General features: G+C 62.3%; 54 protein-coding genes, 5 tRNA genes and 3 rRNA genes (2 of these 62 cut by a window edge). 43 read left to right on the forward strand and 19 right to left on the reverse strand.

The window, feature by feature from the left end; all coding sequences use genetic code 11:
- The 4 genes from LOY51_RS03925 to dksA form a co-directional block, all read right to left on the reverse strand.
- On the reverse strand, nt 1-689 hold the start of the coding sequence (locus LOY51_RS03925; RefSeq protein WP_189654515.1) for a sensor histidine kinase. It extends 2,287 nt beyond the left edge of the window; the window shows 689 of its 2,976 coding nt (coding positions 1-689); its start codon is at nt 687-689; the stop codon falls past the left edge of the window.
- The gene (locus tag LOY51_RS03930; RefSeq protein ID WP_003250005.1) at nt 673-849 is read right to left on the reverse strand and encodes a hypothetical protein; all 177 of its coding nucleotides are present in this window, start codon (nt 847-849) and stop codon (nt 673-675) included. Before LOY51_RS03930 ends, LOY51_RS03925 begins: the two co-directional genes overlap by 17 nt.
- Nucleotides 850-1,055: 206 nt before the next feature.
- Nucleotides 1,056-1,937, reverse strand: coding sequence for a tRNA glutamyl-Q(34) synthetase GluQRS (gene gluQRS / locus LOY51_RS03935; RefSeq protein ID WP_258644615.1), 882 nt, complete (start codon nt 1,935-1,937; stop codon nt 1,056-1,058).
- A gap of 100 nt (nt 1,938-2,037) precedes the next feature.
- Nucleotides 2,038-2,484 (reverse strand): RNA polymerase-binding protein DksA, encoded by a 447-nt coding sequence (dksA, locus tag LOY51_RS03940; RefSeq protein ID WP_125462558.1) that lies wholly within the window; start codon nt 2,482-2,484, stop codon nt 2,038-2,040.
- 212 nt (nt 2,485-2,696) lie between these two features.
- On the opposite strand from dksA, the gene LOY51_RS03945 reads away from it, so the two are divergent.
- Nucleotides 2,697-3,869: a pyridoxal phosphate-dependent aminotransferase gene (locus LOY51_RS03945; protein ID WP_125462559.1), complete on the forward strand. Its 1,173-nt coding sequence runs from the start codon at nt 2,697-2,699 to the stop codon at nt 3,867-3,869.
- Nucleotides 3,869-4,585 carry a DNA/RNA nuclease SfsA gene (gene sfsA / locus LOY51_RS03950; protein ID WP_125857418.1) on the forward strand — a complete coding sequence of 239 codons (717 nt, stop codon included), beginning with the start codon at nt 3,869-3,871 and terminating at the stop codon, nt 4,583-4,585. The genes LOY51_RS03945 and sfsA overlap by 1 nt, the downstream gene beginning before the upstream one ends.
- Here the strand turns inward: sfsA and LOY51_RS03955 are convergent.
- On the reverse strand, nt 4,575-4,892 hold the full coding sequence (locus LOY51_RS03955; protein ID WP_258644619.1) for a Rieske (2Fe-2S) protein: 318 nt from the start codon (nt 4,890-4,892) through the stop codon (nt 4,575-4,577). The two genes, sfsA and LOY51_RS03955, sit on opposite strands and share 11 nt — an antisense overlap.
- A gap of 162 nt (nt 4,893-5,054) precedes the next feature.
- On the opposite strand from LOY51_RS03955, the gene LOY51_RS03960 reads away from it, so the two are divergent.
- The 4 genes from LOY51_RS03960 to LOY51_RS03975 are packed head-to-tail and all read left to right on the forward strand — an operon-like array spanning nt 5,055 to nt 8,633.
- Nucleotides 5,055-5,939 (forward strand): heme/hemin ABC transporter substrate-binding protein, encoded by an 885-nt coding sequence (locus LOY51_RS03960; RefSeq protein WP_258644631.1) that lies wholly within the window; start codon nt 5,055-5,057, stop codon nt 5,937-5,939.
- Between the two features lie 50 nt (nt 5,940-5,989).
- Nucleotides 5,990-6,973, forward strand: coding sequence for a FecCD family ABC transporter permease (locus LOY51_RS03965; protein ID WP_190306074.1), 984 nt, complete (start codon nt 5,990-5,992; stop codon nt 6,971-6,973).
- Entirely contained in the window at nt 6,973-7,740 is a 768-nt protein-coding gene (locus LOY51_RS03970) for a heme ABC transporter ATP-binding protein (RefSeq protein ID WP_125857423.1), read from the forward strand. Before LOY51_RS03965 ends, LOY51_RS03970 begins: the two co-directional genes overlap by 1 nt.
- 11 nt (nt 7,741-7,751) lie before the next feature.
- A complete protein-coding gene (locus tag LOY51_RS03975; protein ID WP_258644636.1) occupies nt 7,752-8,633 on the forward strand; it encodes a ChaN family lipoprotein in 882 nt (293 codons plus the stop codon).
- A gap of 171 nt (nt 8,634-8,804) precedes the next feature.
- On the opposite strand, the gene LOY51_RS03980 is transcribed toward LOY51_RS03975, so the two are convergent.
- The 3 genes from LOY51_RS03980 to LOY51_RS03990 all read right to left on the reverse strand — a co-directional run bounded on the left by LOY51_RS03980 (nt 8,805) and on the right by LOY51_RS03990 (nt 11,244).
- Nucleotides 8,805-9,083: a TfoX/Sxy family protein gene (locus tag LOY51_RS03980; RefSeq protein WP_110995975.1), complete on the reverse strand. Its 279-nt coding sequence runs from the start codon at nt 9,081-9,083 to the stop codon at nt 8,805-8,807.
- Nucleotides 9,084-9,234: 151 nt separating this feature from the next.
- Nucleotides 9,235-9,582: a pentapeptide repeat-containing protein gene (locus LOY51_RS03985; RefSeq protein WP_110995974.1), complete on the reverse strand. Its 348-nt coding sequence runs from the start codon at nt 9,580-9,582 to the stop codon at nt 9,235-9,237.
- A 99-nt stretch (nt 9,583-9,681) separates the two neighbouring features.
- Entirely contained in the window at nt 9,682-11,244 is a 1,563-nt protein-coding gene (locus LOY51_RS03990) for a bifunctional aminoglycoside phosphotransferase/ATP-binding protein (protein ID WP_258644644.1), read from the reverse strand.
- Nucleotides 11,245-11,361: 117 nt separating this feature from the next.
- Here LOY51_RS03990 and mrcB point away from each other — a divergent pair, with 117 nt between their 5' ends.
- From mrcB to LOY51_RS04080, 18 genes are all read left to right on the forward strand, one after another.
- Nucleotides 11,362-13,683: a penicillin-binding protein 1B gene (gene mrcB / locus LOY51_RS03995; protein ID WP_125462567.1), complete on the forward strand. Its 2,322-nt coding sequence runs from the start codon at nt 11,362-11,364 to the stop codon at nt 13,681-13,683.
- Nucleotides 13,684-13,709: 26 nt separating this feature from the next.
- Nucleotides 13,710-14,477 (forward strand): tetratricopeptide repeat protein, encoded by a 768-nt coding sequence (locus LOY51_RS04000; protein WP_125462568.1) that lies wholly within the window; start codon nt 13,710-13,712, stop codon nt 14,475-14,477.
- Nucleotides 14,474-14,806, forward strand: coding sequence for a YqcC family protein (locus LOY51_RS04005; protein WP_125462569.1), 333 nt, complete (start codon nt 14,474-14,476; stop codon nt 14,804-14,806). The genes LOY51_RS04000 and LOY51_RS04005 overlap by 4 nt, the downstream gene beginning before the upstream one ends.
- Nucleotides 14,807-14,852: 46 nt before the next feature.
- Entirely contained in the window at nt 14,853-15,020 is a 168-nt protein-coding gene (locus tag LOY51_RS04010) for a hypothetical protein (RefSeq protein ID WP_189654516.1), read from the forward strand.
- Nucleotides 15,021-15,213: 193 nt separating this feature from the next.
- A complete protein-coding gene (locus tag LOY51_RS04015; RefSeq protein ID WP_125462570.1) occupies nt 15,214-16,938 on the forward strand; it encodes an acetolactate synthase 3 large subunit in 1,725 nt (574 codons plus the stop codon).
- A gap of 1 nt (nt 16,939) precedes the next feature.
- Nucleotides 16,940-17,431 carry an acetolactate synthase small subunit gene (gene ilvN / locus LOY51_RS04020; protein WP_003250040.1) on the forward strand — a complete coding sequence of 164 codons (492 nt, stop codon included), beginning with the start codon at nt 16,940-16,942 and terminating at the stop codon, nt 17,429-17,431.
- Nucleotides 17,432-17,485: 54 nt separating this feature from the next.
- Nucleotides 17,486-18,502, forward strand: coding sequence for a ketol-acid reductoisomerase (gene ilvC, locus LOY51_RS04025; RefSeq protein WP_125462571.1), 1,017 nt, complete (start codon nt 17,486-17,488; stop codon nt 18,500-18,502).
- Nucleotides 18,503-18,654: 152 nt separating this feature from the next.
- Entirely contained in the window at nt 18,655-19,506 is an 852-nt protein-coding gene (gene pssA, locus LOY51_RS04030; RefSeq protein WP_110995968.1) for a CDP-diacylglycerol--serine O-phosphatidyltransferase, read from the forward strand.
- Between the two features lie 74 nt (nt 19,507-19,580).
- Nucleotides 19,581-20,594: a protein-methionine-sulfoxide reductase catalytic subunit MsrP gene (msrP, locus tag LOY51_RS04035; RefSeq protein ID WP_125857428.1), complete on the forward strand. Its 1,014-nt coding sequence runs from the start codon at nt 19,581-19,583 to the stop codon at nt 20,592-20,594.
- Nucleotides 20,594-21,205, forward strand: a complete 612-nt coding sequence (gene msrQ / locus LOY51_RS04040) for a protein-methionine-sulfoxide reductase heme-binding subunit MsrQ (protein WP_258644669.1) — start codon at nt 20,594-20,596, stop codon at nt 21,203-21,205. Before msrP ends, msrQ begins: the two co-directional genes overlap by 1 nt.
- A 549-nt stretch (nt 21,206-21,754) precedes the next feature.
- A 16S ribosomal RNA gene (locus tag LOY51_RS04045) occupies nt 21,755-23,291 on the forward strand.
- Between the two features lie 86 nt (nt 23,292-23,377).
- Nucleotides 23,378-23,454, forward strand: a tRNA-Ile gene (locus LOY51_RS04050).
- A 24-nt stretch (nt 23,455-23,478) separates the two neighbouring features.
- Nucleotides 23,479-23,554 (forward strand) — tRNA-Ala (locus LOY51_RS04055).
- Between the two features lie 245 nt (nt 23,555-23,799).
- Nucleotides 23,800-26,693: ribosomal RNA gene (locus tag LOY51_RS04060) — 23S ribosomal RNA — on the forward strand.
- A 133-nt stretch (nt 26,694-26,826) separates the two neighbouring features.
- A 5S ribosomal RNA gene (gene rrf / locus LOY51_RS04065) occupies nt 26,827-26,942 on the forward strand.
- Together the 16S, 23S and 5S rRNA genes with 2 tRNA genes alongside form the textbook arrangement of a ribosomal RNA operon.
- A gap of 192 nt (nt 26,943-27,134) precedes the next feature.
- Nucleotides 27,135-27,794, forward strand: coding sequence for a paraquat-inducible protein A (locus LOY51_RS04070; RefSeq protein WP_125857431.1), 660 nt, complete (start codon nt 27,135-27,137; stop codon nt 27,792-27,794).
- Nucleotides 27,781-28,404: a paraquat-inducible protein A gene (locus tag LOY51_RS04075; RefSeq protein ID WP_125462576.1), complete on the forward strand. Its 624-nt coding sequence runs from the start codon at nt 27,781-27,783 to the stop codon at nt 28,402-28,404. The genes LOY51_RS04070 and LOY51_RS04075 overlap by 14 nt, the downstream gene beginning before the upstream one ends.
- On the forward strand, nt 28,397-30,697 hold the full coding sequence (locus LOY51_RS04080) for a PqiB family protein (RefSeq protein ID WP_125462577.1): 2,301 nt from the start codon (nt 28,397-28,399) through the stop codon (nt 30,695-30,697). The genes LOY51_RS04075 and LOY51_RS04080 overlap by 8 nt, the downstream gene beginning before the upstream one ends.
- A 159-nt stretch (nt 30,698-30,856) precedes the next feature.
- On the opposite strand, the gene rpsT is transcribed toward LOY51_RS04080, so the two are convergent.
- Nucleotides 30,857-31,135, reverse strand: a complete 279-nt coding sequence (gene rpsT / locus LOY51_RS04085) for a 30S ribosomal protein S20 (protein WP_003247625.1) — start codon at nt 31,133-31,135, stop codon at nt 30,857-30,859.
- Nucleotides 31,136-31,386: 251 nt separating this feature from the next.
- Here rpsT and murJ point away from each other — a divergent pair, with 251 nt between their 5' ends.
- The 6 genes from murJ to ispH all read left to right on the forward strand — a co-directional run bounded on the left by murJ (nt 31,387) and on the right by ispH (nt 38,718).
- Entirely contained in the window at nt 31,387-32,925 is a 1,539-nt protein-coding gene (gene murJ, locus LOY51_RS04090; RefSeq protein ID WP_125462578.1) for a murein biosynthesis integral membrane protein MurJ, read from the forward strand.
- A 117-nt stretch (nt 32,926-33,042) separates the two neighbouring features.
- On the forward strand, nt 33,043-33,993 hold the full coding sequence (gene ribF / locus LOY51_RS04095) for a bifunctional riboflavin kinase/FAD synthetase (protein WP_125857433.1): 951 nt from the start codon (nt 33,043-33,045) through the stop codon (nt 33,991-33,993).
- Entirely contained in the window at nt 33,990-36,821 is a 2,832-nt protein-coding gene (ileS, locus tag LOY51_RS04100; RefSeq protein ID WP_258644687.1) for an isoleucine--tRNA ligase, read from the forward strand. Before ribF ends, ileS begins: the two co-directional genes overlap by 4 nt.
- A complete protein-coding gene (gene lspA, locus LOY51_RS04105) occupies nt 36,814-37,326 on the forward strand; it encodes a signal peptidase II (protein WP_125462581.1) in 513 nt (170 codons plus the stop codon). The genes ileS and lspA overlap by 8 nt, the downstream gene beginning before the upstream one ends.
- Nucleotides 37,319-37,756, forward strand: a complete 438-nt coding sequence (locus LOY51_RS04110; RefSeq protein WP_110991776.1) for an FKBP-type peptidyl-prolyl cis-trans isomerase — start codon at nt 37,319-37,321, stop codon at nt 37,754-37,756. Before lspA ends, LOY51_RS04110 begins: the two co-directional genes overlap by 8 nt.
- A 14-nt stretch (nt 37,757-37,770) precedes the next feature.
- On the forward strand, nt 37,771-38,718 hold the full coding sequence (gene ispH / locus LOY51_RS04115) for a 4-hydroxy-3-methylbut-2-enyl diphosphate reductase (protein ID WP_125462582.1): 948 nt from the start codon (nt 37,771-37,773) through the stop codon (nt 38,716-38,718).
- Here the strand turns inward: ispH and LOY51_RS04120 are convergent, their stop codons facing one another.
- A complete protein-coding gene (locus LOY51_RS04120) occupies nt 38,719-39,198 on the reverse strand; it encodes a GspH/FimT family pseudopilin (protein WP_258644697.1) in 480 nt (159 codons plus the stop codon).
- A gap of 130 nt (nt 39,199-39,328) precedes the next feature.
- On the opposite strand from LOY51_RS04120, the gene LOY51_RS26950 reads away from it, so the two are divergent.
- Genes LOY51_RS26950 through thiO form a run of 5 tightly spaced genes read left to right on the forward strand, consistent with a single transcriptional unit; the run spans nt 39,329 to nt 42,326 of the window.
- Nucleotides 39,329-39,664: a hypothetical protein gene (locus LOY51_RS26950; RefSeq protein WP_309475588.1), complete on the forward strand. Its 336-nt coding sequence runs from the start codon at nt 39,329-39,331 to the stop codon at nt 39,662-39,664.
- Entirely contained in the window at nt 39,661-40,305 is a 645-nt protein-coding gene (locus LOY51_RS04130) for a PilW family protein (protein WP_258644699.1), read from the forward strand. The genes LOY51_RS26950 and LOY51_RS04130 overlap by 4 nt, the downstream gene beginning before the upstream one ends.
- Nucleotides 40,305-40,775 carry a hypothetical protein gene (locus tag LOY51_RS04135; protein ID WP_258644702.1) on the forward strand — a complete coding sequence of 157 codons (471 nt, stop codon included), beginning with the start codon at nt 40,305-40,307 and terminating at the stop codon, nt 40,773-40,775. The genes LOY51_RS04130 and LOY51_RS04135 overlap by 1 nt, the downstream gene beginning before the upstream one ends.
- Before the next feature lies 1 nt (nt 40,776).
- Nucleotides 40,777-41,175: a type IV pilin protein gene (locus tag LOY51_RS04140; RefSeq protein WP_258644705.1), complete on the forward strand. Its 399-nt coding sequence runs from the start codon at nt 40,777-40,779 to the stop codon at nt 41,173-41,175.
- A gap of 53 nt (nt 41,176-41,228) precedes the next feature.
- The gene (thiO, locus tag LOY51_RS04145; RefSeq protein ID WP_258644708.1) at nt 41,229-42,326 is read left to right on the forward strand and encodes a glycine oxidase ThiO; all 1,098 of its coding nucleotides are present in this window, start codon (nt 41,229-41,231) and stop codon (nt 42,324-42,326) included.
- A gap of 134 nt (nt 42,327-42,460) precedes the next feature.
- Here thiO and LOY51_RS04150 read toward each other — a convergent pair whose 3' ends face one another.
- A complete protein-coding gene (locus LOY51_RS04150; RefSeq protein WP_110991768.1) occupies nt 42,461-42,691 on the reverse strand; it encodes a PP0621 family protein in 231 nt (76 codons plus the stop codon).
- A 94-nt stretch (nt 42,692-42,785) separates the two neighbouring features.
- A complete protein-coding gene (locus tag LOY51_RS04155; RefSeq protein WP_110991767.1) occupies nt 42,786-43,805 on the reverse strand; it encodes an outer membrane protein assembly factor BamD in 1,020 nt (339 codons plus the stop codon).
- Between the two features lie 149 nt (nt 43,806-43,954).
- Here LOY51_RS04155 and rluD point away from each other — a divergent pair, with 149 nt between their 5' ends.
- The 7 genes from rluD to LOY51_RS04190 all read left to right on the forward strand — a co-directional run bounded on the left by rluD (nt 43,955) and on the right by LOY51_RS04190 (nt 49,816).
- Entirely contained in the window at nt 43,955-44,917 is a 963-nt protein-coding gene (rluD, locus tag LOY51_RS04160) for a 23S rRNA pseudouridine(1911/1915/1917) synthase RluD (protein WP_125462591.1), read from the forward strand.
- Nucleotides 44,914-45,654, forward strand: a complete 741-nt coding sequence (gene pgeF, locus LOY51_RS04165) for a peptidoglycan editing factor PgeF (protein ID WP_258644725.1) — start codon at nt 44,914-44,916, stop codon at nt 45,652-45,654. The genes rluD and pgeF overlap by 4 nt, the downstream gene beginning before the upstream one ends.
- A 265-nt stretch (nt 45,655-45,919) precedes the next feature.
- The gene (gene clpB, locus LOY51_RS04170) at nt 45,920-48,484 is read left to right on the forward strand and encodes an ATP-dependent chaperone ClpB (protein WP_125462593.1); all 2,565 of its coding nucleotides are present in this window, start codon (nt 45,920-45,922) and stop codon (nt 48,482-48,484) included.
- Nucleotides 48,485-48,938: 454 nt separating this feature from the next.
- Nucleotides 48,939-49,014: transfer RNA gene (locus LOY51_RS04175), tRNA-Asn, on the forward strand.
- A gap of 4 nt (nt 49,015-49,018) precedes the next feature.
- Nucleotides 49,019-49,095: transfer RNA gene (locus LOY51_RS04180), tRNA-Pro, on the forward strand.
- 6 nt (nt 49,096-49,101) lie between these two features.
- Nucleotides 49,102-49,177 (forward strand) — tRNA-Lys (locus LOY51_RS04185).
- Between the two features lie 102 nt (nt 49,178-49,279).
- Nucleotides 49,280-49,816, forward strand: a complete 537-nt coding sequence (locus LOY51_RS04190; protein ID WP_258644728.1) for a dihydrofolate reductase family protein — start codon at nt 49,280-49,282, stop codon at nt 49,814-49,816.
- Between the two features lie 183 nt (nt 49,817-49,999).
- On the opposite strand, the gene LOY51_RS04195 is transcribed toward LOY51_RS04190, so the two are convergent.
- The 4 genes from LOY51_RS04195 to LOY51_RS04210 form a co-directional block, all read right to left on the reverse strand.
- On the reverse strand, nt 50,000-51,295 hold the full coding sequence (locus LOY51_RS04195; RefSeq protein ID WP_110991748.1) for an NAD(P)/FAD-dependent oxidoreductase: 1,296 nt from the start codon (nt 51,293-51,295) through the stop codon (nt 50,000-50,002).
- Nucleotides 51,296-51,379: 84 nt separating this feature from the next.
- Nucleotides 51,380-51,553 (reverse strand): DUF3094 family protein, encoded by a 174-nt coding sequence (locus LOY51_RS04200; RefSeq protein WP_110991747.1) that lies wholly within the window; start codon nt 51,551-51,553, stop codon nt 51,380-51,382.
- 131 nt (nt 51,554-51,684) lie between these two features.
- Nucleotides 51,685-52,314 (reverse strand): DUF1780 domain-containing protein, encoded by a 630-nt coding sequence (locus LOY51_RS04205; RefSeq protein WP_125462595.1) that lies wholly within the window; start codon nt 52,312-52,314, stop codon nt 51,685-51,687.
- 55 nt (nt 52,315-52,369) lie between these two features.
- Complete coding sequence (locus LOY51_RS04210) at nt 52,370-52,801, reverse strand: hypothetical protein (protein WP_258644733.1); 432 nt, start codon at nt 52,799-52,801, stop codon at nt 52,370-52,372.
- 86 nt (nt 52,802-52,887) lie between these two features.
- Here LOY51_RS04210 and LOY51_RS04215 point away from each other — a divergent pair, with 86 nt between their 5' ends.
- Nucleotides 52,888-53,595, forward strand: a complete 708-nt coding sequence (locus LOY51_RS04215; RefSeq protein WP_258644735.1) for an energy-coupling factor ABC transporter permease — start codon at nt 52,888-52,890, stop codon at nt 53,593-53,595.
- Between the two features lie 213 nt (nt 53,596-53,808).
- On the opposite strand, the gene yacG is transcribed toward LOY51_RS04215, so the two are convergent.
- The 3 genes in view from yacG to LOY51_RS04230 are tightly spaced (each overlapping or abutting the next) and all read right to left on the reverse strand, a layout consistent with a single transcriptional unit that may run on beyond the window.
- Complete coding sequence (gene yacG, locus LOY51_RS04220) at nt 53,809-54,009, reverse strand: DNA gyrase inhibitor YacG (RefSeq protein ID WP_125462598.1); 201 nt, start codon at nt 54,007-54,009, stop codon at nt 53,809-53,811.
- On the reverse strand, nt 54,006-54,629 hold the full coding sequence (gene coaE / locus LOY51_RS04225) for a dephospho-CoA kinase (protein WP_258644747.1): 624 nt from the start codon (nt 54,627-54,629) through the stop codon (nt 54,006-54,008). The genes yacG and coaE overlap by 4 nt, the downstream gene beginning before the upstream one ends.
- A protein-coding gene (locus LOY51_RS04230; protein WP_258644754.1) for a prepilin peptidase crosses the window boundary here: on the reverse strand, nt 54,629-55,435 show its 3' portion. Its footprint extends 60 nt past the window's final position; the window shows 807 of its 867 coding nt (coding positions 61-867); its start codon lies off the right edge, out of view; it ends in the stop codon at nt 54,629-54,631. Before LOY51_RS04230 ends, coaE begins: the two co-directional genes overlap by 1 nt.

A 55,435-nucleotide genomic window follows, 5' to 3' on the forward strand; every position in this document is an offset into this window, starting at 1 on the left:
GCGAGGGCGGTCTGGTTCTGCAGCAGCCACACTTCCAGCCCGTGCGGGCCGCCGAACACGCCGTACAGCGCGTAAAGGCCGATGCCGCCCAGGGCCAGCAGTTTGATCACCGACTCGAAGGCGATGGCGAACACCAGGCCCTCGTGCTTCTCGCGGGTGGCGATATGGCGCGAGCCGAAGAAAATGGTGAAGAGGGTGATCAGCGCACAGAAGGCGAATGCCACCCGCGCCTTGACCGGCTCGCCAGTGAGGATGCTGATGGAGTCGGCCACCGCCTGGATCTGCAGGGCCAGCAATGGCAGCACGCCGATCAGCATGAAGATGGTGGTCAGCGCGCCGGCCCAGGTGCTGCGGAAACGGAACGCCAGCAGGTCGGCCAGCGATGAGAGCTGGTAGGTGCGGGTGATCTTGAGGATCGGGTAGAGCAGCACCGGTGCCAGCAGGAATGCGCCGGACACCCCCAGGTAACAGGCGAGGAACCCATAGCCATATTGGTAGGCCAGCCCCACCGAGCCATAGAAGGCCCAGGCGCTGGCATAGACGCCCAGCGACAGGGTGTAGGTCAGCGGGTGGCGGATGACCGAGCGCGGGATCAGCCCGCGTTCGCTGATCCAGGCCACGCCGAACAGCACCAGCAGGTAGGCGGCGCTGATCAGGATCATCTGGGTCAGGCTAAAGCTCATCGGCATCTCGTTGGCTCTGCAGGATGAAAGTGACGACGATGAGGATCAGCCAGAGCAGGTAGGGGCGGTACCAGGCTCCGGTCGGTTCGATCCACCAGTCCATGATGGCCGGGGAGAACAGGTAGATCCCCACGACCAGAAGCAGGACCAAACGATAGATGTACATGCTGGCCTCGAGGGTTGGGCGCTGCGGGTTTGGACTTATTATTGGTGAAAATGGCGCAGGCGATGCTAGCGGGTATCGGTAGGGTTAGCCAAGGGTTTGAATTTGTTGGGCTTTTGAACTTGGTTTCGCTTGTTCTGGCCTATCGCGGGGCAAGCCCGCTCCCACGCTAGTTATCTGCGTGGGAGCGGGCTTGCCCCGCGATGGCCTCACTGTATATCGGCTTCAGGCACCGTCATCTGCCGCGCAATTTGTTCCGGCCGCCACTGAGTTCGCGCCACCGCCAGCACCTCAGCCGGGCTGGCACCCAACAACGCCGGGTCGGTCTGCTGGCCCAGCGCGCGCAATGCTCGCAGCAGCAGCGGCGTGGCCTGGTCCGGCTCGAGCGGCGGCGAGCGGTACGACTTGCCCAGCTTGTGCCCGTCGGGTTGGACGATCAGTGGGATATGCAGGTAGCGCGGCTGCGAGAAGCCCAGCAGCTCCTGCAGGTAGAGCTGGCGCGGTGTGTTGTCCAGCAGGTCGGCGCCGCGCACGACATCGGTCACCCCCTGCCAGGCATCGTCCAGCACGACGGCCAGCTGGTAGGCGTAGAGCCCATCGCGGCGCTGGATGACGAAATCGCCCACTTCGCGCCCCAGGTGCTGCTCGAACAGGCCTTGCACCCGGTCATTGAAGCGGTAGATCAGCTCGGGCACCCGCAGGCGTATCGCCGCGCCTTCGCGGGCATGCCCGGCATTGCGGCAAAAGCCCGGGTAGATGCCGTGATGCCCCTCCAGTTGCTTGCGCGAGCAGGTGCAGGCATAGGCCAGGCCCATATTGAACAGCCGGTCGACGACTGCAGCATAGGCGTCGTGGCGCTGGCTCTGGCAAACCACCTCGCCATCCCACTCCAGCCCGTAACGTTCAAGGGTCTGCAGGATGGCATCACGGGCACCGGGCATCTCGCGTGGCGGGTCGGTATCTTCCATGCGCAGCAGCCAACGGCCGTTGACGGCGCGGGCGTCGAGCCAGGAGGCGAGGGCGGCGACCAGCGAGCCGAAGTGCAGGTAACCGCTGGGCGTGGGGGCGAAGCGTCCGATGTAGGGGGTCATGGGCTGTGCGAGCTATATAAATGAAAACGGGGCGTATCTGATGTGGGAAGGGGCAAGCCCGCTCCCACAACCAGTACGCCCCGTCTTTTCGGGATTCGGATCAGCCTTTGCCGACCGTCTTTTCCTTTTTCTCGGCGATTTCCTTGCAGTCGAAGCACAGGTCTGCAGTCGGACGGGCTTCCAGGCGACGCAGGCCGATTTCAATACCGCAGGATTCGCACCAGCCGTAGTCTTCGTCCTGGATCAGTTGCAAGGTCTTGTCGATTTTCTTGATCAGCTTGCGCTCGCGATCGCGGTTGCGCAGTTCCAGGGCGAATTCTTCTTCCTGGCTGGCGCGGTCGGCTGGATCGGGGAAGTTGGCTGCCTCGTCCTTCATGTGGTCCATGGTTTTGTCGACACTGGCCATGAGCTCTTGCTTCCAGCCGTTCAGAAGCTTGGTGAAGTGGGCCCGCATCGGGGCACCCATGTATTCTTCACCCTTGGTTTCCTTGTACGGCTCGACGCCATAGAGCGTTTGACTGGCTTTTTGCTTTTCTAGGGTGGACATGAATAGACCGCCTCTCACTCATCTGATCCAATGCGCAGGATACTTCCATCTCCGGCGACCGCCGGCCCTGCGACTGCGAGCCGCCGAACTTACCAGATAGATACGGGGTGCGCTACCCCGCCCTATGCCTGCTATTGACAGCGGCGCGGGCGGCACGTTCGCTGGTATGTACAGGTGGAATCACCAGTTTAGACCCAATTGAGAGAAGGCCCATGGCTCAGCCACACAGTGCGCGCAGTCGCGCCATCGAACCCTTCCACGTCATGGCCTTGCTAGCCCGTGCCAACGAACTGCAAGCCGCCGGCCACGACGTGATCCACCTGGAGATCGGCGAGCCGGACTTCACCACCGCCGCCCCCATCGTTGCCGCCGGCCAGGCGGCCCTGGCCGCGGGGCATACCCGCTACACTGCCGCCCGTGGCCTGCCGCAGTTGCGCGAGGCGATTGCCGGCTTCTATGGCCAGCGCTACGGCGTAGACCTCGATCCCGAGCGCGTGCTCATCACCCCGGGTGGCTCGGGCGCATTGCTGCTGGCCAGCAGCCTGTTGGTCGACCCTGGCAAGCACTGGCTGCTGGCCGACCCGGGCTACCCGTGCAACCGCCACTTCCTGCGCCTGGTCGAAGGCGGCGCGCAGTTGGTGCCGGTCGGGCCGGAGGTGAACTATCAGCTGACCGCCGACCTGGTCGAGCGCTACTGGGACAAGGACACCGTCGGCGCGCTGGTGGCTTCGCCAGCCAACCCGACCGGCACGGTGCTCGACCGTGACCAGTTGGCCAGCCTGTCCAGGGCGAGCCGCGAGCGCAATGGCCACCTGGTGGTGGACGAGATCTATCACGGCCTCACCTATGGCATGGATGCGCCGAGCGTGCTGGAAGTGGACGATGAGGCCTTCGTCCTGAATAGCTTTTCCAAATATTTCGGCATGACCGGCTGGCGCCTTGGCTGGCTGGTGGCTCCGCCGTCGGCGGTGGCTGACCTGGAAAAACTGGCACAGAACCTCTACATCAGTGCCCCGAGCATGGCCCAGCATGCGGCGTTGGCGTGCTTCGAGCCACAGACACTGGCGATTCTCGAAGAGCGCCGTGCCGAGTTCGCCCGTCGCCGTGACTACCTGTTGCCGGCCCTGCGTGAGCTGGGCTTCGGTATTGCCGTCGAGCCCCAGGGCGCCTTCTATCTGTATGCCGACATCAGTGCCTTCGGTGGCGATGCCTTCGCCTTCTGCCGGCACTTCCTCGAAACCGAACACCTGGCCTTCACGCCGGGCCTGGACTTTGGTCGCCACCAGGCCGGCCACCATGTGCGTTTCGCATACACCCAGAGCTTGCCGCGCCTGGAAGAGGCTGTGCAGCGCATCGCCCGGGGCCTGCGGAGCTGGCAAGGCTGATGGCGCATTTTCCCGAACTGGAAGAGGCGCGCCTGCTGCGCCGCTACAAGCGCTTCCTGGCCGACATCGAGCTGACCAGTGGCGAGCAGATGACCATCCACTGCCCCAACACCGGCTCGATGCTCAACTGCATGAGTGAAGGCGGGCGGGTCTGGTTCAGCCGCTCCAACGACCCGAAGCGCAAGCTGCCCGGCACCTGGGAAATCAGCGAAACGCCCCAGGGCCGGCTGGCTTGTGTCAACACCGGGCGGGCCAACGCACTGGTGGAAGAAGCGCTGCGTGCGGGCACCATCACCGAACTGGCCGGTTTCACCACGCTCAAGCGCGAGGTGGCCTACGGTGAGGAGCGCAGCCGCATCGACTTCTATCTGGAGTATGCCGATGGCAGCAAGGCTTACGTCGAGGTCAAGAGCGTGACCCTCGGTTACCCGGACACCCCGGTGGCGGCCTTCCCCGATGCGGTGACCCAGCGCGGTGCCAAGCACCTGCGCGAGCTGGCGGGGTTGGCGCGCCAGGGTGTTCGCGCGGTGCAGTTGTATTGTGTGAACCTCACCGGCATCGAGGCCGTGCGCCCGGCGGAAGAAATCGACGCCGGCTATGCCCAGGCCCTGCGCGCGGCGGTGGCGGATGGGGTAGAGGTGCTGGCCTACGGCACCCGGCTGGACGCACAGCAGATCGTGGTCGACCGGCCGCTGCCGGTGCTGCTCACTCGCTAAGCCAGATGCCCTGGCTGTCTTCCAGGCAGTCCAGGGCTTCCAGCCACTCGCCCGCGCACGGGCCGGCCACGCATTCGCCGCTCTCGATCAGGAACTGCGCGCCATGATGGGCGCACTGGATCAGGCTGGCGCTGTCGTCGAGGAAGCTGTCTGGCGCCCAGTTGAGGGTTATGCCGCGATGGGGGCAGCGGTTGCGGTAGATGAACACCTGGCCATGGCGACGTACGCCTAGCAGTGGCACGCCGGCTACGCTGAAGGCGCGGCTTTGGCCTTCGCTGAGGCAGGTGGAGGCGCAGAGAAAATGCATGATGGGGTGTGCTTTCAGTTAAGCCGTGTGGCAAGGGATGGCTTGACGCTTCAATGCGAATAATTATCAAATTGCCCGCATTCGCCGCGCCAGGCTGCCTATGGTGCGCAGTTCCACCGCCCGCCACAAGGCGCGCGGCCCGCCTTCAAGCAAAGGAATTCGATGATGCGCCGTCCCGCTGCCCTGATCGCCCTGTGTGCCGGTCTGCTTTTATCTACCCCGACGCTGGCCGGCGATCTGCCGCAGCGCTGGGTCAGTGCCGGTGGCGCGCTGAGCGAATGGATCAGCGCGCTGGGTGGGGAGCAGCGGCTGGTCGGCGTGGACACCACCAGCCAGCACCCCGAGTCGCTCAAGGCATTGCCCAGCATCGGCTACCAGCGCCAGCTTTCGGCCGAAGGCATCCTCAGCCTGCGCCCGGATGTGCTGGTGGGGACCGAGGAAATGGGCCCGCCACCGGTGCTGGCGCAGATCCGCAAGGCCGGCGTGCGGGTCGAGCTGTTCTCCAGCAAGGCCGAGCTGGCGGCGGTGGACGAGAACCTCAAGCACCTGGGGGCACTGCTGGGCAGCGAGCAGCAGGCGGCAACCCTGGCCAGTGACTACCACCGCCAGTTGCAAGGGCTGCAGGACAAGATCAAGCAGGCCCAGGCCAGCCAGAAAGCACCGGGCGTGCTGCTGCTGGTCGGGCACGCCGGGGCCAAGCCACTGATCGCCGGGCTTGGCACTTCCGGCGACTGGCTGCTGCGCCAGGCCGGGGCGCGCAACCTGGCCGACCATCAGGGCTACAAGAACTTCTCGGTGGAGGCCCTGGCCGCGCTGGACCCGGACGTGGTGGTGTTCTCCGATCGGGCTCTGGCAGGCGAGGCCGCCCTGCAGGCGCTGATCAAGGAAAACCCGGCCCTGGCCGGCTCGCGTGCGGTGCGCGACAAGCGCCTGCTGTCGCTTGACCCGACGCTGTTGGTCGGTGGCCTCGGCCCGCGCTTGCCCGCTACCTTGCATGAGCTGGCCGCCAGCTTCTACCCGGCCGCCAAGGCCAGCCTCACCCCATGAGGCAGCGGGTCCAGCCACGCACGCTGTTCACTGGCCTTGCGCTGTTGTGCCTGCTGGCGGTCTGGCTGTCGCTGGCGCTGGGGCCGGTCAGCCTGCCGCTGTTCGATACCCTGCGCGCAGGCTTGCGCCTGATCGGCGTGCCGATCAGCGGTGCGGGGCTCGAGCAAGCCGAAATGATCCTCGGCCAGATCCGCCTGCCGCGCACCTTGCTGGGGCTGGCGGTGGGCGGGGTGTTGGCGCTGTCGGGGGTGGCCATGCAGGGGCTGTTTCGCAACCCGCTGGCTGATCCTGGGTTGGTGGGGGTCGCCAGTGGTGCCGCCCTGGGGGCGGCGGTGGCGATCGTGGGGGGCAGTTGGCTGGGCGGCATAGCCGAGTGGTTCGCGCCCTACCTGCTGTCGTTGTGTGCCTTCATCGGCGGCCTGGGGGTGACGGCGATGGTCTATCGCCTTGGCCGGCGTGACGGCCAGACCAACGTGGCGACCATGCTGCTGGCCGGTATCGCCATGACCGCCTTGGGCGGCTCGGCGGTCGGGTTGTTCACCTATCTGGCAGATGACGCGACCTTGCGCACCCTGACGTTCTGGAACCTTGGCAGCCTCAACGGCGCCAGCTATGAACGCCTCTGGCCGCTGCTGCTGGTGGCGGTAGCCGTGGCGCTGTGGTTGCCGCGGCGGGCACAGGCGCTCAATGCCTTGCTGCTGGGCGAGTCAGAGGCCCGCCATCTCGGTGTTGAAGTGGAGGCGCTGAAACGTGAGCTGGTGTTCTGCACCGCGCTGGGTGTCGGCGCGGCGGTGGCGGCGGCAGGCCTGATCGGTTTCATCGGCCTGGTGGTGCCGCACCTGGTGCGCCTGCTGGCGGGGCCGGACCACCGTGTGTTGTTGCCGGCGTCGCTGCTGGCCGGTGGCACCCTGTTGCTGTTCGCCGACCTGATCGCGCGCCTGGCCCTGGCGCCGGCAGAGCTGCCGATCGGCATCGTCACGGCCTTCATCGGGGCACCGTTCTTCCTGTTCTTGCTGGTCAAGGGGCGCAACTGATGCTCGATGTCGAAGGCCTGTCGCTCAAGCGCGGCAGCAGCGAGGTGCTGCACGATATCCATCTGCAACTTCACCCAGGGCAGATCCTCGGCGTGCTGGGCCCCAACGGAGCCGGCAAGAGCAGCCTGCTTGGCGCCCTGTGCGGTGAGCTGGCGCCCAGTGCCGGGCGAGTGCGTCTGGACGGGCGGGTGCTGGAGGACTGGCCCGGGCAGGAGCGGGCACGGCGGCTGGCGGTGTTGCCGCAGGTGTCCAGCCTGGGCTTCGGCTTCAGTGTCGAAGAGGTGGTCGGCCTGGGCCGGCTGCCCCATGCCAGTGGCCGGCAGCGCGATCGGGAGATCGTCGACGCGGCATTGCAGGCGGCAGATGCCGGGCACCTGGGCGAGCGCAGCTATCTTGCGCTCTCCGGGGGGGAGCGCCAGCGAGTGCACCTGGCCCGGGTGCTGGCCCAGCTGTGGCCGGGTGAGGCCGGCACCACGCTGTTGCTCGACGAGCCGACATCCATGCTCGACCCGCTGCACCAGCACACCACGCTGCAGGCGGTACGCAGTTTTGCCGACCGTGGCGCAGCGGTGCTGGTGATCCTGCATGATCTGAACCTGGCGGCCCGCTACTGTGACCATATCCTGCTGCTGGAGCAGGGGCGCTGCCATGCTCTGGATACGCCGCAGGCGGTACTGACCCCAGTGGCTCTGAAGGCGGTGTTCGGCATCGATGTGCTGGTGCAGGCGCATCCGGAGAGGGGCCATCCGTTGATCATCACTCGATAGGAGCTTCAGCCATGCGTCACCTCTTGTCGGTCTGCCTGGTACTGGCATTGGCGGGGTGCCAGGCCAGCCTGCCGCCACTGCCGGCCTGGCAAAGCAGCGAGGGCCGTGACAGCGCGCAGTTGGGCCAGATCCGCGACCTGGCCAGCGGCCGGTTGATCAACCCGGAGCAACTGGTCGAGCAACTCGCCAGCGCACCTCGGGTGCTGGTCGGCGAGCAGCACGACAACCCTGACCACCATGCGCTACAACTCTGGTTGCTACGCGCCCTGGAGAGCCGCCGCCCGCAAGGCAGCCTGCTGCTGGAAATGCTCCAGCCCGAACAGCAGCCGCTGGTCGATGCCTTGCAGCACGGCAGGCCACTGCCACAAGACCTGCCCAAGGCCCTCGCCTGGCAGGATGGCTGGAACTGGACGTTCTACGGGCCGATCGTGAGGGAAGCCCTGGCGCAACCTTATCCGCTGCTGTCGGCCAATTTGTCCCCCGGCGAGATTCGCCAGGCCTATCGCCAGCCAGTGAACCCGCCTGGCGCGCGCAGCAATGCGGCGAATGTGTTGCAGGCATTGCGCGAGCAGGTCCGTGCCGGGCATTGCAACCTGCTGCCGGACAGCCAGCTACCGGCAATGCTCGCCGTCCAGCAACAGCGCGACCGGCGCATTGCCGAGCGCCTGCTGAGCGCGCCGCAACCTGCGCTGCTGTTCGTCGGCAGCTATCACGCACGCAAGGACCTGGGCGTGCCCCTGCACCTGGCAGACCTGGGGGCCAAAGGCGACAGCAAGGTGTTGCTGCTGGCGCAAGTGGGGGAGGCGGTCGAGCCGGGCATGGCTGATTTCGTCTGGTACACCGCGGCGCTGCCCGAGCAGGATTACTGCGCCCAGCTGCGCAAAGGGCAGTAAATCGCGGGCAAAAAAAGACCCGGCAAAGTGCCGGGTCAATAACCGTGATTAGCCTGATGAGGAGATAATCTGAGAGTCCGAACCAGGGGCTTTCAGGTTACCCAACCAGTCTCGCGACCAGTTGTGATAATCATAACGATTCTCATTACCGAGTCAATGGCTTTCAGCAATTTATTTTTCCATCTTCTGTGCCGGGCTCTTCGCGTCGAGCTGCTGGTTCAGCGCCTCTTTGCGTTCAACCGGCAGATCGTTCCAGTGCATGTCCAGCAAGGCGCCCTCTATGGCGTACAACAACACCTTGGAAGCCCGGAAACCCCGCGTTCTTACGGCTTGATAGGCACCCACCGCGCCCAGGCGACGAAGGTCCGATGCACTGTGGATACCGACGGCGTGCAGCCATTGCGCGGAGGTCTTGCCAAGATTTTTCAGGTGCTGCAATTCATCGTTCATCGAGCCTCCTTGCGATGGCTGAACGGGTCTTGGGGATAAATCGCGAGCAGGTCAGAGAGGAGTGTAGCGGGGCTTGGGAAATGCGCGGCCTTTTGCCATCGGGGCCCGACCGGTAGCCGCCCCGGGGTGCGGGGCGGTGCCTGGCCGAGGGTCAGCGCGCGGTTCGATAGCGCAGGCGGGTACCGAATTTCAGTGACATGAGTATCTCGTCAGCGCTCAATTCGCTGGGGAAGTAGGTTCCGGAGATCTGCGCATGGGCGATGCTCGCGCCTTCCAGGCCGGTTTCCCGCAGGTCCAGGCCGCGCAGGTCGGCGGCGCGAAAGTATGCATCGGTGAAGTCGATGCCACGCACGTCGAGGTTGCGCAGGTCCAGGCCACGAAAATCACCGCCGCGAAAATCGATGGGGGCGTCCGTTGGCTTTTCGCGGTTGAAGGTCGCGATCTTCTCGTCGCGGACCAGGGCGTACAGGACGTTGTCCAGCTGCCGGGGTTGGTTCATGGAGGCGCCTCCTCGTGGGGTGTGATGCCATTGTAATGACATCACTGAAGAGGCGCCGGACTTCAGGCGTGAACTGTCGACTGCTTCACGCCTGGAGGGTCAAAGGCCGGGCAGGTGCTGACGGATCTGGTCGATCAGTTGGTCCATGCTGGCGCTTTCCTGGGTATCGACGCGCTTGCTGTGCTTCTGTTCTTCGCCATCGAGCGGTTCGCGGCTGGCTTGCTGGGCCTTGACGACTTCAAGGGTGGCATCCGAAGGGTCGGCATTATCGGCCTGGCGCTGCGCCAGCCAGCTCTCGATGACGGCCTCGGGGGCTTGGCAGTCGAGAATCAGGAAGGGCGCGCCGGTCTCGCTGGCGACCTGTGCCGCGGCCTTGCGCTGGTCGTGCTTGAGGTAAGTGGCGTCCAGCACTACCGGGAAGCCGGCACGCAGGATGATTTCTGCAAGCGCATGCAGGCGCTGGTAGGTCGCGGCGCTGGACTGCTGGTCATAGATCCCTGCCTGCAACTGGCCGGCTTGGGCCTGCTGCTGCTCACCGAACAGGCGCTTGCGTTCGACATCGGAGCGCACGCGCACCGCGCCCAGCGCTTCGACCAGGCGCATGGCCACATGGCTTTTGCCCACCGCCGAAACACCGTGGGTGATCGCCAGCAGGCGCGACGGGATGGCGCTGTAGCTTTCCGCCAGGTTGGCGTAGTTGCGGTAGGTGCGCAGGGTGGTGGCGCGCTGCACGCCGTCGGCGTCGGCCGGCATGCTGAACAGCGCGACCTTGGCCCGTACCAGGGCGCGGTAAGCCTTGTAGAAATTCAGCAGCTCCAGGCCCTGGTAGTCGCCGGTCAGCTCCAGGTACTGGCTGATGAAGCGCCGCGACAGGCACTTTAGGCCGCGGTCTTCGAGGTCCATGGCGAGGAAGCCGACATCGGCGTAGACATCGGTCAGGCGGAACGGCTCGTTGAACTCGATGCAGTCGAAGATCACCACCTTGCCGTCGATCAGGGTGGCGTTGCCCAGGTGGATGTCACCGTGGCATTCGCGGATGAAACCGTCGGCCTTGCGCGCCTTGAGCAGGCCGTGCAGGCGTTTGAAGTTGTCCTGGGCCCAGGCTTGCAGGTTGTCGAGCTGCTGCAGGTCGGCCTTGTCGCTGAGGAACGGGCGAATCTGCTCGAAGTTCTGCTCCACTGGGGCCATGACGGCCTCAGGCGTACCCAGCGGGTGCTCGACGGCGACTTTCGGTGCCTGCAGGTGGAACTCGGCAATCTGCCGGGCCATCTGGTCGATGTGGCCGGCGTTCAGCTCACCGTTGGCCTGCAGGGTGCTGAGCATCTGGCCCTGGGGGAACTGGCGCATTTTCAGCGCGTACTCGATCGGCGTGCCTGCGCCGCCCAGTTGCGGGGCTTCGGCGCTGCCGGTAATTGGCAGCACTTCCAGGTACAGGCCTTCGGTCAGGCGCTGGTTCAGGCGCAGTTCTTCGTTGCAGAAATGGCCACGCTGATCCAGGCCGGTGAAGTCGAGGAAGCCGAAGTTCATGGGCTTCTTGATCTTGTAGGCGAACTCGCCGGTGAGCAGGACCCAGGAAATGTGCGTTTCGATGAGCTGGAAGCCCTCGACAGGGTGCGGATAAAGTGCAGGGTTCTGCAGCGCGCTGATCAGGGCTTGGCTCACAAGTGATCCTTTCGGGGTCAGGGAATTCGAAGGCGCCATTATGGTCAATGGTGACGTCCCTGCAAACCGCCTGTGGGCGCCTGCCTCCCTTTTTGAAAGTGCGTATACTCCGCCGCCATGACTCGTACCCGAAATTCCCGCCCCCCTAAAAAGCAGCCGACCGGCCGTGCGCGCGCCTGGTTGGGCTGGGCTCTCAAGCTCAGCCTGGTCGGCCTTGTCCTGATCGCCGGTTTTGCGGTCTACCTCGATGCGACTGTGCAGGAGAAGTTTTCCGGCAAGCGCTGGACCATCCCGGCCAAGGTGTACGCCCGGCCGCTGGAGCTGTTCGTCGGCCAGAAGCTGAGCAAGAACGACTTCCTCACCGAGCTCGATGCCCTCGGCTACCGTCGCGAGAGTGCGGCCAATGGCCCGGGCGCGGCGTCGATCAATGGTAACAACGTCGACCTCAATACCCGTGGCTTCCAGTTCTATGAAGGTATGGAGCCGGCGCAGTTCGTGCGTGTACGGTTCTCCGGTGACTACGTTGCGGGGCTCAGCGGTGCCAACGGCGGCAAGCTCGACGTGGTGCGCCTGGAGCCTCTGATGATTGGCGGTATCTACCCGAAGAATCTTGAAGACCGCATCCTGATCAAGATCGACCAGGTGCCGCCGTACCTGCTGGAGACCCTGATCGCCACGGAAGACCGCGATTTCTACAGCCACTTCGGCGTATCGCCCAAGTCCATTGCCCGGGCCATCTGGGTGAACACCTCCTCGGGCGCCATGCGTCAGGGCGGCAGCACCCTGACCCAGCAGCTGGTGAAGAACTTCTTCCTCACCAACGAGCGCAGCCTCAGCCGCAAGCTGACCGAGGCCATGATGGCCGTGCTGCTGGAGATGCACTACGACAAGCGCGAGATCCTCGAGGCGTACCTGAACGAAGTCTTCGTCGGCCAGGACGGCCAGCGCGCGGTGCATGGTTTCGGCCTGGCCAGCCAGTTCTTCTTCAGCCAGCCGCTGCAGGAACTCAAGCTGCACCAGATTGCCTTGCTGGTGGGCATGGTCAAGGGACCGTCCTACTACAACCCGCGTCGTTACCCCGAGCGTGCCCTGCAGCGCCGCAACCTGGTGCTCGACCTGCTGGCCGAGCAGGGCGTGGCCAGCCAGGAAGTGATCGATGCTGCGAAGAAGATGCCGCTGGGCGTGACCAAGCGCGGCAGCCTGGCCGACAGCTCGTTCCCGGCGTTCCTCGACCTGGTCAAGCGCCAGCTGCGCCAGGACTACCGCGACGAAGACTTGACCGAAGAAGGCCTGCGCATCTTCACCAGTTTCGACCCGATCCTGCAGATGAAGGCCGAAACCGCCATGAGCGAGACGTTCAAGCGCTTGGCCGGGCGCAAGGGCGCCGACGAGGTGGAGTCGGCGATGGTCGTCACCAACCCGGAAACCGGCGAGGTGCAGGCGCTGATCGGCAGCCGTCAGTCGGGCTTTGCCGGCTTTAACCGTGCCATCGACGCCGTGCGGCCGATCGGCTCGCTGGTCAAGCCGGCGGTCTACCTCACCGCGCTTGAGCAACCGAGCAAGTACAGCCTGACCACTCGGGTGCAGGACGAGCCGTTCTCGGTCAAAGGTGCCGACGGCCAGGTGTGGCGCCCGCAGAACTACGATCGCCGCCCCCATGGCACCATCTACCTGTACCAGGGCCTGGCCAACTCCTACAACCTGTCGACCGCCAAGCTCGGCCTGGAAGTGGGCGTGCCGAACGTGATCAAGACCATCGGTCGCTTGGGTGTGCAGGTCGACTGGCCGGCGTTCCCGTCGATGCTGCTGGGCGCTGGCGGCATGTCGCCGATGCAGGTTGCGACCATGTACCAGACCATCGCCAACGGTGGCTTCAATACACCGATGCGTGGCATTCGCAGCGTGCTCACCGCCGAAGGCGAGCCGCTCAAGCGCTACCCGTTCCAGATCCAGCAAACCTTCGACCCCGGTGCCATCTATCTGGTGCAGAACGCCATGCAGCGGGTAATGCGTGAAGGTACCGGGCGTTCGGTGTATAGCGTGCTGCCCAGCTCGCTGACGCTGGCGGGCAAGACCGGCACCAGTAACGACTCGCGCGACAGTTGGTTCTCCGGCTTCAGCCAGGACCTGCTGGCAGTGGTCTGGCTGGGCCGCGACGACAACGGCAAGACGCCGTTCACCGGCGCCACCGGCGCGCTGCAGGTGTGGACCAGCTTCATGAAGAAGGCCGACCCGTTGCCGCTGGACATGCCGCTACCCGACAACGTGGTGCAGGCCTGGATCGACCCTTACAGCGGCCAGGGTTCCGACGGTAGCTGTCCGGGAGCCGTGCAGATGCCGTATATTCGCGGCAGCGAACCGCCCGCTGGCGCCACCTGTGGTGGCGAACAGAACCCGGCCGAATCGGTCATGGACTGGGTCAAGGGGTGGATGAATTGAGCACGAGCTTTTGAAGAGGGTGTGAAGTGAAGAAGTGGTGGATTCCTGTCTTGACTGCGGTAACCGTGCTGCAAGGCTGCTCCAGCGTCCAGCGTGGCAACATCCCGGTGGTGGATTCGAGCACCCGGGTCTCCAACAGTGAGCGGGTCCAGGCCAAGCGCACCTCGGCCTACCCGACCAGTGGCGGCAGCAGCCAGGCGCAGTCGTTGCCCGAAGAAGGCGGCGTCACCGTGATGATCCCGCAGGGCACCGGCGGCGCGCCGATCAGCACCGGGCCGATTACTCCCGGCCCGGTCAGCAGCGGCCCGATCACCCCGGGCCCGATCAGCACTGGCCCCATCACCAGCAACCCCAACCCGGTGGCTGATGAGCCGTTCGACATCGCCTCGATGAGCAACCCTCCGGCCGTCACCCAGGCGCCGACCGGCATCCCGCGCGCCAACACCGGCGGCTTGTCCGCCGACGAGCAACTCGATGGCCCGGTGCTGGCGCTGCTGACCACCGCCCAGCAGCAGCAGGGCAGTGGTGACTTCAACGGCGCCGCTTCGAGCCTGGAGCGTGCCCAGCGCATCGCCCCGCGCGAGCCGCAGGTGCTGTTCCGCCTGGCCCAGGTGCGCCTGTCGCAAGGTGACGCGGCGCAATCCGAGCAACTGGCCCGTCGCGCGCTGACCTACGCCAACGGCCGTCCAGACCTTCAGGCCCAGCTGTGGAACACCATCGCCCAGGCCCGCGAGAAGCAAGGCGACAGCGCCGGTGCCGCACTGGCGCGGCAGAAGGCGCGGGTCAACCTGTGATGGAACAGCGCATTCTCGATATCGCCGACCATCTGCTGCTGATCGAGCAAGAGCTCAAGGTCCAGGGCTGGTGGAGCGCTGATACGCCCAGCGACGAGATGCTGGCCAGCACGGTGCCGTTCGCGGTGGACAGCATGAGCTTCGAGCAGTGGCTGCAGTGGATCTTCCTGCCACGCATGAAGCTGATCCTCGAGCACGGGCTGGCGTTGCCGAATGCCTCGGGCATCCTGGTGATGGCCGAGACGGTGTTTGTCGATCGCCCGGAACAAAGCCGCGTGTTACGGCGCCTGTTGGCAGAATTCGATCAATTGATCGCGCCTTCCGCCTGATTTCTTCTCTTTTTCCTTTAAGGGCCGCAGATTGTGGCCCTTTTTTATGGAAATCTTTATTGTTCTGCTGCTGCGCGCCTTTTTAGTGGTGCTGGCGATTCATCTTGCGGAAAAATTGGCAATAATTTTTCTTGACTTGTTGGCGCCAAATCACAAGAATCCAGATTCCGCTGTAGAGGGACTGCCAGAAGCAGACCCGCTAAGCAGATCATGAGGCGCACACCCGCGCCGACTTGTAACACCCCGCAACGCGTTACCTCGCGCTGGGTGGGAAAGCCCGCAACACACCAGGGCATTCCCAATACTTGCTCAGTCAGTGCTGACGTTCGCTCATGCTCTGCTTGGCAGTAAACCTAATAAGACCCGTCCAGTGAGGACGGTATTCTGGCGTTTTAGAGGTGAACAACGTGGAGCTTTTATCTGGCGCTGAGATGGTCGTCCGCTTCTTGCGTGACGAGGGCGTTAAGCACATCTACGGGTACCCTGGCGGTGCTCTCCTTCATGTTTACGATGCTCTGTTCAAGGAACCGGAAGTCCAGCACATCCTGGTCCGTCACGAACAGGCTGCCACCCATATGGCGGACGGTTACGCCCGTGCCACCGGCAAGGCCGGCGTGGTACTGGTGACTTCCGGCCCAGGTGCGACCAATGCCATCACCGGCATTGCCACCGCTTACATGGATTCCATTCCGATGGTCATCCTGTCTGGCCAGGTGCCCAGCACCATGGTCGGCACCGATGCCTTCCAGGAAACCGACATGATCGGTATTTCCCGGCCGATCGTGAAGCACAGCTTCATGGTCAAGCATGCTTCGGAAATCCCGGAAGTTCTGAAAAAAGCTTTCTATCTTGCGCAATCCGGCCGTCCCGGCCCGGTCGTGGTCGACATTCCAAAAGATATGACCAACCCGGCTGAGAAGTTCGAGTACATCTACCCGAAAAAGGTCAAGCTGCGTTCGTATAGCCCGGCTGTACGTGGTCACTCCGGCCAGATCCGCAAGGCAGCCGAAATGCTCCTGGCGGCCAAGCGCCCGGTCGTCTACTCCGGCGGTGGCGTCATCCTCGGTGGTGGCTCCGAAGCCCTCACCGAAATCGCCAAGTCGCTGAACCTGCCGGTCACCAACACCCTCATGGGCCTCGGTGGCTTCCCGGGTACCGACCGCCAGTTCCTCGGCATGCTCGGCATGCACGGCAGCTACACCGCCAACCTGGCGATGCACAATGCCGATGTGATCTTCGCTGTCGGCGTGCGTTTCGACGACCGCGTGGTCAACGGCCCGGCCAAGTTCTGCCCGAACGCCAAGATCATCCATATCGACATCGACCCGGCGTCGATCTCGAAGATGATCAAGGCCGACGTGCCGATCGTCGGCCCGGTCGAAAGCGTGCTCAACGAAATGCTCGGCATTCTCAAGGAAATCGGCGAGCAGCCTGACAAGGCGGCGTTGGATGCCTGGTGGAAGCAGATCGACGAATGGCGTGGCGACGGTGGCCTGTTCCCTTACGACAAGGGCGACGGCAACGTCATCAAGCCGCAGCAGGTCATCGAGACGCTGTGCGAAGTGACCAAGGGCGATGCCTTCGTCACCTCCGACGTGGGCCAGCACCAGATGTTCGCGGCGCAGTACTACCGCTTCAACAAACCCAACCGCTGGATCAACTCCGGTGGCCTGGGCACCATGGGCTTCGGTTTCCCGGCGGCCATGGGCATCAAGCTCAACTTCCCGGATCATGACGTGGCCTGCGTCACTGGCGAAGGCAGCATCCAGATGAACATCCAGGAGCTGTCCACCTGCATGCAGTACGGCCTGCCGGTGAAGATCGTCAACATGAACAACGGTGTGTTGGGCATGGTCCGCCAGTGGCAGGACATGGCTTACAACGGCCGCCACTCGCATTCCTATGTCGAGTCGCTGCCTGACTTCGTCAAGTTGGCCGAGGCCTATGGTCATGTGGGTATCCGCATCACCAGCCTGAAGGACCTCAAGCCGAAGCTGGAAGAAGCGTTTGCCATGAAGGACCGCCTGGTCTTCATCGACATCGCGATCGACCGTACCGAGCACGTCTATCCGATGCAGATCAAGGATGGCTCGATGCGTGACATGTGGCTGAGCAAGACGGAGCGTACCTGATATGCGGCACATCATTTCCCTGCTGCTGGAAAACGAACCCGGTGCCTTGTCTCGCGTGGTCGGCCTGTTCTCCCAGCGCAACTACAACATCGAAAGCCTGACCGTGGCACCGACCGAAGACCCGACCCTGTCGCGTCTGACGTTGACCACCGTCGGCCATGATGAAGTGATCGAACAGATCACCAAGAACCTGAACAAGCTGGTCGAAGTGGTCAAGCTGGTCGACCTGTCGGAAAGCGCTCACATCGAGCGCGAACTGATGCTGGTCAAGGTCAAGGCCACCGGTGCCCAGCGCGCCGAGATCAAGCGCACCACGGATATCTTCCGCGGCCAGATCGTCGACGTGACTGCCAGCGTGTACACCGTGCAGCTGAGCGGTACCAGCGACAAACTGGACAGCTTCATCCAGGCCATCGGCACCGCATCGATTCTCGAAACCGTGCGCAGTGGCGTCACCGGCATTGCCCGTGGCGACAAAGTGCTCAGCATCTAACTTCAAAAATTAGCTATGGCTCCGCAGGGGCCGAGATATAACCAGGGGTATTTCATGAAAGTTTTCTACGATAAAGACTGCGACCTTTCCATCATCCAGGGCAAGAAAGTCGCCATCATCGGTTACGGCTCCCAGGGCCACGCTCAGGCGTGCAACCTGAAGGACTCCGGTGTAGACGTTACCGTCGGTCTGCGTAAAGGCTCGGCCACCGTTGCCAAGGCAGAAGCCCACGGCCTGAAAGTAGCCGACGTGGCCACCGCCGTCGCTGCCGCCGACCTGGTCATGATCCTCACCCCGGACGAGTTCCAGGGCCAGCTGTACAAGAACGAGATCGAGCCGAACATCAAGAAAGGCGCCACCCTGGCCTTCTCCCACGGCTTCTCGATCCACTACAACCAGGTCGTTCCGCGTGCCGACCTCGACGTGATCATGATCGCACCGAAGGCCCCGGGCCACACCGTGCGCTCCGAGTTCGTCAAAGGCGGCGGCATCCCTGACCTGATCGCTATCTACCAGGACGCTTCGGGCAATGCCAAGAACGTCGCCCTGTCCTACGCCGCAGGCGTCGGTGGCGGCCGTACCGGCATTATCGAAACCACCTTCAAGGACGAGACCGAAACCGACCTGTTCGGTGAGCAGGCGGTTCTGTGCGGCGGTACCGTCGAGCTGGTCAAAGCTGGTTTCGAAACCCTGGTCGAAGCTGGCTACGCGCCAGAAATGGCCTACTTCGAGTGCCTGCACGAACTGAAGCTGATCGTTGACCTCATGTACGAAGGCGGTATCGCCAACATGAACTACTCGATCTCCAACAACGCCGAGTACGGTGAGTACGTCACCGGCCCTGAAGTCATCAACGAAGAATCCCGCAAGGCCATGCGCAACGCTCTGAAGCGCATCCAGGACGGCGAATACGCGAAGATGTTCATCAGCGAAGGTGCCACCAACTACCCATCGATGACCGCCAAGCGCCGTAACAACGCCGCCCATGGTATCGAAATCATCGGCGAGCAACTGCGTTCGATGATGCCGTGGATCTCGGCCAACAAGATCGTCGACAAGAGCAAGAACTAAGTCTTGCTTGGCTAAATGAAAAACGCGGCTTCGGCCGCGTTTTTTCGTTTGCGCGGCCGGCTTCTGGTATAAAGCGACCAGTGGCTCGCCGTCAGAACCCGTTTCGCGAGCCCGTGTCGAACATATTCCACCCCCGTTGCAAGGTACTTTTCATGAGCGAACGTCCCGAAGAGCCGAACAAGCCCTCCGACGCCGAAAGCCTGCTACCGATCGATGAGCATGTCGAAGAAGGGCATGACGCCGAAGGCCGCAAGGTCCGTCACCGCGGCATCTACCTGCTGCCCAACCTGTTCACCACTGCCAACCTGTTTGCCGGCTTCTATTCCATCATCAGTTCGATGAGCGCGCAGAGCGCCCTGAGCGCTGGTGATCCGCGCGAAGCGAGCAAGTATTTCGCCTTCGCCGCCATCGCGATCTTCGTCGCCATGGTTCTCGACGGCCTCGATGGCCGTGTTGCGCGCATGACCAACACCCAGAGCGCCTTCGGTGCCGAGTACGACTCGCTGTCGGACATGGTCGCCTTTGGTGTGGCGCCGGCCTTGCTGGCCTTCGGCTGGGCACTGGGCGATATGGGCAAGGTCGGCTGGATGGTCGCCTTCATCTATGTGGCCGGTGCCGCACTGCGCCTGGCGCGTTTCAACACCCAGGTCGGTACGGCCGACAAACGCTACTTCATCGGCCTGGCCAGCCCAGCCGCGGCTGGCGTTGTGGCTGGCACTGTGTGGGCGTTCAGCGATTTCGGTATCCAGGGTTCCAAGTTGTCGTTCCTGGTGGCATTGCTGGTAGCTGCTGCCGGCATGCTGATGGTCAGCAACATCAAGTACAACAGCTTCAAGGAGCTGGATCTCAAGGGGCGTGTGCCTTTTGTTGCGATCCTGGCCGTGGTGCTGGTGTTCGCCGTAGTGTTCAGCGACCCGCCCCGCATCCTGCTGCTGATCTTCCTCGCTTATGCGGTTTCCGGCCCGCTGCAGTACCTGCTGCGCGGTCGTCGTAAAACCTCATGAAGATTTAATCGTGGAATAACCTGCCGGCTCCATAGTCTTACGGGTACATCAGTTGCCCGTACTGTGGAGCCGTCATGCTCATCAAACTCCCCCGATCATCCGACTGCACGTCGGCACAGATCACCCCTGAACACCTCTACCTTTCCCGTCGCAGCATGCTGGGTGGCACCTTGGCAGGCATGGCCCTGGGCGCTTTGCCGCGTTTGGGTGTGGCCGCAGAGCCATCGCGCTATGCCGATGCCGCAGGCGGAGCGGCGCCTGCGTGGTTCACCGAAAAGCTGGGTGCCACGCGCTGGCAGGCAGTCACCGTGAAGGATGAGGCCATCACGCCGTTCAAGGACGCCACTCACTACAACAACTTCTATGAGTTCGGGCCCGACAAGGGCGACCCTGCAGCCAATGCGGGCAGCCTGAAGACCGAGCCTTGGAGCCTGGTGGTCGATGGGGAAGTGGCAAAGCCCGGGCGCTATGCGCTGGAGGACTTCGTCAAACCCTATCAGCTCGAGGAGCGCATTTATCGGCTGCGCTGCGTAGAGGCCTGGTCGATGGTCATTCCGTGGTTGGGCTTTCCGCTGGCGCAAGTGCTCAAGCAGGTCGAGCCTACTTCCAAGGCGCGTTATGTTCGTTTCGAAACGCTGCAAGACCCAAAGAGCATGCCCGGGCAACGCTCCGGTTTTGCCCTGATCGACTGGCCTTATGTAGAAGGGCTGCGCCTGGACGAAGCGATGAACCCGTTGGCGATCCTGGCTGTGGGCATGTATGGCCGGGAGTTGGCAAACCAGAACGGCGCGCCACTGCGTCTGGTGGTGCCATGGAAGTATGGCTTCAAGAGCATCAAGTCGATCGTGCGCATCAGCCTGGTGGCGGAGCAGCCGCATACCACCTGGCAAGGGCTGGCGCCGGATGAATATGGTTTCTATGCCAACGTCAACCCGACGGTCGATCATCCGCGCTGGACCCAGGCTCGCGAGCGGCGCTTGCCCAGTGGGCTGTTCAGCCCCAATGTGCGGGAGACGCAGATGTTCAACGGTTATGCCGATGAGGTAGCGTCGTTGTACACCGGGCTCGATCTGCGGAAGAACTATTGATGCGTTATCCCTGGTTGCGATTGGCGATCTTTGTGCTCGGCTGCCTGTTTCCGGCCTGGTGGCTGTATCAGGCGGCGACGGGGCAGCTCGACCCAGATCCGGGCAAGATCCTGGTGGATCGGCTTGGGCTGGGGGCGTTGGTCTTTCTATTGATTACTCTGAGCATGACGCCGCTGCAGAAATTGACAGGGTGGTCGGGCTGGATCGTGGTGCGCCGGCAGCTGGGCTTGTGGTGCTTTGCTTATATAGTGCTGCACATGACTTCTTATATGGTGTTCATCCTGGGCCTGGATTGGGGGCAGCTGGGGGTTGAGCTGCGCAAGCGGCCGTACATCATTGTCGGCGCGTTGGGTTTCCTTGGATTGCTGGCGTTGGCGGTTACCTCCAATCGCTACAGTCAGAGGCGGCTAGGGGCGCGTTGGAAGAGGCTGCACAAGCTGGTGTATGTGATTCTGGGGTTGGGGTTGCTGCATTTCTTGTGGATCGTGCGTTCGGATTTGAAGGAGTGGGCCATCTATGCAGGGGTAGGGGTATTGCTGATGGCGCTGCGAATTCCGGCGGTGGCGAAGCGAGTGCCCAGGTTTGCGGGAGGGCGTAAGAGGGCGGCCTGAGCGTGGGTTGCGTGTCTTGCCGTCTTTATCCGGTCGTTCTCCTATATTTCTGTTTCATGAAATTAAAGGTTGACGGGGTTTCAGATCCCCTTATAATGCGCCCCACTTCCAGCGACAACGGAACGCAAAACTCCTTGAAATTCAATGAGTTAAGCGATTCGAAGGCTCCGGAAGTGTTTCGGTCTCACGATCGGCAGCGGTGAAAAAAGGTGGTTGACAGCAGATTGTAACGCTGTATGATTCGCCTCCCGCTACGAGAGATCGCAGCGAGTTAAGCGGTTGAAGCTAAACGAGTTTCTCGGAAAGAACTTCAAAATAAACGCTTGACAGTCAATGAGGAAAGCGTAGAATGCGCGCCTCGGTTGAGACGAAAAGCTCTTAGCCAAACGCTCTTTAACAAATTGAATCAAGCAATTCGTGTGGGTGCTTGTGAGTACGGACTGATAGTCAAAAAGATTATCAGCATCACAAGTGGCCATGCGAGAAATCACATAGTCATTTGAGATTGCTGAGCCAAGTTTAGGGTTTCTTAAAAACCCAAGCAGTATTGAACTGAAGAGTTTGATCATGGCTCAGATTGAACGCTGGCGGCAGGCCTAACACATGCAAGTCGAGCGGATGAGAAGAGCTTGCTCTTCGATTCAGCGGCGGACGGGTGAGTAATGCCTAGGAATCTGCCTGGTAGTGGGGGACAACGTTTCGAAAGGAACGCTAATACCGCATACGTCCTACGGGAGAAAGCAGGGGACCTTCGGGCCTTGCGCTATCAGATGAGCCTAGGTCGGATTAGCTAGTTGGTGAGGTAATGGCTCACCAAGGCGACGATCCGTAACTGGTCTGAGAGGATGATCAGTCACACTGGAACTGAGACACGGTCCAGACTCCTACGGGAGGCAGCAGTGGGGAATATTGGACAATGGGCGAAAGCCTGATCCAGCCATGCCGCGTGTGTGAAGAAGGTCTTCGGATTGTAAAGCACTTTAAGTTGGGAGGAAGGGCAGTAAGTTAATACCTTGCTGTTTTGACGTTACCGACAGAATAAGCACCGGCTAACTCTGTGCCAGCAGCCGCGGTAATACAGAGGGTGCAAGCGTTAATCGGAATTACTGGGCGTAAAGCGCGCGTAGGTGGTTCGTTAAGTTGGATGTGAAAGCCCCGGGCTCAACCTGGGAACTGCATCCAAAACTGGCGAGCTAGAGTATGGTAGAGGGTGGTGGAATTTCCTGTGTAGCGGTGAAATGCGTAGATATAGGAAGGAACACCAGTGGCGAAGGCGACCACCTGGACTGATACTGACACTGAGGTGCGAAAGCGTGGGGAGCAAACAGGATTAGATACCCTGGTAGTCCACGCCGTAAACGATGTCAACTAGCCGTTGGAATCCTTGAGATTTTAGTGGCGCAGCTAACGCATTAAGTTGACCGCCTGGGGAGTACGGCCGCAAGGTTAAAACTCAAATGAATTGACGGGGGCCCGCACAAGCGGTGGAGCATGTGGTTTAATTCGAAGCAACGCGAAGAACCTTACCAGGCCTTGACATGCAGAGAACTTTCCAGAGATGGATTGGTGCCTTCGGGAACTCTGACACAGGTGCTGCATGGCTGTCGTCAGCTCGTGTCGTGAGATGTTGGGTTAAGTCCCGTAACGAGCGCAACCCTTGTCCTTAGTTACCAGCACGTTATGGTGGGCACTCTAAGGAGACTGCCGGTGACAAACCGGAGGAAGGTGGGGATGACGTCAAGTCATCATGGCCCTTACGGCCTGGGCTACACACGTGCTACAATGGTCGGTACAGAGGGTTGCCAAGCCGCGAGGTGGAGCTAATCTCACAAAACCGATCGTAGTCCGGATCGCAGTCTGCAACTCGACTGCGTGAAGTCGGAATCGCTAGTAATCGCAAATCAGAATGTTGCGGTGAATACGTTCCCGGGCCTTGTACACACCGCCCGTCACACCATGGGAGTGGGTTGCACCAGAAGTAGCTAGTCTAACCTTCGGGAGGACGGTTACCACGGTGTGATTCATGACTGGGGTGAAGTCGTAACAAGGTAGCCGTAGGGGAACCTGCGGCTGGATCACCTCCTTAATCGACGACATCAGCCTGCTGATGAGCTCCCACACGAATTGCTTGATTCATTGTGTAAAGACGATGCTGTAACGCAACCCTGTTATAGGTCTGTAGCTCAGTTGGTTAGAGCGCACCCCTGATAAGGGTGAGGTCGGCAGTTCAAATCTGCCCAGACCTACCAATTACTTGGTGCGGCTGGTCAAATGGGGCCATAGCTCAGCTGGGAGAGCGCCTGCCTTGCACGCAGGAGGTCAGCGGTTCGATCCCGCTTGGCTCCACCACTCTTTCAGGTTTCGCAGCACTGCTCAGAACTTAGAAATGAACATTCGGCAATGAATGTTGATTTCTGACTTTTGTCAGATCGTTCTTTAAAAATTCGGATATGTGATAGATAGACTGACATGCACTTTCACTGGTGTGTGATCAGGCTAAGGTAAAATTTGTGAGTTCTGCTCTTAACTGAGCGAAATGCGAATTTTCGGCGAATGTCGTCTTCACAGTATAACCAGATTGCTTGGGGTTATATGGTCAAGTGAAGAAGCGCATACGGTGGATGCCTTGGCAGTCAGAGGCGATGAAAGACGTGGTAGCCTGCGATAAGCTTTGGGGAGTCGGCAAACAGACTGTGATCCAGAGATCTCTGAATGGGGGAACCCAGCCAGCATAAGCTGGTTATCTTGTACTGAATACATAGGTGCAAGAGGCGAACCAGGGGAACTGAAACATCTAAGTACCCTGAGGAAAAGAAATCAACCGAGATTCCCTTAGTAGTGGCGAGCGAACGGGGACCAGCCCTTAAGTTGGTTTGAGATTAGTGGAACGCTCTGGAAAGTGCGGCCATAGTGGGTGATAGCCCCGTACACGAAAATCTCTTATCAATGAAATCGAGTAGGACGGAGCACGAGAAACTTTGTCTGAATATGGGGGGACCATCCTCCAAGGCTAAATACTACTGACTGACCGATAGTGAACCAGTACCGTGAGGGAAAGGCGAAAAGAACCCCGGAGAGGGGAGTGAAATAGAACCTGAAACCGTATGCGTACAAGCAGTGGGAGCCTACTTTGTTAGGTGACTGCGTACCTTTTGTATAATGGGTCAGCGACTTATATTCAGTGGCGAGCTTAACCGAATAGGGGAGGCGTAGCGAAAGCGAGTCTTAATAGGGCGCTTTAGTCGCTGGGTATAGACCCGAAACCGGGCGATCTATCCATGGGCAGGTTGAAGGTTAGGTAACACTGACTGGAGGACCGAACCGACTACCGTTGAAAAGTTAGCGGATGACCTGTGGATCGGAGTGAAAGGCTAATCAAGCTCGGAGATAGCTGGTTCTCCTCGAAAGCTATTTAGGTAGCGCCTCATGTATCACTGTAGGGGGTAGAGCACTGTTTCGGCTAGGGGGTCATCCCGACTTACCAAACCGATGCAAACTCCGAATACCTACAAGTGCCGAGCATGGGAGACACACGGCGGGTGCTAACGTCCGTCGTGAAAAGGGAAACAACCCAGACCGTCAGCTAAGGTCCCAAAGTCATGGTTAAGTGGGAAACGATGTGGGAAGGCTTAGACAGCTAGGAGGTTGGCTTAGAAGCAGCCACCCTTTAAAGAAAGCGTAATAGCTCACTAGTCGAGTCGGCCTGCGCGGAAGATGTAACGGGGCTCAAACCATGCACCGAAGCTACGGGTATCACCTTTTGGTGATGCGGTAGAGGAGCGTTCTGTAAGCCTGTGAAGGTGAGTTGAGAAGCTTGCTGGAGGTATCAGAAGTGCGAATGCTGACATGAGTAACGACAATGGGAGTGAAAAACTCCCACGCCGAAAGACCAAGGTTTCCTGCGCAACGTTAATCGACGCAGGGTTAGTCGGTCCCTAAGGCGAGGCTGAAAAGCGTAGTCGATGGAAAACAGGTTAATATTCCTGTACTTCCAGTTATTGCGATGGAGGGACGGAGAAGGCTAGGCCAGCTTGGCGTTGGTTGTCCAAGTTTAAGGTGGTAGGCTGAGATCTTAGGCAAATCCGGGATCTCAAGGCCGAGAGCTGATGACGAGTGCTCTTTAGAGCGCGAAGTGGTTGATGCCATGCTTCCAAGAAAAGCTCCTAAGCTTCAGATAACTGGGAACCGTACCCCAAACCGACACAGGTGGTTAGGTAGAGAATACCAAGGCGCTTGAGAGAACTCGGGTGAAGGAACTAGGCAAAATGGCACCGTAACTTCGGGAGAAGGTGCGCCGGCGAGGGTGAAGGACTTGCTCCGTAAGCCCATGCCGGTCGAAGATACCAGGCCGCTGCGACTGTTTATTAAAAACACAGCACTCTGCAAACACGAAAGTGGACGTATAGGGTGTGACGCCTGCCCGGTGCCGGAAGGTTAATTGATGGGGTTAGCGCAAGCGAAGCTCTTGATCGAAGCCCCGGTAAACGGCGGCCGTAACTATAACGGTCCTAAGGTAGCGAAATTCCTTGTCGGGTAAGTTCCGACCTGCACGAATGGCGTAACGATGGCGGCGCTGTCTCCACCCGAGACTCAGTGAAATTGAAATCGCTGTGAAGATGCAGTGTATCCGCGGCTAGACGGAAAGACCCCGTGAACCTTTACTATAGCTTTGCACTGGACTTTGAGCTTGCTTGTGTAGGATAGGTGGGAGGCTTTGAAGTGGGGACGCCAGTTCTCATGGAGCCATCCTTGAAATACCACCCTGGCAACCTTGAGGTTCTAACTCAGGTCCGTTATCCGGATCGAGGACAGTGTATGGTGGGTAGTTTGACTGGGGCGGTCTCCTCCCAAAGAGTAACGGAGGAGTACGAAGGTGCGCTCAGACCGGTCGGAAATCGGTCGTAGAGTATAAAGGCAAAAGCGCGCTTGACTGCGAGACAAACACGTCGAGCAGGTACGAAAGTAGGTCTTAGTGATCCGGTGGTTCTGTATGGAAGGGCCATCGCTCAACGGATAAAAGGTACTCCGGGGATAACAGGCTGATACCGCCCAAGAGTTCATATCGACGGCGGTGTTTGGCACCTCGATGTCGGCTCATCACATCCTGGGGCTGAAGCCGGTCCCAAGGGTATGGCTGTTCGCCATTTAAAGTGGTACGCGAGCTGGGTTTAGAACGTCGTGAGACAGTTCGGTCCCTATCTGCCGTGGACGTTTGAGATTTGAGAGGGGCTGCTCCTAGTACGAGAGGACCGGAGTGGACGAACCTCTGGTGTTCCGGTTGTCACGCCAGTGGCATTGCCGGGTAGCTATGTTCGGAAGAGATAACCGCTGAAAGCATCTAAGCGGGAAACTTGCCTCAAGATGAGATCTCACTGGGATCTTGAATCCCCTAAAGGGCCGTCGAAGACTACGACGTTGATAGGTTGGGTGTGTAAGCGCTGTGAGGCGTTGAGCTAACCAATACTAATTGCCCGTGAGGCTTGACCATATAACACCCAAGCAATTTGCGCGTAAGCCGAATTGTGGTGGTGAAGACGAAAGACCCGAAGATTCGCAACATCACAAATCACATATCTGAATTAGCCAAGAGTGTTCCTAAGACATTCTGGGCAACCGAATTTCTTGACGACCATAGAGCATTGGAACCACCTGATCCCATCCCGAACTCAGTAGTGAAACGATGCATCGCCGATGGTAGTGTGGGGTTTCCCCATGTGAGAGTAGGTCATCGTCAAGATTCATTCCGCAAAACCCCTATCTGCGCATGCAGGTAGGGGTTTTGTCTTTTCCGCCAGGACGAAATCAGCGCTCCTGGACAGTGAGCAGCGCCACCCGCAGGTGCTGGCATACAGTCCCTCACAATAGTCGTCTCCCACAATTCGAGTCAGAACACTAGAATAGAGCCGACGCATCCATTCAGAACCCTCTTATGCCCAACCCTGTCGATACGCAAGCGCTCGCACAGTTACCCCTGGACGAACTCGTAGCCTGCCACGAGTGCGACCTGCTGATGCGCAAGACGACGCTGCAAAACGACGAGAAAGCCCATTGCCCGCGCTGTGGCTACGAGCTTTATGCCCATCGGCATAACGTCGTTCCTCGCAGCCTGGCACTGGTCCTTACCGCCTTGCTGCTCTATGTGCCCGCCAACTTCCTGCCGATCATGCAGCTGCATCTGCTTGGCCAAACCTCGGACGACACCGTCTGGAGCGGCGTACTCGGCTTGTACAACTCCGAAATGCGCGGCGTCGCCGTGGTGGTGTTCCTGTGCAGCATGGCCGTCCCGCTGCTCAAATTGTTGTGCCAATTGCTGGTACTGCTGAGCATCCGTTTTGACGTCGGTCGCAGTTACGGTTTGCTGATCTATCGTATTTATCACCACTTGCGCGAGTGGGGCATGCTCGAGGTGTACTTCATGGGTGTGCTGGTTGCCATCGTCAAGCTGGTCGACCTGGCTGAACTGAGTATCGGCCTCGGCCTGTTCTGCTTCATCAGCCTGTTGCTGGTGCAGGTGTGGCTGGAAGTGGTGATGTCGCCGCACCAGATCTGGGTGGCCTTGTCCGGGGAGGATGTCCATGCGGGCGATTGATGCAGGCATTCTGGTCTGCGGTGAATGCCATGAGCTCAACCGCCGCGAAGCAGATACCACGTCGCAGACGTGCACCCGTTGCGGGGCCATTGTCCATGAGCGACGCCCTAACAGCATCGTGCGCACCTGGGCGCTGCTGATCACTGCGATGGTGCTCTACATCCCTGCCAACGTGTTGCCGATCATGACGGTCAGCGCGCTGGGGCAGGGCAGCCCCGACACCATCATGTCGGGGGTTATCACCCTGCTCAAGCACGGCATGTTGCCGATCGCCGCCGTGGTGTTCATCGCCAGCATCCTGGTGCCCACGTTCAAGCTGGTGGGCATTGCCCTGCTGCTGTACTCGGTGCAGCGCCACCAGCCGCTGTCGGCGCGCCAGCGCATTCTGATGTACCGCTTCATCGAGTTCATCGGGCGCTGGTCCATGCTGGATATCTTTGTCATTGCCATCCTGGTGGCGGTGGTGAATTTTGGCCGCATTGCCAGTGTCGAAGCCAACCTGGGCGCTGTCGCCTTCGCCAGTGTGGTGATCCTGACGATGCTCGCCGCCTTAACTTTCGATCCCCGACTGATCTGGGACAACACGGAGTCGGATGACGACCATGAGTGACTTGCCTACGGCTAAAACCCGCCCTGCTTCGAACTGGTCGGCCATCTGGATCCTGCCGCTGATCGCTCTGGCCATCGGTGGTTGGCTGGCTTGGCAGGCCTACCGTGACGCCGGTATCGAAATCCAGGTGCGCTTCGAAACCGGCGAGGGCATCGTCGCCAACAAGACCGAGGTCATTTTCAAGGGCATGTCGATCGGCAAGGTGACGGGCCTGGTGCTGGATAACAAGGGCGACAATCGAGGCGTGATCGCCACCATCGAAATGAACAAGGCGGCCGGGCCACATTTGACCAAAGGCACGCGCTTCTGGCTGGTAAAGCCCAGCGTCAGCCTGGCTGGTATCTCCGGGCTTGAAACCCTTGTCTCAGGCAATTACATCGCCGTGGAGCCAGGAGAGGGCGAACCGACCAAGCGCTTTACCGCGCTCAAGGAAGCCCCACCGTTGTCCGATGCCGAGCCCGGTTTGCACCTGACCCTCAAGGCCGAGCGCCTGGGTTCGCTCAACCGTGACAGCCCGGTGTTCTACAAGCAGATCCAGGTGGGCCGAGTGAAAAGCTATCGCCTGTCCGAGGATCAGGGCACTGTGGAGATCAAGGTCTTCATCGCGCCCGCGTATGCCAGCCTGGTGCGCAAGCACACGCGTTTCTGGAACGCCAGTGGCGTCAGCATCGATGCCGACCTGTCCGGCGTGAAGGTGCGCACCGAATCGCTTTCCAGCATCGTCGCCGGCGGTATCGCTTTCGCCACGCCAGAAAATCGCCAGGACAGCCCGCCCACTGACCCAAGCCTGCCGTTCCGGCTGTACGAGGATTTCGACGCCGCTCAGGCGGGTATCCGGGTGAAGGTCAAATTGAGTGATTTCGAGGGGCTGCAGAAGGGCCGTACCCCGGTGCTGTACAAGGGTATCCAGGTAGGCTCGCTCAAGGACCTGAAGATCGAGGGTGACCTGTCCAGCGCAATGGCGGAATTGACCCTGGACCCGCTGGCAGAGGATTACCTGGTCGAAGGGACCCAGTTCTGGGTGGTCAAGCCTTCCATCTCGCTCGCGGGCATCACTGGGCTGGAAGCACTGGTAAAGGGTAACTACATCGCTGTTCGCCCGGGTGAGCCCGGTGCCAAGCCCTTGCGTGAGTTCGAGGCACGGCCCAAGGCGCCGCCGCTTGATCTCAAGGCGCCAGGCTTGCACATGGTGCTGTTCGCCGAAACCCTCGGCTCGCTGGAGGTGGGCAGCCCGGTGATGTACCGCCAGGTGCGCGTGGGCAGCGTGCAGAGCTATCAGTTTGCCCGCAACAGCAAGCGCATCCTGATCGGTGTCCACATCGAGAAGGAGTACGCCAACCTGGTCAACGGCTCCACGCGCTTCTGGAATGCCAGCGGTATCACCCTGACTGGCGGCCTCTCGGGGATTCAGGTCAAGAGTGAGTCGCTGCAGACCCTCATGGCCGGTGGTATCTCCTTCGACACACCCAAACCCGATGTGCCGCTCAAGCGGCGTATCCCGCGTTTCCGTCTGCATGAGAGCCAGGAGGCCGCCAACCGTGCCGGCACCCTGGTGACCATTCGCGTGGAGCGTGCCGATGGGCTGAAGCCGGGGACCTCGATCCGCTTCCGCGGGCTGGACGTGGGCAGTGTCGAGAGTGTGGACCTGACCAGCGACCTGCAGGGCGTACTGCTCAGGGCGCGTATTACCCAGGCCGCAGATCGCATTGCGCGGGTGGGGACACAGTTCTGGGTGGTCAAGCCGGCCCTCGGCCTGGTGCGCACCGAGAACCTCGATACCTTGGTGGGAGGGCAGTACCTGGAAGTGTTGCCGGCGCTCAAGGACAAGGGGCCGCAGCGTGATTTCATCGCCTTGGCCGATGCGCCGGAGGTGCAGGGTGAGGAAGTCGGCCTGCCGCTGACCCTGAGTGCGCCGCGGCGTGGCTCGATCAAGCCCGGGGTGCCGGTCACCTACCGTGAAGTCGCGGTGGGCAAGGTGGTCGGCTTCGAGCTGGGCCAGACTGCCGACCGGGTACTTATCCACATCCTTATCGAGCCGCGTTATGCAGGCCTGGTACGCGGCGGCAGCCGCTTCTGGAACAGCAGTGGGTTCGGTTTCGACTGGGGGCTGTTCAAGGGCGCCACGGTGCGCACCGAGTCGGTGGAGACCCTGATTGAAGGTGGTATTGCCTTTGCCACGCCGGATGGCGAGCAGATGGGCAACCCGGCACGGCCGCAGCAGACCTTCGCCCTGTTCGACAAGCCGGAAGATGCCTGGCTGCAGTGGGCGCCGAAGCTGCAGATCGGCAAGTGATGAAGGGCAGGGTCGTCATGCGGCCCTGCCCCTGTAGGAGCGGCTTTAGCCGCGAACACCCGCGCAGCGGGTGCCATCCATTGAGTTGCTTGCTGGCCCAGCAAATCGCAGGCATAAAAAAACCGACCCTAGGGTCGGTTTTTTCGACAAGAACGTCGCTTAGGCAGCTGCAGCTTCTTTCAGCGCCTTGATGTGGCCATTCAGACGGCCTTTGTGGCGAGCAGCCTTGTTCTTGTGGATGATGCCCTTGTCGGCCATACGGTCGATTACAGGCACAGCCAGAACGTAAGCGGCTTGCGCTTTTTCAGCGTCTTTTGCGTCAATGGCTTTGACTACATTCTTGATGTAGGTGCGAACCATGGAACGCAGGCTGGCGTTGTGGCTGCGACGCTTCTCAGCCTGTTTTGCACGTTTCTTGGCGGAAGGTGTGTTGGCCACCGTCGAGCTCCTCGAAAGACTTTAGGTAAATAGCAAACAAAATAGGCCGCGAATCATGCCGACGAGTCGAACGGATGTCAAGGCCACCTGCAAGGTTCCGCCGAGTGGTGGGTCAACAGCCAGGAAAGATTCCTTTCTGCTACGCGACCTGTAAACTCGGGAATTTTTGGCTCCCCTGCGAAGGCGCGGGAGTATCGCACATTCGGATGCCAACTGGCAGCGTCCTCCGTCCTCTGGCGTGAATCTTTTCGATGAACCTGCTCAAATCCCTGGCTGCGGTCAGCTCCATCACCATGATTTCCCGGGTGCTCGGCTTCGTGCGCGACACCATCCTGGCGCGGATTTTCGGCGCTGGCGTGGCCACCGACGCCTTTTTCATCGCCTTCAAACTGCCTAACCTGCTGCGGCGGATCTTTGCCGAAGGCGCGTTTTCGCAAGCCTTCGTGCCGATCCTGGCCGAGTACAAGACCCAGCAAGGCGAGGAGGCCACCCGAACCTTCATTGCCTATGTCAGCGGCCTGCTTACCCTGGTTCTGGCGCTGGTGACAGTCATCGGCATTCTTGCCGCGCCCTGGGTGGTCTGGGCCACGGCGCCAGGGTTTGTCGACAATGCCGAGAAATACGAGCTGACCACTTCGCTGCTGCGGGTGACCTTTCCTTATATATTGCTGATCTCGCTGTCGTCGCTGGCAGGCGCAATCCTCAATACCTGGAACCGCTTCAGCGTTCCGGCCTTCACCCCGACCCTGCTCAACGTGGCGATGATCGCCTTCGCCGTCCTGCTCACACCGTACTTCGACCCGCCGATCATGGCCCTGGGCTGGGGTGTGCTGGCCGGCGGCCTGGCGCAACTGCTGTACCAGCTGCCCGCGCTGAAGAAGATCGGCATGCTCGTGCTGCCGCGCCTGAACCTGCGCGACGCCGGCGTGTGGCGGGTGCTCAAGCAGATGCTGCCGGCCATCCTCGGGGTATCGGTGAGCCAGATTTCGCTGATCATCAACACCATTTTCGCCTCCTTCCTGGTGGCCGGCTCGGTGTCCTGGATGTATTACGCCGACCGGCTGATGGAGCTGCCTTCGGGGGTGCTGGGCGTAGCCCTGGGTACCATCCTGTTGCCGACCCTGGCCAAGACCTACGCCAACAAGGACCGTGAAGAGTACTCACGGATTCTCGACTGGGGCCTGCGCCTGTGCTTCCTGCTGGTGTTGCCATGCACCCTGGCCCTGGCGATTCTTGCCGAACCGCTGACCGTGGCGCTGTTCCAGTACGGCAAGTTCACCGCTTTCGACGCGGCCATGACCCAGCGAGCGCTGATCGCCTATTCGGTGGGCCTGCTGGCGATCATCCTGGTCAAGGTGCTGGCTCCAGGCTTCTATGCCCAGCAGAATATCCGCACGCCGGTAAAGATCGCGGTGTTCACCCTGGTCTGCACCCAGTTGCTCAACCTGGCGCTGGTCGGCCCGCTGGCCCATGCCGGGTTGGCCCTGGCGATCAGCCTGGGGGCCTGCCTGAATGCCGGCCTGCTGTACTGGAAGCTGCGCAGCCAACAGCTGTACACGCCGCAAGCCGGCTGGCTGCTGTTCCTGCTCAAGCTGCTGTTGGCGGTGGGGCTGATGTCGGGCGTGCTGCTGTTGGGCATGCACTACCTGCCGGCTTGGGCGCAGGGCGATATGCTGGCGCGTTTCCTGCGCCTGGGCGGCCTGATCGCGGCAGGTGTGGTTACTTACTTCGGTTGCCTGTACCTGTGTGGTTTCCGCCCGCGGCATTTCGCCCGCAAAGCGCTGCACTGAGGCGCAAAAGGGTCAGGCGTCGGTTTTTCACATTCCACACACCCGGGTGGCGCTGCTGCCTGTCGTCAGCGCCCGGGTGTGGTTATAATCGGCCACTTTATGAGCAAGAAGCGCGTTATGCAGCTGGTTCGAGGTCTTCACAACCTGCGCCCCGAGCACCGGGGCTGTGTCGCCACCATTGGCAACTTCGACGGGGTCCACCGGGGTCACCAGGCGATCCTCGCGCGTCTGCGCGAGCGCGGCCAGGCACTCGGCATTCCCACCTGCGTGGTGATCTTCGAGCCGCAGCCGCGCGAATACTTCGCCCCCGACACCGCCCCGGCCCGCCTGGCGCGCCTGCGCGACAAGGTCGAGCTGCTGGCTGGCGAAGGTATCGACCGGGTGTTGTGCCTGGCCTTCAACCAGCGCCTGAGCAAGCTCAGCGCCGATGAGTTCGTCAAGGCGATCCTGGTCGATGGCCTGGGTGTGCGCCACCTCGAAGTGGGTGACGACTTCCGCTTCGGCTGCGACCGTGCCGGCGACTTCGATTTCCTGGTCGATGCAGGCGTGCGCTACGGCTTTACCGTCGAAGCCGCCAACACCGTGATCCAGGACGGCCTGCGGGTCAGCAGCACCGAAGTGCGCAAGGCCCTCAGCGAAGGCAACTTCGAACTGGCCGCGCACCTGCTGGGCCGCCCTTACCGCATTACCGGGCGTGTGCTGCACGGCCAGAAACTGGCCCGCCAGCTCGGCACGCCCACCGCCAACATCCAGCTCAAGCGCCGCCGCGTACCGCTGTCCGGGGTCTACCTGGCCAGCATCGAGATCGACGGCCAGCAGTGGCCGGGTGTCGGCAATATCGGAGTACGCCCCACCGTCGCCGGTGACGGGCGTCCCCACCTGGAGATTCATCTTCTGGACTACGCCGGTGACCTCTACGGCCGGCGTCTGACGGTGGAGTTCCACCACAAGCTGCGTGAAGAGCAGCGTTTCGCCTCCCTGGAGGCGCTGAAGTCGGCGATCGACGCGGACATCGCCGCCGCACGTGCCCACTGGCACGCTCAACCGCTAACGAAGAGCCTGAAATGACCGACTACAAAGCCACGCTAAACCTTCCGGACACCGCCTTCCCGATGAAGGCCGGCCTGCCTCAGCGCGAACCGCAGATTCTGCAGCGCTGGGACAGCATTGGCCTGTACCAGAAGCTGCGCGAAATTGGCAAGGATCGTCCGAAGTTCGTCCTGCACGACGGCCCGCCCTATGCCAACGGCAAGATCCATATCGGTCATGCGCTGAACAAGATTCTCAAGGACATGATCGTCCGCTCGAAAACCCTGTCGGGCTTCGATGCGCCCTACGTGCCGGGCTGGGACTGCCACGGCCTGCCGATCGAGCACAAGGTCGAAGTCACCCACGGCAAGCACCTGACCGCCGACCGCACCCGCGAGCTGTGCCGCGAGTACGCCGCCGAGCAGATCGAAGGGCAGAAGACCGAGTTCATCCGCCTGGGCGTGCTGGGTGACTGGGACAACCCCTACAAGACCATGAACTTCGCCAACGAGGCCGGTGAAATCCGCGCCCTGGCCGAGATGGTCAAGCAAGGCTTCGTGTTCAAGGGCCTCAAGCCCGTGAACTGGTGCTTCGATTGCGCATCGGCCCTGGCCGAAGCCGAAGTCGAATACGCCGACAAGAAATCCCAGACCATCGACGTGGCCTTCCCGGTCGCCGACGACGCCAAGCTGGCCGCCGCCTTCGGCCTGGCCTCGCTGGCCAAGCCGGCGGCCATCGTGATCTGGACCACCACCCCGTGGACCATCCCGGCCAACCAGGCGCTGAACATCCACCCCGAGTTCAAGTACGCCCTGGTCGATACCGGCGAGCGCCTGCTGGTGCTGGCCGAAGAGCTGGCCGAGTCGTGCCTCAAGCGTTACAACCTTGAAGGTTCGGTCATCGCCACCGCGCAAGGTTCGGCGCTGGAACTGATCAACTTCCGTCACCCGTTCTACGACCGCCTGTCGCCGATCTACCTGGCCGACTACGTCGAGCTGGGCGCCGGTACCGGCGTGGTGCACTCGTCGCCTGCCTACGGTGAAGACGACTTCGTCACCTGCAAGCGCTACGGCATGGTCAACGACGACATCCTCACCCCGGTGCAAAGCAACGGCGTGTACGTCGAGTCGCTGCCGTTCTTCGGCGGCCAGTTCATCTGGAAGGCCAACCCGGCCATCGTCGACAAGCTGAGCGAAGTCGGTGCGCTGATGCACACCGAAACCATCAGCCACAGCTACATGCACTGCTGGCGCCACAAGACCCCGCTGATCTACCGCGCCACCGCGCAGTGGTTCGTCGGCATGGACAAGCAGCCATCCACTGGCGAGCCGCTGCGTGAACGCGCGCTCAAGGCCATCGAAGACACCAAGTTCGTCCCGGCCTGGGGCCAGGCGCGCCTGCACTCGATGATCGCCAACCGCCCGGACTGGTGCATCTCGCGTCAGCGCAACTGGGGCGTACCGATCCCGTTCTTCCTCGACAAACAAACCGGCGAGCTGCACCCGCGCACCGTCGAACTGATGGAAGAAGTGGCCAAGCGCGTCGAGCAAGAAGGCATCGAAGCCTGGTTCAAGATGGACGCCGCCGAACTGCTCGGTGACGAAGCCGGCCAGTACGACAAGATCACCGACACCCTCGACGTCTGGTTCGACTCCGGCACCACCCACTGGCATGTGCTGCGTGGCTCGCACGACATCGGCCACGCCACCGGCCCGCGCGCCGACCTGTACCTGGAAGGTTCCGACCAGCACCGCGGCTGGTTCCACTCGTCGCTGCTGACCGGCTGCGCCATCGACAACCACGCGCCGTACCGCGAGCTGCTGACCCACGGCTTCACCGTGGACGAGAACGGCCGCAAGATGTCCAAGTCGCTGGGCAACACCATCGAGCCTGAGAAGGTCAACAACACCCTGGGTGCCGACATCCTGCGCCTGTGGGTCTCGGCCACCGACTACTCCGGTGAGATGGCGGTTTCCGAGCAGATCCTGCAGCGCAGCGCCGACGCCTACCGCCGCATCCGCAACACCGCGCGCTTCCTGCTCTCCAACCTGTCCGGCTTCGACCCGGCCCGCGACCTGCTGCCGGCCGAAGACATGCTGGCGCTGGACCGCTGGGCGGTGGACCGTACCCTGCTGCTGCAGCGCGAGCTGGAAGAGCACTACGGCGAATACCGCTTCTGGAACGTCTACTCGAAGATCCACAACTTCTGCGTGCAGGAGCTGGGCGGCTTCTACCTCGACATCATCAAGGACCGCCAGTACACCACCGGCGCCAACAGTGTCGCCCGCCGTTCCTGCCAGACCGCGCTGTACCACATCAGCGAGGCGCTGGTGCGCTGGATCGCGCCGATCCTGGCCTTCACCGCCGACGAAATCTGGCAGTACCTGCCAGGTGAGCGTAACGAGTCGGTGATGCTCAACGGCTGGTACCAGGGCCTGAGCGAACTGCCGGCCGACGCCGAGCTGGACCGCGCCTACTGGGACCGCGTGATGGCCGTCAAGGCAGCCGTCAACAAGGAACTGGAGAACCAGCGCAGCGCCAAGGTCATCGGCGGCAACCTGCAGGCCGAAGTCACCCTGTTCGCCGAAGAGGGCCTGACTGCCGACCTGAACAAGCTCGGCGACGAGCTGCGCTTCGTGCTGATCACCTCCGCCGCCAGCGTGGTGCCGTTCGTCCAGGCCCCGGCCGATGCCGTGACAACCGAAGTCGAAGGCCTCAAGCTGAAGATCGTCAAGTCCGGCCATGCCAAGTGCGGCCGTTGCTGGCACTTCCGCGCCGACGTCGGCAGTCACCCGGAGCACCCGGAAATCTGCGCCCGTTGCGTCGACAACCTGAGCGGTGAAGGCGAGGTGCGCCACTATGCCTAACGCAGCTGGGCGCTTCGGGCGCCTTGCCTGGCTCTGGCTGAGCCTGGTGGTACTGGTCGTCGACCAGGCCACCAAGGTCTACTTCGAAGGGGCGTTGAGCCTGTATCAGCAGATCGTGGTCATCCCCGACTACTTCAGCTGGACCCTGGCCTACAACACCGGCGCGGCCTTCAGCTTCCTCGCCGACAGCTCCGGCTGGCAGCGCTGGTTGTTCGCCCTGATCGCCCTGGTGGTCAGTGCCGTGCTGGTGGTCTGGCTCAAGCGCCTGGGGCGCAACGAGACCTGGCTTGCCGTGGCCCTGGCCCTGGTGCTGGGTGGCGCGCTGGGCAACCTGTACGACCGCGTGGTGCTTGGCCATGTGGTCGACTTCATCCTGGTGCACTGGCGCAACACCCATTACTTCCCGGCCTTCAACGTGGCCGACAGCGCCATCACCGTGGGTGCGGTGATGCTGGCGCTGGATATGTTCAAGAGCAAGAAGTCCGAGGAGCCTGTCCATGACTGAGACACGTATTGGCCAGAACACCGAAGTGACCCTGCACTTCGCCCTGCACCTGGAAAACGGCGACACCGTCGACAGCACCTTCGACAAGGCCCCGGCCACCTTCAAGGTCGGCGACGGCAACCTGCTGCCAGGCTTCGAAAGCGCCCTGTTCGGTTTCAAGGCCGGTGACCAGCGCAAGCTGAGCATCGCCCCAGAGAACGCCTTCGGCCAGCACAACCCGCAGAACGTGCAGGTAATGCCGCGCTCGCAGTTCGAAGGCATGGAGCTGTCCGACGGGCTGCTGGTGATCTTCAACGATGCCGCCAACACCGAGCTGCCGGGTGTGGTCAAAGCGTTCGACGACAACCAGGTGACCATCGACTTCAACCATCCACTGGCTGGCAAGACCCTCAACTTCGAGGTGCAGATCCTCGACGTGAAGGCCCTGTGAGCCTGGAGCCGAGCATGCAAATCAAACTCGCCAACCCGCGCGGCTTCTGCGCGGGGGTCGACCGGGCGATCGAGATCGTCAACCGCGCCCTGGAAGTCTTCGGCCCACCGATCTACGTGCGCCACGAAGTGGTGCACAACAAGTTCGTCGTCGAAGACCTGCGCAGCCGTGGCGCGATTTTCGTCGAAGAACTGGACCAGGTGCCGGACGACGTCATCGTCATCTTCAGCGCCCATGGTGTATCGCAAGCGGTGCGCCAGGAGGCCGCCGGCCGTGGCCTGAAAGTCTTCGACGCCACCTGCCCACTGGTGACCAAGGTGCACATCGAGGTTGCCAAGTACAGCCGCGACGGCCGTGAGTGCATCCTGATCGGCCACGCCGGGCACCCGGAAGTCGAAGGCACCATGGGGCAGTACGATGCCAGCAATGGCGGCGCCATCTACCTCGTCGAAGACGAGAAGGACGTCGCCGCGCTGCAGGTGCGCAACCCCGAGCACCTGGCTTTCGTCACCCAGACCACCCTGTCGATGGATGACACCAGCCGGGTCATCGACGCCCTGCGCGCACGCTTCCCGAGCATCGGTGGGCCGCGCAAGGACGACATCTGCTACGCCACCCAGAACCGCCAGGACGCCGTCAAGCAACTGGCCGACGAGTGCGACGTGGTGCTGGTGGTCGGCAGCCCCAACAGCTCCAACTCCAACCGCTTGCGTGAGCTGGCCGAGCGCATGAGCACCCCGGCCTACCTGATCGACGGTGCCGAGGACCTGCAGCGCAGCTGGTTCGACGGTGTCGAGCGGATCGGCATCACCGCCGGTGCTTCGGCCCCCGAAGTGTTGGTGCGTGGCGTGATCGAACAGCTCAAGGCCTGGGGCGCGACCGGCGCCGAAGAACTCGATGGCCGCGAGGAGAACATCACCTTCTCCATGCCCAAAGAGCTGCGGGTTCGCTCGCTGATCTGATCAGTCGCCTGCGCAGCGACGTTTCTCGTCGCTGAGCAGGCGCACTCTTCCACTGGGGCTCAGCACCACCCTCTGCTCGCTTCCCGCGCCACCCCGTCGGCAAAGGGTCAAGGTTATCCCCCCGAAGCCATCCCCCAGCGGCGCTCCCCGCCCGCTGAACCTGACCGTCTTACCTGAGCTCGCGACGATCCTGGCTGGCTTTGCCAGGCGATGTTCGCGCAGCAACAGGCCGTTATGCTCCAGCAAAACGCGCCAGCCCTTGCCCCAGTTCTCCTCCATTGGCTGCACTACTACCGCCCGCTGACGTAGCAGTGCCTGGTTGCGCGCGTCACGCAGCGCCTGTGCCAGCTCACGGGCTGTAGCGGCCTGATCCAGCTCTTCGCTGAGCTTGCCGTAGGCCGAAACCCCAAGCTGTGTCAGAAGGCCTGCCACGGCCAGTGCAGACATCATTTGCAGCAGTGTTACACCCTGTTGCCTCACCGTGCATTTCCCCCTGGACGTGCTTCGCTGAAGCTTCGCCAACGGCTCATGTGAATACCAGTCGGCGGCTTCAGTTGGCAGGCGAGGAAAGATCCCAGGAGGGGTGTCGATGTGGGGCAGGGAAGGCGGCATGACATTGTTGGAAGTGCTGGTGGCCATGACCGTGCTGGCGCTGGGCGTCTTCATGGCAGCAGCAATACAGGTTCGCGGCCTGCATGCCAGCGACAGCGCCTGGCGTGAAGGGCAGGCGCTGCAACTGCTGCAAGGCATGCTGGAGCGCGCCAGGGCGAGGGGGGAGCTGTCGGCGGTCGACACGACGGCGTGGCGAGCGCAGGTGGTGACCGTATTGGGCGGGCAGGCGCAGGCGCAAGCCAGCTTGGCGGCTGATTGGCTGATGCTTGGGGTGTCTTGGCCCATGGGCGGCCAGCGGCAGGTGCTTGAACTGCAAGGCCGGGTACAACCATGAGGCGGCGGCCTGCAGGTTTCGGTCTGATCGAGGCACTGCTGGCGCTGGCACTTGGCTTGATGTTGCTGGCGGCGGCGAGTCAACTGTTCGGCTCGGCCTACCAGGCTTGGCGCCTGCAAGGGGCGACCGCCCGCCTTCAGGATGACGCCCGGCTGGTGTTGCAACGCTTGGCCGAGGATATCCGCATGGCCGGCATGTTCGGTTGCCTGCGCCTGGATGCGGCTGACTTCAGGATTGCCGGCGCCGCCGAGGCGTTCGCCACGCCGATCACTATCACACCCGGCAGCCTGACCTTGGTAGGCGCGGAGTTACCCGGGTTGGCAGGCCGGGCCGACTGGACGGTGCTCAGTGACTGCCGCAGCTGGGCCGAGGTGGTGGGCCACCGGCATGTCCCCGGCACTGTGGTGCAGGCCTTGCCCATTCGTCGGCTGACCTACCGCTTGCACAAAGGTAGCCTCCAGCTCCTCACCTATTCCCAGAATGCCAATCTGATCGACAATGTGCGGGCGTTCGAAGTGAACCTGGTCGAAGTGGCGGAGGGGGAGCTGCTGGATATTCGCCTGACGCTGTTCGACCGCCAGCACCAGCTCGAGCACCGTCACCAGTTGAGCGTGGCGTTGCGCAATCCGAGGCAGGGTTGATGAAGCGGCAACAGGGTGTGGTGCTGTTGCTGGCCCTGAGCCTGAGCCTGCTGCTCGGCCTGCTGGCGGCCCAAGGGCTGCGTGAGGCACTGGTGCAGCAGCGGCTGCTGAGTGAGCAACTGGCGGGAGTACGTGCTTTCGAGCAGGCAGAGGCCAGTCTGATCGAGGGGGCGGCGTTGCTGTCGACGCACTTGCCCGAGCTGTGTTCGGCATGCCTGCCGCCGGGTCTTCCCGGCGACGAACCGGCCCCGCCATGGCAAGCCACCGACAGCGGCTACGTGTTTTTGCAGAACCTTGGCCAGAGCAGCCGGGCTGCTGGCATGCCGGCTGGCGAGCAAGTGACGCTGGTCCGGGTGACGGCCATCAGCCGTCAGGTACGCGGCCGTCGGGTACTTGAAGCTGTGCATGCGCTGGATGACGCGGCAGTGCTACGGCGCATCAGTTGGCGCCAACGCCTGGAGGACGACTGACATGCAGCGTGGCCTGAGCCTTATCGAGATGTTGATTGTCGTGGCACTGATCGGCATGCTGGCAGCCATTGCCTACCCCAGTTACAGCGAACAGCTACGGCGTGCCGCGCACAGCGAAGTGGTCGGCCTGCTGCAGGATGCGGCCCTGCGCCTTGCGCGCCACCACACCCGCGTCGGCAGCTACGCCGACAACGAACAGCTGGTGACGCCATTGCCCATGGGTAACCGCTACTACCGCCTACAGGCTCGCCGCGAGACTGACAGTTTCACGCTGCTGGCCGTGCGCCTGCCCGACGGGATCATGGCGCAAGACCGCTGTGGCGACTTCCAGCTCGACCAGGCAGGTGTGCGCAGCAATCCAGGTGCTGGCGACAATGTCGAGCTGTGCTGGGGAAGCTGAAGATCAGAAGGTGCCATGGCACCGTGGAATTACTTCAGGTGTTGGATCGAACGATGAGCAAGCAAGTAGTGATTGTCGGCGGTGGCGTCATCGGCCTGCTGACGGCGTTCAACCTGGCGGCCGAGGTCGACCGGGTGGTGCTGTGCGACCAGGGCGAGGTCGGCCGCGAGTCGTCGTGGGCGGGGGGCGGTATCGTCTCGCCGCTGTACCCGTGGCGCTACAGCACCGCAGTGACGGCGCTGGCGCATTGGTCACAGGACTTTTATCCACAGCTGGGCGAGCGCCTGTTCGCCAGCACCGGCGTCGACCCTGAGGTGTACACCACCGGCCTGTACTGGCTGGACCTGGACGATGAAGCCGAGGCCCTGGCCTGGGCTGCGCGCGAACAGCGCCCGCTGAGTGCGGTGGATATCTCGGCGGCCTACGACGCCGTGCCGGTGCTGGGCGCGGGCTACCGCCACGCGATCTACATGGCCGGTGTGGCCAACGTGCGCAACCCGCGCCTGGTCAAGTCGCTCAAGGCCGCGCTGCTGGCGCTGCCCAACGTCACCCTGCGCGAGCACTGCCAAGTCACCGGTTTCGCCGAGGAAGGCGGGCGCATCGTCGGTGTGCAGACCAACGACGGCGTGCTGGCCGCTGATGATGTGGTGCTCAGCGCCGGTGCCTGGAGCGGCGACCTGTTGCAGACACTGGGCCTGGCATTGCCGGTGGAGCCGGTCAAAGGCCAGATGATCCTGTTCAAGTGCGCCGAAGATTTCTTGCCGAGCATGGTCCTGGCCAAGGGGCGCTACGCGATCCCGCGCCGCGACGGGCACATCCTGGTGGGCAGTACCCTGGAGCACGAAGGCTACGACAAAACCCCTACAGCCGAAGCACTGGCCAGCCTCAAGGCCTCGGCCATCGAGCTGTTGCCGGCATTGGCCGATGCCGAAGTCGTTGGACACTGGGCGGGGTTGCGTCCGGGCTCGCCGGAAGGCATCCCTTACATCGGTGCGGTACCGGGCCATGAAGGGCTATGGCTGAACTGCGGCCATTACCGCAATGGCCTGGTGCTGGCGCCGGCGTCATGCCAGTTGTTCAGCGACCTGCTGCTGGGGCGTGAGCCGATCATCGACCCGGCGCCGTATGCGCCTGAAGGCCGTCTGGCCTGAAGGCGCCGGAGGAACGCGCTCTGTGGGAGCGGCTTTAGCCGCGAAGCAGGCACCGCGGTGCCTGGCACCAGCCTTGCTGGTGATCGCGGGTAAACCCGCTCCCACAGGGGCATACCTGGACGGGATTCATGGGGTCAGCCCTGCCGGCCTGGCCCTTGCTGCAAATGCTGTTGGCTGCAATACCACTCCTTGCCCTGCTGCAACGCCCGGTCATTCGGCAGGTGTACGCCGCAGTGGGCGCAGCGCACCATCCTCAGCGGGTCGTCGAGGCGCGGCTCGGCGGGGGATTGCTGACTGGTCTTGAACTTGCGCCACAGCCAGAACGCGGCGGCGATCAGGGCGATCCAGAAAAGTAGGCGAACCATGGTGTCCAGCTTGTCGAGAGAAGAAGGCGACAGTCTAGGATGCGGCCAATAAAAAAGGGAGGCCTTGGGCCTCCCTTCTTTGTCACGCGCAGGATCAGTCGAACATGCCGAAGGTCATGTAGCTGAACCACGAGCGGTCTTTCTCGGCTTCTTTCGGGCCTTCCGGCAGGATCGGGTCGCCGTTTTCGTCCTTGGGCAGCAGGTCTTCCGGCATCTCGGAGCGGGCGTCCTGGAACTGGCGCACCACGTCCTGGTTGGCGCGGGTCTCGCCCGGTGGCAGCGGCGTTTCGGTCTCGATCAGGCCCAGGGTGGCCTTGGACAGCCAGGAGCGGTTGCCGTTTTCATCCTGGGTGGCGACGAACTGGCCATCGACCAGGCTCGGGTGGTTCGGGTAGTTGAGCTTGAGGGTTTCCAGGCTGGTAGCGGCCAGTTCGTCCAGGTGCATGTGCTGGTACGACTCGACCATCACCGCCAGGCCGTCGCCGACCGATGGGGTTTCCTGGAAGTTCTCGACCACGTAGCGACCACGGTTGGCGGCGGCCACGTAGGCCTCGCGGCTCAGGTAGTAGTTGGCCACGTGGATTTCGTAGCTGGCCAGCAGGTTGCGCAGGTAGATCATGCGCTGCTTGGCGTCTGGCGAGTAACGGCTGTTGGGGAAGCGGCTGGTCAGCTGGGCGAACTCGTTGTACGAGTCACGGGCGGCGCCTGGGTCGCGCTTGGTCATGTCCAGCGGCAGGAAGCGCGCCAACAGGCCACGGTCCTGGTCGAAGGAGGTCAGGCCTTTCAGGTAATAGGCGTAGTCGACGTTCGGGTGCTGCGGGTGCAGGCGGATGAAGCGCTCGGCGGCGGACTTGGCGGCCTCGGGCTCGGAGTTCTTGTAGTTGGCGTAGATCAGCTCGAGCTGCGCCTGGTCGGCGTAGCGGCCGAACGGATAGCGCGATTCCAGGGCCTTGAGCTTGTTCACGGCGCTGGTGTAGCTGGAGTTGTCCAGATCAGCCTGAGCCTGCTGGTACAGCTCGGCCTCGCTGAGGTTCTCGTCAATGACTTCCTTGTTCGAGGAACAGGCAGCGGTGAGCCCGAGGATGGCGATCAGCAGCAGGTGTTTCACTTGCATGGCGGCTTGCGTCCCTTTGACGGCCGCTGTCTTGGGCGGAGCCGTCCTGTTATGATGAGCGCCCCCGGCCAAACCCCGGGGCAAAAGAAGCCGTATTTAACCACAAGCACGCAGCCGAAACCAAAGGCTGTACGCCCGCCGAATTGAGCATGTCCGAGATCATTCAACTTAGCGCAGAGGTCCCGTCCGAACTGGGCGGCCAACGCCTCGACCAGGTCGCCGCCCAACTGTTCGCCGAGTACTCGCGTTCGCGCCTTACTTCGTGGATCAAGGATGGTCGCCTGACCGTCAATGACGCGGTACTGCGGCCGCGCGACACCGTTCACAGTGGCGACATCCTGGCCCTCGAGGCCGAACAGGAAGCCCAGGGTGAATGGGTGGCCCAGGATATCGAGCTGGACATCGTCTATGAAGACGACCAGATCCTGGTGATCAACAAGCCTGCCGGGCTGGTGGTCCACCCGGCGGCCGGCCATGCCGATGGCACCTTGCTCAATGCCCTGCTGCACCATGTGCCGGACATCATCAATGTGCCGCGCGCAGGTATCGTGCATCGCCTGGACAAGGACACCACCGGCCTGATGGTGGTGGCCAAGACCCTGCAGGCGCAGACCAAGCTGGTCGAGCAGCTGCAGAGCCGCAGCGTCAGCCGCATCTATGAATGCATCGTGGTGGGCGTGGTGATTGCCGGCGGCAAGATCGACGCGCCGATCGGCCGTCACGGCGGCCTGCGCCAGCGCATGGCGGTCACCGACGGTGGCAAGCCGGCGGTCAGCCACTACCGGGTACTCAAGCGCTTCCGTTCGCACACCCATGTGCGGGTCAAGCTGGAAACCGGCCGTACCCACCAGATCCGTGTGCACATGGCGCATGTCGGCTACCCGTTGGTCGGCGACCAGACTTACGGCGTGCGTTTCCGCATTCCACCGGCCGCCAGCGTGACCATGGTCGAGGCGGTGAAAAACTTCCCTCGTCAGGCCCTGCACGCACGCTTCCTGGCCCTGGATCACCCGACTACCGGTGAACGTATGGAGTGGAAGTCCGAGCTGCCGGATGACTTCAAGTGGCTGCTGTCGCTGCTCGAACAGGACCGCGAGAGCTTCATCGGATGAGTGGCCTGACGCAGTCGCTGATCCTCCCCGACTGGCCGGCCCCGGCCTCGGTACGCGCCTGTGTCACCACCCGCGAGGGCGGCGTCAGCCTGCCGCCCTATGCCACCTTCAATCTTGGCGACCATGTGGGCGATGAGCCGCTGGCCGTTGCCGAGAACCGTCGTCGCCTCAGTGATGAATTCGCCATCCAGCCCGCCTGGCTCAAGCAAGTGCATGGGCTGGTGGTGGCTGACGCCAACCCGGCGCTGGTTGCCGAGGCCGATGCCAGCTGGACCGACCAGCCCGGCATTGCCTGCACCGTGATGACCGCCGACTGCCTGCCCGCGCTGTTCTGCGACCGCTCCGGCACCCGTGTGGCCGCCGCCCATGCCGGCTGGCGCGGGCTGGCTGGTGGCGTGCTGGAAGCTACCCTGGACCGCCTGGCCGTGCCGCCTGAAGACGTGCTGGTGTGGCTGGGGCCGGCAATTGGCCCGCAGGCCTTTGAAGTGGGCCTGGAAGTGCGTGATGCGTTCACGGCGGTGCACCCCGAGGCGGCTGCAGCCTTTGTCGACGGCGAACGGCCGGGCAAGCTGATGGCCGACATCTATGCGCTGGCGCGGATCCGCCTGGCCGCACGCGGTGTGACGGCTGTTTACGGCGGTGGGCTCTGCACGGTCAGCGATCAACGCTTCTTCTCTTATCGCCGCACCCCGCAGGGTGGGCGCTTTGCTTCGCTGGTGTGGCTCAGCCCTCGCTAAGCCTGGGGCAGCTTCGCGGCCCAATCGCTGGCAAGCCAGCTCCCACATGCCAAGGTTTGTACTGCTCCTGTGGGAGCCGGCTTGCCGGCTATTGGGCTGCGCAGCAGCCCCGGCAATCTCAATCCACCACTCTCCCTGCTGACCTCGATCAACCCCGCTACGCTTGAATCTTCCAGAATCACCCCTATCTATTGGTCATCTCAGGCAGGTTCTTCATACAGGTGCTATCCATCGCTCCGCCTGCCCTTTATAGGAAGGTATCCCCATGCGAATAGACCGACTGACCAGCAAGCTGCAACTCGCGTTATCCGATTCCCAATCCCTGGCCGTGGGCATGGACCATCCGGCCATCGAGCCCCTGCACCTGCTGCAGGCGCTTGTCGACCAGCAGGGCGGCTCGATCAAGCCATTGCTGATGCAAGTGGGCTTCGACATCAACAGCCTGAAAAAGGCGTTGACCAAGGAGCTCGACCAACTGCCGAAAATCCAGAACCCCACCGGCGACGTGAACATGTCCCAGGACCTGGCGCGCCTGCTCAACCAGGCCGACCGCCTGGCCCAGCAGAAGGGTGACCAGTTCATCTCCAGCGAACTGGTGTTGCTCGCCGCCATGGACGAGAACAGCAAGGTCGGCAAGTTGCTGCTCGGCCAGGGCGTGACCAAGAAGGCCCTGGAAAATGCCATCAACAACCTGCGCGGCGGCGCGGCGGTGAATGACGCCAATGCCGAAGAGTCGCGCCAGGCTCTGGACAAGTACACCGTCGACCTCACCAAGCGTGCCGAGGAAGGCAAGCTCGACCCGGTGATCGGCCGTGACGACGAAATCCGCCGCACCGTGCAGGTGCTGCAGCGCCGTACCAAGAACAACCCGGTGCTGATCGGTGAGCCCGGCGTGGGCAAGACCGCCATCGCCGAAGGCCTGGCCCAGCGCATCATCAACGGTGAAGTGCCCGACGGCCTCAAAGGCAAGCGCCTGCTGGCGCTGGACATGGGTGCGCTGATCGCTGGCGCCAAGTACCGCGGCGAATTCGAAGAGCGCCTCAAAGGCCTGCTCAACGAGCTGTCCAAGCAGGAAGGCCAGATCATCCTGTTCATCGACGAACTACACACCATGGTCGGCGCCGGCAAGGGCGAGGGCGCCATGGACGCCGGCAACATGCTCAAGCCGGCCCTGGCCCGTGGCGAGCTGCACTGCGTAGGTGCCACCACGCTCAACGAGTACCGCCAGTTCATCGAGAAGGACGCCGCCCTCGAGCGCCGCTTCCAGAAGGTGCTGGTCGAAGAGCCGAGCGAGGAAGACACCATCGCCATCCTGCGCGGCCTGAAAGAGCGCTATGAAGTGCACCACAAGGTGGCCATCACCGATGGCGCGATCATCGCCGCGGCCAAGCTCAGCCACCGCTACATCACCGACCGTCAGCTGCCGGACAAGGCCATCGACCTGATCGACGAAGCCGCCAGCCGCATCCGCATGGAGATCGACTCCAAGCCGGAGGTGCTTGACCGCCTCGACCGCCGTCTGATCCAGCTGAAGGTGGAATCCCAGGCGCTGAAGAAAGAAGAAGACGAAGCGGCGAAGAAACGTCTGGAGAAACTGACCGAAGAAATCGAGCGGCTGGAGCGCGAGTACTCCGACCTCGAAGAAATCTGGGCCTCCGAGAAAGCCGAGGTGCAGGGTTCGGCGCAGATCCAGCAGAAGATCGAGCAATCCCGCCAGGAGCTCGAAGCCGCCCGCCGCAAAGGCGACCTCAGCCGCATGGCCGAGCTGCAGTACGGGGTCATCCCGGACCTGGAGCGCAGCCTGCAGATGGTCGATCAGCACGGCAAGAGCGAGAACCAGCTGCTGCGCAACAAGGTGACCGAGGAAGAGATCGCCGAAGTGGTCTCCAAGTGGACCGGCATCCCGGTGGCCAAGATGCTCGAAGGCGAGCGCGAGAAGCTGCTGAAGATGGAAGAGCTGCTGCACCAGCGGGTGATCGGCCAGCACGAAGCGGTCACCGCCGTGGCCAACGCCGTGCGCCGTTCCCGCGCCGGGCTGTCCGACCCGAACCGCCCCAGCGGCTCGTTCCTGTTCCTCGGCCCGACCGGCGTGGGCAAGACCGAGCTGTGCAAGGCCCTGGCCGAGTTCCTGTTCGACACCGAAGAGGCCATGGTGCGCATCGACATGTCCGAGTTCATGGAGAAACACTCCGTGGCGCGTCTGATCGGTGCCCCACCAGGGTATGTAGGTTATGAAGAGGGCGGTTACCTGACCGAGGCCGTGCGCCGCAAGCCGTACTCGGTGGTGCTGCTGGACGAGGTGGAGAAAGCTCATCCGGATGTGTTCAACGTGCTGCTGCAGGTGCTTGAAGACGGCCGTCTGACCGACAGCCACGGCCGCACCGTGGACTTCCGCAACACGGTGATCGTGATGACCTCCAACCTGGGCTCGGCGCAGATCCAGGAACTGGTGGGTGACCGCGAGGCGCAGCGTGCGGCGGTGATGGATGCGGTGGGCGCGCACTTCAGGCCCGAGTTCATCAACCGTATCGACGAAGTGGTGGTGTTCGAGCCACTGGGCCGCGAGCAGATCGCCGGTATCACCGAGATCCAGCTGGGCCGCCTGCGCAGCCGCCTGCTGGAGCGCGAGCTGAGCCTGAGCCTTAGCCCAGAGGCCTTGGACAAGCTGATCGCGGTGGGTTACGACCCTGTGTATGGCGCACGGCCGCTCAAGCGTGCGATCCAGCGCTGGATCGAAAACCCGTTGGCGCAGTTGATCCTCGGTGGGCAGTTCCTGCCAGGTGCGGCGATCACGGCCAAGGTGGAAGGCGACGAAATCGTCTTTGCCTGATCATTGTTGAACTGCAGAGCCCCGCGAAAGCGGGGCTTTTTTTTGTGCTTGGGTCGACACCATCGCGGGGCAAGCCCGCTCCCACGCACAGTGTCCAGCCTTCGTGGGAGCGGGCTTGCCCCGCGATGGGGCCGGCGCCGGCCCAGCAAAATCGGGTCTTTCCGAGTTTTTTTCATAACTTGCTGAAATTTTTGAAAAAAACGCTTGCCAGGAAAAGGGAGTGCCCCTAATATACGCCGCGTTGTCAGCCACTAAGCGAATCACCAGCAACACCGGTGACCGCAAAACAACTTACAAATCAGTAAGTTGAATGAAAAAAAGGGGTTGACAAGCAAAACGAAGAATGTAGAATAGCCGGCCTCAGCAGCGACAAAGCGAAAGCAGCGAAGCTAAAGAGTCCGAAGCGAACACAGTCTTCGGAGTAGCAGTGAAGTAAGTTGTACCGAAGTTCAGTTCCGCGATAGCTCAGTCGGTAGAGCAAATGACTGTTAATCATTGGGTCCCTGGTTCGAGTCCAGGTCGCGGAGCCAATCTCGGGGTGTAGCGCAGTCCGGTAGCGCGCCTGCTTTGGGAGCAGGATGTCAGGAGTTCGAATCCCCTCACCCCGACCATTTTCAGGGTCGTTAGCTCAGTTGGTAGAGCAGTTGGCTTTTAACCAATTGGTCGTAGGTTCGAATCCTACACGACCCACCATGTAAAGAGGGCATCTCGAAAGAGATGCCCTTTTTCTTTTGCCCGCGATTTATATTCCCGCCCTTGCTACCCTGTGCGCTTTGCCCGCAGGAGCGCCGCGCCATGCCTTTGAAAGCCAGTGTGTTCATCGCCACCAGCCTGGATGGCTTCATCGCCCGTGAAGACGGCGGCCTTGATTGGTTGATGGGGGCGACCGAGTCGGCCGATGACCATGGCTATGTGGGGTTCATGGCCGGCGTCGATACCTTGGTGATGGGGCGCGGCACCTTCGACAAGGTGATGACCTTCGGCCAGTGGCCTTACCCGGACACCCGCGTGGTGGTGGTCAGCACCAGCCTTGGGAAGTTACCGGCGGGCGCGCCGGAGCAAATCGAGCTGCATCCCGGGCCGATCCCGGAATTGCTTGAGCACCTGCAGGCCACGGGCGCGAAAAGCCTGTACCTGGATGGCGGCAAGTTGATTCAGGGGTTCTTGCGCGAGGGGCTGGTGAACGAGCTGACCATTACCCGCATTCCCGTGCTGCTGGGGCAGGGGATACCGCTGTTTGGCGAGTTGGCGAAGGATGTGCTGTTGCAGCACATGAAGACGACCAGTTACGAGAGTGGGTTCGTGCAGAGCACGTATCGCGTGGTCAGATAAATCGCGTTAAGGCCATCGCCGGCAAGCCGGCTCCCACAGGTACAGCGCTGGCCCAGAGGATGGCGCGATCCATTTGGGAGCGGGCTCCCACAGGTACAGCGCTGGCCTAGGGGATGGCGCAATCCATGTGGGAGCTGGCTTGCCAGCGAAAGGGCTGCACAGCAGCCCCAGGATCTTGATGCCTCAGTGCAGCTTCAGGCGAGGCTCGGTCCCGCGCCCAATCTTGCTACCCAGCATCAGCATCGCCGTGCGGAAGAACCCATACAGCGCCATCTGGTGCATGCGGTACAGCGACACATAGAACATCCGCGCCAGCCAGCCTTCCAGCTTCACGCTGCCCATCAGGTTACCCATCAGGTTGCCCACCGCCGAGAAGCGCGACAGCGACACCAGCGAGCCATAGTCCTTGTACTCGTAGGTCGGCAGCGCCTTGTTCTCCAGGCGCGCCTTCAGGCTCTTGGCCAGCAGCGACGCCTGCTGGTGCGCGGCTTGGGCCCGTGGCGGCACGTTGCGGTCGCTGCCCGGCTGCGGGCAGGCGGCGCAATCACCGAAAGCGAAGATATTGTCGTCGCGGGTGGTCTGCAGGGTCGGGCGCACCACCAGCTGGTTGATGCGGTTGGTTTCCAGGCCGTCGATGTCCTTGAGGAAGCCCGGCGCACGAATACCTGCCGCCCACACCTTCAGGCTGGCCTGGATCACTTCGCCGGACGCCGTTTTCAGGCCATCTTCGGTCACTTCACTGACCGAGGCGTTGGTCATCACCGTCACCCCGAGTTTTTCCAGGGTCTTGTGCACCGGCACGCTGATGCGCTCGGGCAGCGCCGGCAGTACGCGTGGGCCAGCCTCGATCAGGGTGATGTGCATGTCCTTGGGCTGGATCTTGTCCAGGCCGTAGGCCGCCAGTTCATGGGCGGCGTTGTGCAGTTCGGCCGCCAGCTCAACACCGGTGGCACCGGCGCCGACGATGGCCACGCTGATCTTCTCGCTGGCCACATCGCCGGCATGGGCGCGCAGGTAGTGGTTGAGCAGCTGCTGGTGGAAGCGCTCGGCCTGCTTGCGGCTGTCGAGGAACAGACAGTGCTGCGCCGCGCCCAGGGTGCCGAAGTCGTTGGTGTTGCTGCCTACTGCAATCACCAGGGTGTCGTAACCCAGGGTGCGCGCAGGCAGCAGCTCGCGGCCTTCGTCGTCGAGGGTAGCGGCCAGCTGGATCTGTTTGCTTTCGCGGTCCAGGCCGCTCATGCGGCCCATCTGGAAGTTGAAGTGGTTCCACTTGGCCTGGGCCACGTAGTTCAGTTCATCTTCCGAGGAGTTCAGCGAACCGGCCGCCACTTCGTGCAGCAGCGGTTTCCAGATGTGCGTCAGGTTGGCATCAACCAGGGTGATCTCGGCCTGTTTGCGCTTGCCCAGGCTTTTACCCAGGCGGGTCGCCAGTTCCAGGCCGCCGGCGCCGCCGCCGACAATCACGATGCGATGAGTCATAGGGATATCTCACAAGTTTTACGGAATTCGTGGGCACAAGGCCCGGCCGCAACGCAGCAGAGGGGAGGGCGAGCGCAAGGCAGCTCATAGCACCAGTCCACTCAACAGGCGGCTCAACAGGCCCAGACCGATGGTCACGGCCACCACCAGCAACAGGAGCAGCAACGGCCGGAAAGGCCTGCGCTCGACACGATGCTGGGGGGCACTCAAGTACTCATCGACGCGACGCTGATCTTCAGGATTCAGGCGGCTGGTCATGGTGGGCCTCGTAGATAGACGTTTGTGACTGCGTGTACGCCACAGCGTTCACGCAAACGCGTGGAACGAATGATAATGCGTTCTATCTCTGGCGCCGAGTGTACGTGATCGCAAAGACTCTCGGCACTGGATCAAAGACTGATGCCCACATCGAACACGATGCTGCGCCCCAGGTTGGCACGCAAGAAATCCGGCGCATCCGGGTGGGCGAACAGCACCCGGGCAAAGGTCGGCCCCACCAGCGACAGCGAACGCCAGCCCTGGCGCAGGTATTCGGTGGGGGGCGGGAAATGGCTGTTGAGGTCGAGCACCTCGCGCTTGAGGCTGGCGAAGGCGATGATGTCCAGCTCGCTCAAATCCAGCCCGCGCTCCCGGTAGTTATGCGCCTTCTTGCGCAAGGTCGGCGCCAGGCGCGCCAGCAGCTCCTGGGCCGGGATGCGCCGCGGCCGTGCTTCGCGACGCACCAGCTGGCTCAGGGAAAACGCGCTGCGCCGGCGTTGCAGCTCTTCGCGCCATTCATCGTTGAGGCGCCGGCCCTCGTCGAGCACGAAGAACACCTCGAACGCTGCATCGCGGAACAGCACATCCGGCGGCTCCTGCCCGGCCGGGGTGAAGTCCTCGCTGCGGTAGGCGATGTTCAACCCTTGCAGCAGGCGCTGGCACACCCAACGCTCGCGTTCCCATTTGCGCGCATTGGAGAGAAAGGCATTGGCTTGTTCGGCCTGGATGGTAAGCAGGCGCAAGTAGTCGGAGTCATCCATGGGGACAAGCTTAGTCGCTAAACGATGACGGTAAGATGCTGTTTGTGCGTGGGAATCAGGCCAGTACCAGCCATTGCTGAACGATCCCCAGCAAATGCAGCAGCCCGCCCCCCAGGCAGATCACCGAACTGACCGCGATAAACCGCCGAGTCCGCCCCGTGCCGGCCAGCAGTACCGGGCCCAGCAGGCCGCGAGCCAGGTACACCAGGGTGATCAGGCAGATCACCGGCAGCAGGAAGGGCAGCGGTTTGATCAGCCCGGCAGCAGACAGCGCATAGGCCGACCAGGCCAGCAACACCAGCGCAATGGCCGTGGTGACCAGTGCCGGGTAGCTACGCCCCTGCTCGGCGGCCCTGGCCATGCGCTCGCCCGCGCCGAACAAGCGGTACCAGCGCGGCCCGACCAGGATGATCGCCAGGTGCAGCAGGCCCGCGACCGCGCTGAATACCGCGCCCAACAGCAGTGGCAGATTGAGCCCTTCAGGCATGGCGGACGCTTCCTGCATCGAATGGAGATGCCAGCCTATAGCAACCGGACGCAAGGGAGAATGGGTGTAGACTCAGGCTTGTCCACATGGCCGACAGGGATATTGCTCAGGTGATCAGCGCACAGGTCTTGTCCAGCACCAGCCTCACCCTTGGCTGGCTCGGTTACGTGCCCCTGCTGGTCTGGGCCATCAGCCGCACCCGCTGGGTCGAGCTGCTCACCGATACTCGCCGCCAGCACCTGTTGTTCGGCACCGTGTTCGGCTTGTTTGCCCTGTGGCTGGTGCGCCGCGACTTCGACACTGGCGTGTCCTATCACTTCATCGGCATGACCGCCGTGACCCTGCTGCTGGACTGGCCGCTGGCGGTGCTTGGCGGCTTTCTTGCCCAGCTCGGTTTGCTGCTGCTTGGCCGCCAGGACCTGGCCGCGATCGGCGTCAACGGCCTGTTGATCGTAGGCCTGCCGGTGCTGGTCACCGAGGTGTGCGCGATCCTGGTCGAACGCGCGCAGCCGCGTAACCTGTTCGTCTATATCTTCTGTTGCGGTTTTTTCCCCGCCGCCCTGACGGTGCTAGTGTGCCTGATGGCCGGGCTGGGGCTGTTGTGGATGGACGAGCGCTTCGCCATGCCGGAGTGGCTGAGCGACTTCGTCGGCTACCTGTGGCTGATGATGTTCCCCGAGGCGTTCATCAACGGCATGGTGATCAGTGCGCTGGTGGTGTTCAGCCCGGAGTGGCTGGAGACGTTCAACCGCACCCGCTACCTGCAGGCGCCGTGGAAGGATGACGACCGCTGAAAGCATCGCGGGGCAAGCCCGCTCCCACGGGGCCACTAATGGCGTATCACTCGTGGGAGCGGGCTTGCCCCGCGATGGCGTCGGTACTTGCTGCGCCAGGCTTGGCCTTAGCTGTAGGAGCAACTGTCTTGCTCAGCTGCTGATGCTAGCGCGATCCCTGTGGGAGCTGGCTTGCCAGCGATGAGGCCGGCACAGGCAAGCAAAAATCCAGGCTCAGTGCCGAGGCTCCAGATCCCCCGAATACAACTCATCCTCGGACTCATCGGCGCCTGCAATCTTGTGCTCCTCGGCCGCCCAGGCCCCCAGATCGATCAATTTGCAACGGTCGGAACAGAACGGCCGAAACGGGCTCTGCTCCCCCCATTCCACGGGCGCGCCACAGGTCGGGCAATCAACGGTCATCGGCTGGCTCATGGCTGGCCTCCTCGCAAAGTCAGGTAAAAGTGGTGCAGGCGGTCAATCTCGTCGTGCAGCGATTGCAGGTCACGATCGTTGACCACCACATCATGTGCGTGGCGCAGGCGTTCTTCCCGGGCCAACTGGGCCTTGAGAATCGCCTGCACCTGTTCAGGGCTGGTGTTGTCGCGCTGCAGGGTGCGCTGCACCTGCAACTCGGTAGGGGCATCGACCACCAGGATGCGCTGCACCTTGTTGAACTGCCCCGACTCGATCAGCAGCGGCGAAACATACACCGCATAAGGCGACTCGGCCTTGGCCAGGTAGCTGAAAATCTCCTGCCCGATCAGCGGGTGCAGCAATTGCTCCAGCCACTGCCGCTGCGCAGGGTCGGCGAAGATCAGCTGGCGCAGGGCGGTGCGGTCGAGCTGGCCGTCTGCCTGCAATACACCAGGGCCGAAGCGCTCGACGATGCGGGCCAGGGCAGGGCGGCCAGGTTCGACGACCCAGCGCGCGGCCTGGTCGGCATCGACCAGGTGCACGCCCAACGCGACGAAGCGCTCGGCGGCGGCGCTCTTGCCGCTGCCGATGCCGCCGGTCAAACCGAGAATCCAGGGGGTGAAGGGCGCTGTGCTCATCAGGTTCCAAGCAGTTGCAGGTAAGAGGCGACTATTTCATCACCCCAGAGCACTGCGATCCAGCCCGCAATGGCCAGATAAGGCCCGAAGGGCAGCGCAACGCCCATCTGCGCCCGGCGCAGGCGCACCAGAATCAGCCCGATCAGCGCCCCGGCCAACGACCCGAGCATCAGCGTCAGCGGCAGGATCTGCCAGCCGCCCCAGGCGCCGAGCATCGCCAGCAGCTTGAAGTCGCCCTGGCCAATGCCGTCCTTGCCGGTCAGAAGCTTGAACACCCAGAACACCGACCACAGGCTCAGGTAACCCGCCACCGCGCCCCATACCGCATCGGTCAGCGGCACCAGCAGCCCGAAGGCATTGACCACCAGCCCCAGCCAGAGCAACGGCAGCACCAGCACATCCGGCAGCAACTGGTGCTCGGCATCGATCAGGCTCAAAGCGATCAGGCCCCAGGTCAGCACCATCACCAGCAAGGCTTCGATGCCCGGCCCGAAATGCCATGCCACCAGCAGCGAAAGCAGGGCACACCCAAGCTCCACCAAGGGATAGCGCGCACTGATCTGCCCCTTGCACGCCGAACAGCGCCCGCGTAATACCAGGTAACTCAAGACCGGAATGTTCTCCCAAGCACGAATCCGGTGTTGGCAATGGGGGCAGCGAGAGGCCGGCAAGCACAGATCGAAGCGCTCGTGCGCGTCCCCCGGCAACCCCAGCACTGCCTGCGCCTCCCGCTGCCACTGGCGCTCGAGCATGATCGGCAACCGATAGGCCAGCACATTGAGAAAACTGCCCACCAACAACCCCAG

The organism is Pseudomonas sichuanensis (assembly GCF_024749065.1).
Taxonomy (GTDB): domain Bacteria; phylum Pseudomonadota; class Gammaproteobacteria; order Pseudomonadales; family Pseudomonadaceae; genus Aquipseudomonas; species Aquipseudomonas sichuanensis.

Excerpts from the sequence above, each read along its gene's own strand:
- LOY51_RS03930 (WP_003250005.1), bottom strand. The coding sequence starts at position 849 with ATGTACATCTATCGTTTGGTCCTGCTTCTGGTCGTGGGGATCTACCTG.
- gluQRS (WP_258644615.1), bottom strand. The coding sequence starts at position 1,937 with ATGACCCCCTACATCGGACGCTTCGCCCCCACGCCCAGCGGTTACCTG.
- dksA (WP_125462558.1), bottom strand. The coding sequence starts at position 2,484 with ATGTCCACCCTAGAAAAGCAAAAAGCCAGTCAAACGCTCTATGGCGTC.
- LOY51_RS03945 (WP_125462559.1), top strand. The coding sequence starts at position 2,697 with ATGGCTCAGCCACACAGTGCGCGCAGTCGCGCCATCGAACCCTTCCAC.
- sfsA (WP_125857418.1), top strand. The coding sequence starts at position 3,869 with ATGGCGCATTTTCCCGAACTGGAAGAGGCGCGCCTGCTGCGCCGCTAC.
- LOY51_RS03955 (WP_258644619.1), bottom strand. The coding sequence starts at position 4,892 with ATGCATTTTCTCTGCGCCTCCACCTGCCTCAGCGAAGGCCAAAGCCGC.
- LOY51_RS03960 (WP_258644631.1), top strand. The coding sequence starts at position 5,055 with ATGATGCGCCGTCCCGCTGCCCTGATCGCCCTGTGTGCCGGTCTGCTT.
- LOY51_RS03970 (WP_125857423.1), top strand. The coding sequence starts at position 6,973 with ATGCTCGATGTCGAAGGCCTGTCGCTCAAGCGCGGCAGCAGCGAGGTG.
- LOY51_RS03975 (WP_258644636.1), top strand. The coding sequence starts at position 7,752 with ATGCGTCACCTCTTGTCGGTCTGCCTGGTACTGGCATTGGCGGGGTGC.
- LOY51_RS03980 (WP_110995975.1), bottom strand. The coding sequence starts at position 9,083 with ATGAACGATGAATTGCAGCACCTGAAAAATCTTGGCAAGACCTCCGCG.
- LOY51_RS03985 (WP_110995974.1), bottom strand. The coding sequence starts at position 9,582 with ATGAACCAACCCCGGCAGCTGGACAACGTCCTGTACGCCCTGGTCCGC.
- mrcB (WP_125462567.1), top strand. The coding sequence starts at position 11,362 with ATGACTCGTACCCGAAATTCCCGCCCCCCTAAAAAGCAGCCGACCGGC.
- LOY51_RS04010 (WP_189654516.1), top strand. The coding sequence starts at position 14,853 with ATGGAAATCTTTATTGTTCTGCTGCTGCGCGCCTTTTTAGTGGTGCTG.
- ilvN (WP_003250040.1), top strand. The coding sequence starts at position 16,940 with ATGCGGCACATCATTTCCCTGCTGCTGGAAAACGAACCCGGTGCCTTG.
- ilvC (WP_125462571.1), top strand. The coding sequence starts at position 17,486 with ATGAAAGTTTTCTACGATAAAGACTGCGACCTTTCCATCATCCAGGGC.
- pssA (WP_110995968.1), top strand. The coding sequence starts at position 18,655 with ATGAGCGAACGTCCCGAAGAGCCGAACAAGCCCTCCGACGCCGAAAGC.
- msrP (WP_125857428.1), top strand. The coding sequence starts at position 19,581 with ATGCTCATCAAACTCCCCCGATCATCCGACTGCACGTCGGCACAGATC.
- msrQ (WP_258644669.1), top strand. The coding sequence starts at position 20,594 with ATGCGTTATCCCTGGTTGCGATTGGCGATCTTTGTGCTCGGCTGCCTG.
- LOY51_RS04070 (WP_125857431.1), top strand. The coding sequence starts at position 27,135 with ATGCCCAACCCTGTCGATACGCAAGCGCTCGCACAGTTACCCCTGGAC.
- LOY51_RS04075 (WP_125462576.1), top strand. The coding sequence starts at position 27,781 with ATGCGGGCGATTGATGCAGGCATTCTGGTCTGCGGTGAATGCCATGAG.
- LOY51_RS04080 (WP_125462577.1), top strand. The coding sequence starts at position 28,397 with ATGAGTGACTTGCCTACGGCTAAAACCCGCCCTGCTTCGAACTGGTCG.
- murJ (WP_125462578.1), top strand. The coding sequence starts at position 31,387 with ATGAACCTGCTCAAATCCCTGGCTGCGGTCAGCTCCATCACCATGATT.
- ribF (WP_125857433.1), top strand. The coding sequence starts at position 33,043 with ATGCAGCTGGTTCGAGGTCTTCACAACCTGCGCCCCGAGCACCGGGGC.
- ileS (WP_258644687.1), top strand. The coding sequence starts at position 33,990 with ATGACCGACTACAAAGCCACGCTAAACCTTCCGGACACCGCCTTCCCG.
- lspA (WP_125462581.1), top strand. The coding sequence starts at position 36,814 with ATGCCTAACGCAGCTGGGCGCTTCGGGCGCCTTGCCTGGCTCTGGCTG.
- LOY51_RS04110 (WP_110991776.1), top strand. The coding sequence starts at position 37,319 with ATGACTGAGACACGTATTGGCCAGAACACCGAAGTGACCCTGCACTTC.
- ispH (WP_125462582.1), top strand. The coding sequence starts at position 37,771 with ATGCAAATCAAACTCGCCAACCCGCGCGGCTTCTGCGCGGGGGTCGAC.
- LOY51_RS26950 (WP_309475588.1), top strand. The coding sequence starts at position 39,329 with ATGACATTGTTGGAAGTGCTGGTGGCCATGACCGTGCTGGCGCTGGGC.
- LOY51_RS04130 (WP_258644699.1), top strand. The coding sequence starts at position 39,661 with ATGAGGCGGCGGCCTGCAGGTTTCGGTCTGATCGAGGCACTGCTGGCG.
- LOY51_RS04135 (WP_258644702.1), top strand. The coding sequence starts at position 40,305 with ATGAAGCGGCAACAGGGTGTGGTGCTGTTGCTGGCCCTGAGCCTGAGC.
- LOY51_RS04140 (WP_258644705.1), top strand. The coding sequence starts at position 40,777 with ATGCAGCGTGGCCTGAGCCTTATCGAGATGTTGATTGTCGTGGCACTG.
- thiO (WP_258644708.1), top strand. The coding sequence starts at position 41,229 with ATGAGCAAGCAAGTAGTGATTGTCGGCGGTGGCGTCATCGGCCTGCTG.
- LOY51_RS04150 (WP_110991768.1), bottom strand. The coding sequence starts at position 42,691 with ATGGTTCGCCTACTTTTCTGGATCGCCCTGATCGCCGCCGCGTTCTGG.
- LOY51_RS04155 (WP_110991767.1), bottom strand. The coding sequence starts at position 43,805 with ATGCAAGTGAAACACCTGCTGCTGATCGCCATCCTCGGGCTCACCGCT.
- rluD (WP_125462591.1), top strand. The coding sequence starts at position 43,955 with ATGTCCGAGATCATTCAACTTAGCGCAGAGGTCCCGTCCGAACTGGGC.
- pgeF (WP_258644725.1), top strand. The coding sequence starts at position 44,914 with ATGAGTGGCCTGACGCAGTCGCTGATCCTCCCCGACTGGCCGGCCCCG.
- clpB (WP_125462593.1), top strand. The coding sequence starts at position 45,920 with ATGCGAATAGACCGACTGACCAGCAAGCTGCAACTCGCGTTATCCGAT.
- LOY51_RS04190 (WP_258644728.1), top strand. The coding sequence starts at position 49,280 with ATGCCTTTGAAAGCCAGTGTGTTCATCGCCACCAGCCTGGATGGCTTC.
- LOY51_RS04195 (WP_110991748.1), bottom strand. The coding sequence starts at position 51,295 with ATGACTCATCGCATCGTGATTGTCGGCGGCGGCGCCGGCGGCCTGGAA.
- LOY51_RS04200 (WP_110991747.1), bottom strand. The coding sequence starts at position 51,553 with ATGACCAGCCGCCTGAATCCTGAAGATCAGCGTCGCGTCGATGAGTAC.
- LOY51_RS04205 (WP_125462595.1), bottom strand. The coding sequence starts at position 52,314 with ATGGATGACTCCGACTACTTGCGCCTGCTTACCATCCAGGCCGAACAA.
- LOY51_RS04210 (WP_258644733.1), bottom strand. The coding sequence starts at position 52,801 with ATGCCTGAAGGGCTCAATCTGCCACTGCTGTTGGGCGCGGTATTCAGC.
- LOY51_RS04215 (WP_258644735.1), top strand. The coding sequence starts at position 52,888 with ATGGCCGACAGGGATATTGCTCAGGTGATCAGCGCACAGGTCTTGTCC.
- yacG (WP_125462598.1), bottom strand. The coding sequence starts at position 54,009 with ATGAGCCAGCCGATGACCGTTGATTGCCCGACCTGTGGCGCGCCCGTG.
- coaE (WP_258644747.1), bottom strand. The coding sequence starts at position 54,629 with ATGAGCACAGCGCCCTTCACCCCCTGGATTCTCGGTTTGACCGGCGGC.